We start from the raw sequence: 57,671 nt of genomic DNA on the forward strand, positions 1-57,671 counted from the left end.
TTGGCGTAAGCCTGTTAGAGCAAGTTCTGACGGTGAATGAAGAATCCCCTGCCTTTCCGAATAGATGAGCGAAGCGATATCTATTCAGGCAGGGGAGTGTCAACTCATTGCCAATTACTAAAAACACGTCACGAGGATTGGCACCGCTAAAACCGCTCGATACCTGCCAAGCTGGAGTGGAAAAAGGGGCAGAGTAATCCGCAATATCGATATGGCGTACCGTTACTCCTTCTGATTCGAGAATGTGGATGAATTCCTTGAGGTCTTTGCGTCCTGCTTCAATGAATTCTTTTGAATAAGGAACTCCTCCTTCACCCACCAACTTCTCGATATCCTCCCATTCTCCGGGAGGCACAGTCCATTTATTAATGATGTCCCACGATGGGAACATCGCGCCATCAACACTGCCGACAATCACCTCTTCAAGTGGGTCCCACTCGTTACAAGAATTAACAAGACAGGTTGGCTTTGTGAGTGGTAAAGGACTCTCTAAATCTTGGTTAATTTCACTCATCACAAACAGCTACCATGTTTACGATTGATATTACACTTCCTCATTTAAAACACTCAAGACCAACTAAAAACTGATGGTTGATATAAATCTGCAATAATTCCTTGCTAAAATTCTGAACTCCTTCTGGAGAAACCCTTGGTGGGTGCCAGCAAATATCTTTAAAGCCGACAGTTCGGAATGCCCATTCATAGGTTTCTCTTTTCAATAAATAATCTTCAAATATACACTCTTTTTCGTCAACAATTTCTATGAATCTAACCGGGTCTTCCTGAAAGAATTCAATTCTGGAAGTCGGAAAGGACTCTACCAATAGTTGCCAGATATCGGGAGATAAATCGGGATTCAAGCCGACGGTTACGTAACGACCCTGCGGCTTCAGATTGGCATAAATAGCTTGACACACTTTCAACAGTTGTTCTTTTGTTGGGATAGTGCTAAGTACAGAGAAGGAGACGCCAAGATCGAAACTTCCAAATTCCCCAAGTTCACACATATCACCCTGGATGTATTCAATTCCCAGTGGGTTTATGGCTTCTGCCTCTTTTGCCAACTCTAGCATTTTCTGAGAAATATCTACTCCTACTACTCGTTTTGCGCCCATCTGCTTGAAGATTCTGGCATGAGTTCCTTCTCCGCAACCGAAATCAAAAATTGCTTTTTCGGTAACATCACCGATTATTTTAAAGAATGTATAGTCACCTACATACTGGAAATACCAAGTATCGCTGTCTCTGATTTCTTTATAAATATGAGCTACTTGGTCATAGGCTACGGCCATTTTTTACCTCCAAAAAAACTATTAAAACCTTAGATCGAAGACTTTGCATGACAAAAACAGTCTTTTTTTTCTCCTTTTCTTTGATTTTTAATTCATGGATGCTTTAGGATTGTCTAACGCTTCTTTTCTGCAAGAAGTCCCAAGCGGCTTCCAGGGCTGTAACTATGAACCTGATAATTGTAGACGGATAACGCAAAAAGAGCAAGGAAATAATAGGCGTGACAATCATTTAAGGGACTTCCAAGGAATAAAATCACCAGTTATCAGAATGATAATCATTTTAGTCATCAATATTAATTCTGACGATGCACCTTATATTTACTCTTAGTGCAAAGCTTTTCATGAACATTTAAACAGAAGAAAGCGGTTGCCGCTTTCTTCTCCACCTAAAAATAATTATCATTAGTGAAAGCGTCTAACATACCCAATGCAGGAAAGGGATTATTTAGCTTAGAATTTGCACCAAAAGGAAGTATAGTTTATCTACCAACTCCTTTTTACCTAAAATAAAAAGTTGTGAGCGAAAAAGAGTATCGAGAAGAGTTAAGAACAAGAGATGAATTTCCTCTAAATACGGGCATGAGATTGGGTGGTCATTACTTTATTTGCAGTGATGAAATTACTGATAATACATGTTATATTAATCATGCAAATAATCCTAATCTTTTGTCATGTCTTGGTTTCTTTTTTACCCTAGATGATATCCACCGTGGAGATGAATTAACTTTAGATTATAGGTACTTAGAATTTGCAGGAGAGGCAACACTGATAACGAGCGCTCAAGATAAAATTCTTGGTTTATCTGCTAAGGAAGCCTTGTTACAGTCCGCCCAAAAATTAATAAACCTTTTAAATGAAGTTGAAGATATTCATTGTTTTGATTTGCTTAGCGAACCTGATTAAGTTTTTAAATTAAAAATAGATGATGTTTATATTACAGGCATCTTTGTGACTATAATCTTCAAATTTCATTACAAGAGCTAAAAAAAGTTGCGGTAATGTAAAGTTTCACTGTAAATTTTTGAAAAACTAATGGAATTAGGACAAGTGTCTGAAGCTAATCTTCCAGAAAAATTAACAAATTTTACGGCTTACCCCCAGACAGAGCAAGCTTGCCGAGATGAACTTAGTCAGGCTACTGTTGACATTGATTCATTTAAGCAAAATCGTCAGCGTTGCTCCTTATCTAGCTGTGACGGTATGTGTTGTTATAATGGAGTTAACGTTAACCAGGAAACGGCTGAGATTATTCAAAGAGTCGTCGAGGAAGAAGCAGATTTTTTTAAAAATCTTGGTCTTGATTTACCAACGCAAGTCATTATCGATGATCAAGAATATGAAGACTTGACGGTTGAAAACGTGGAATGGAAAGGTCTATGTTCGGTTAAAAAAACAGCACTAAAGGAGAAACCATATTCCATTCTCATCAACGACTATCCAAAGCATTTCAGAAACACAGTCTGTGTTTTTACTCTGGATGATGTACGCTGCGGATTACAGGAGCTTTCCAAAGCAAAAGGCTTACATCCCTGGTACTATAAACCCTTCACTTGCTGGATTTTCCCAATTCTGATTGCTTCAGGGGAGAATCAACCTCAAATATCTCTACCCAGTCCCGAAACTGAACCTTGGTATCTACCAGAGTATGAATTTTATGGTTACTTCACAAAAGCGTTTTGTGGCAAACCTTCTGATTGCGGGCAAGTAGGTTATATTCTGTTGCAGGAAGAACTGAAGTTTTTGTCAGAGATTGTTGGTCGGAACTTTGTTGAAGAAATCCAAGATTCAGTTGGTGATGCTAACAGAGGCTAAGAACAAGATTTCAATACAGGAGTTTGAGCATCGTCAGTAGATTTAATATTGTCTAGTGCTTCTTGATCGTCGCTAGAGTGGATCAACTCAGAAATCAAAACGTAAAAACGATAGATTAAAAACACTGTAGATAGTGAGATTCCTATAGTTAATCCTGACCATAAGCCGATAGAACCCCAATTGAGATGGAAGCAAAGCAGGTAACCGCTTGTCATCCCAATACCCCACTGAAACAGTATGTTAATCACTAAAGGTAAGCGGATGTCTTGGATACCCATCAACGTCCCTAAAGCAATTAGGTTAAGTCCGAAAGCTATGAGAAACAGTGCTGAAATTCTCAACAAGGGGATTGCAGACGCGATCGCCATAGTATGATCTGGCTCACTTGCATCTAAAAAGATGGTGGTAATCTGCTCTGAAAATAGACATAAAGCAACGGCAATTAGGCTAGTTGTGGCTATACCGATGGCAATTGTGGCAAATCCTGCCATCTTTGCACCAGTGGGGTCACTCTGACCCATCATTTGTCCCACTCGCGTCATGGCAGCGTAAGAGATCGCTGTCGGCACAATCAATGAAACTTCTATAGTTTGGACGACAATTTCATTGGCAGCTAGCAATGTTGTTCCCATATAGCCGCTTAATAAGGCAATTAAGGTAAATAAGAACAATATGGAAGCGTATTGCAATCCTAGGGGCCAGCCGTTTTGCCAAAGTTCTGCAAACACATCTTTATTGAACTGTAGAGAAGCAAATAGTTTGTATTCGTTAAACCAAGGATGGAAACCAATTGCGGCGGCAGCAGCCAGGAAATTCACCCAGTAGACAAAGGTGCCAGCCCAACCAATCCCCGCTAATCCTAAGGCTGGCAAGCCTAACTTACCAAATATTAAAAGGTAATTAGCGAGAATATTCAGGGGAATGCTAGTTAGGGCGATCGCACTAATGAGTTGGGGACGATTGAGGGCTGTGGCAATCTCCTTGAGGATCAAGAAACCTACCGCTGCTGGAAAAGCCCAAACAATGGCTTTTAAATAAGTGCTAGTTAAGGCTACCGTGTTTTCTTGTTGACCCGATAGCATCAAAATCGAGTCCAGATGCCAAGTGAGCAACATCATTGGTAAAGACAGAACAACCACCAGCCAGAGTCCTTGAGTGAAGATTTGGCGAATGCGATCTATGTCTCCAGCACCAAAGGCTTCAGCCGCTAGGGGACTGCCTCCTTCTAAAACCCCCATACACAAGAAAACTAGAGTATTGAAGGTGATCGCACCCAGAGCACCAGCCGCGAGGGATTCAATGCCTAACAATCCCATCATCACGCTATTGATAAAACTCACGGATGCTTCTGCTAGTTGAATGCCCCCCAAAGGCACTGTTAATTGCAAAGTGGTACGGATTTCTGATAGGAATTTTGAGGGCGATCGCATTCAGTTAAGTACTCCTAAGTTGTAGTAGTCAGGTCAATGATTTATCCTCTAAGTGTATCTAATTAACCTTTAGACTAAAACAGTTATATTTAGAATCAAAAAAGGGGTGTAATTGAATACACCCCCAGTCTGGCTGAAGCACTATCGCATTACCAACTCTTAGCCGCGAAAAAAAGTTGCAAATCGCACTAATTTTTATTAGCCTTTTTCATTTCTTGCCATCTTTGTCGCAGTTGATTCAAATTTGGAGCCTGACCGCCATATCGCCAGCTATTATATGCTTGGCAGATTTCATCTATTACCTCAGCCGTTGCTCTTGAATGATGCTGGTATGAAACGCTAGCATATTCTAAAGGTGTTTGTGCCGGGTGCTTGCTAAAACCTTTTTCAGCTAAAGTTTGCAGCATTTGTTGATAAAGGCTTTCCATTGGAGGCAATTTTCTGAAAGTACGCTGCTTTAACCATTTTCGCCACTGTACCAAACCCAACCAACTTAAAAAAGCCGTTGTAGTTGCTAAAATTAAGCCTGTCAATACACCTAGCCAACCTTGAGAAAATAAAGCAAAAAATTCAGAGAACGCTTTACCTATCCAACTAAATATAGCCCCAAATACATTATTTAATAAACCTGTCACCGACGAGGGCAACCAGCCTGCAACCCAATTCCAAAATTGCCGCAACACGCTAAAAGTCTGAGTCTCTTCTATCGAAGGTGGAATCAGCGGATGATTGGGAATTGGATCAAACGTAAACCAACCATGTTTGGGGAAATACACCTCTGTCATTGCATAAGCATCGGTGTTGCGAACAACATACATCCCCGTAAATACATTAAACTCTCCGGAACTAAATCCTGCCACCAACCGCGCTGGAATGCCAATAGAACGCAGCATCACCGTCAAAACTGTAGAAAAGTGGTCTGGATAGCCTCCTTTTTGCTTAAACAAAAAGGTTTCTACCAAGTCTTCTTTATCACCTAAATAAGGCAGTCCTAAGGGATTTTCGGGAATAGAATAATTTTGCTTGAGATATTGAGCTAAATAAAGTGCCTTTTCGTAAGTTGAATCAAGGGATTTTTCTGACTTTCCGACTCGTTCCCGGTTGTAATTAGCTAAAATTTCTTCGGTGCGGTGTCGGACTTTTTCGGCAATTTCTGGGGGAATTTGTAGATAGTAATTTTTAATATTTTGGGGATAGTTAGTTGAAGCCTTTCCTAAAGAAGTGCGATCGCGGTAAGGTACATCGGAAATTATCGTATATGTCAGGTCTGATGATAATCCCACAGGCGATCGCAAAGAACCTTCTTTATCAACAGCTATCATCGGTGTCGGAAAGTATACTTCTTTCGGATAAGTCATAGCCGGAATCAAGTTAGGCAAATCCGACACCAGAGTGTAAGTTTGTACTATTTCTTTAGTTGGCGTATTTATTGCTGGGGGATTGAGATAAATTTGGTAAGACCAAGGCGATCGTTTAACGGTAAGAACTTGTTCGTTGCGGGAAATCTCCCATCCTTTACCCGTATAGCGATCAAACGCCAACACACGCCAAAAACCTTCCGCTTGCGATCGCACCCGCATCACTACCTTGGGTTTCATTTCTCCCCGCAGGTTTTGGTTAATCTGGCTATTAAAACCGTAATAAAACGTATTATCTAATTGCCCTGGTTTGCCGTTTTTATTTTCCGCCGTGCCGTTGCTATTATACGATTGATTATTGGCATTACCAAAGCGGACATAACCGGGATTGATGATAGTGCGTCCTGTAAAACCGCCTTTAACTTCGATAGGGGAACTTACAGGGAAAGTCCGTAGTTGATAGCCCGGAAAACGCGGCATAACAGCAAAAATTACCAATCCTAGCCCGACAATTAAAGTAAAAAGTAAAAAGTAAAAGGGTAAAAGAGAAGATAATTTTCTGGAGTTTAGCTTGTGACTTTTACCTTTTTCCTTTTCTAAGCCGAGGCGAGAACGGTAATCTATAACTAAAGTTGGCAGAGCGATCGCTAAAAATAACATTAACATTGGCGCCAACTCAAAAGTTTGACTTAGCGTCGCTGCCACACCAAGCAAAATCAGCGCGATCGCAATTGAATACCCCAAATTTTTGCGGCGAGGCATATCAAAACTGTGAAGGACTTGTAATTGAATTAGTAACTCAGCTAAACCCAGCCGTGTATCATTCAACTCGCCCAGCAATCGCCCTAAGAAAGCACCAAGTGCTACTAACATTCCAATGGCGATACAAAACTTAACCGATACATTAGCATCTCGACGATGGTAATAACTCCAAATCGCACCCACCACGCTTAGAGGAATTGCCCAAAAACTAAATTTCGTTTGAGCTGCAATATCCGTCGCCAAAATTCCCACAATTACCAAAGCTAGCACCAGCACCCGTAAGGTAATTGAATCTTCCACTTCGATTAAAGGTGAAGAATGCAAATGCCGCCAATAACGATTAACAGGTAAACGCCAACTTATCCTAGACAAATTAAACATTTTGATGAGAAAGCAGCTAATGGGTGTACAAGCAGGCGCCATGATGCAGAAGCAACGAACACTACTGCTTTGAAAGCGGGAACTTACACCATTTGTCCGTAAGAATCTCAAACCAGCCTGGGTCGGCAGACTACCCTTCACCGAACGCCAAGGGCGAACGTTTGTATAGCCGAGCCAGTGCGTTGGTCGGCTTTGCCGACTTGAAGCACCTGGCGTTTAGGCTTCCAGCCTGAACGCGAGTGCGTGCGCTTGGCGCAGGGCGATATTCCGCGCATCCTTACAGAAAATTAGTATTACCAAAAAAGCGTGTCTTCTTCATAGCCGCTTTTCGTAGACGCCCTAACGACCGCTTTTTTTAAAAGGATGAACCTCAAAACCAGGATAACTATCTTATCAATCGGCGTTTATCAACACTTCGCGTGCTAGCTATGGTAATATGGGCTACATCATCGGCAAAATGACAAACAAAAGTGATTGTTGCTCTAATTCGGGGAACTCAACTGACAAAGTATAAGTCTGGTTAAGTGGCTGACCGTATAACTCAACACTTACGCAACCCGAAGTAGAAGACATCGTCCTTGCTTGAGTGCCATTTCCTTGGAGTGTCAAAATCCCCGCCGTGGGTAGCTCCCCCATGACGCAGAGTTTTGTCACTCTACCCTGAGACTGATATTCTACTTTGAGGTTGATAGCGCCGGCGCTAGTTAGCCATTCTCTTTCGACTGCTGGATTGCTATCTGAAATTGGCAAAGTCAGATTTTCCAGTAATTGTTTAGCTGCTAGCAAAGATAAAGCCATCTGTTGGCGTTTTCCTAAATCGGAGTAATCGCTTTCCTTGATCGGCATTTTCTCTAGAGCGCCTACAGAGCGAGAGGGACTTCTTAGCACCATTCCTGCTAAGTCGTTGAGTGCTTGGGCATCGTTAGGAAACAAGCTCTCGACTACCTGAACTAATTTTGCCCCCAAAGGCAGAGAAGATACCAGCATTGCCTGACATTTTTCTAGCAATTGCCGAAAAACTTTTTCAGGTAAAGACACCGGTATATTCAGTTTCGATTGCTGTGCCATCCACCCGTATGCTGGAACTAATGCAACCGAAGGACTGTCTACGTAATCGGGGTAATCTTTTAATTGGGTTTCCCAAGGGAATAAAGGCGGGTGGTCTTGAATTTGGACTTGCAGCCGACGTTTAATGACGGCTTGGAAACGTTCTTGCACAGTAGGAATTTCTCCCAGTTGAAAGGTTTGGGGTATCCCTTCCGACTCAAAATCACCACTTGTGGAAGTGGTGGTTTCAAAGAGCGGATTTTCTACCCCGTCAATTTCCTCACATTCAGCCGAGGGATGCTTGCCAGCTTCGGCATCCGATGCCAAAAACCAAGCAAGTAACTGGTGTTGTAAGGATTCTGAGTCACTATTCATGAGTAGATGCACCTGATCCGGACACTAACGAGTTACGAATTTCCCAAGCTTGCTCCAGAATTTTAAACCACCGCTTTTGCAGTTGTGCCATTGATAACCCTAAAGTTTTGGCAATTTTTTCGTCAGGTTGTCCTTGTTGCTTCAACTCTAATAAAGACCGTTGTTTCTCGTCGAGTTGTGCGGTGTAAATTTCCCATTGTTGAGGAGTCAAGCCCAAGTTAGTGGGCAAAGAAGCTTCTAACCACTCGTGAACCAATTCCCAGCGATGCAGCAAGGCAAAACGAATCAGATGATATTTAAAGCGTTGCTGCAAGTAATCGCGCTGGCGAGGAGTTAAACCTAAAATTGACTCAATTTCTTGCGCGGATAAATCTTGAAGGCGAAGGGCGAAGTAATCAGCACAGTCGGTTTGTTGCCGTTGTTCGAGATAGTTCATTAACTCCGTAACCACAACAGAACGCAACGTGTCTTCTTCGGGTTCGGGTTCGGGTTGCATCGCCATCGCACTTCGCAATTGCTGTACGGCTGGATCTTCCCAAGAACCATCGCCTTCATTAGCGCTACCTTCTGCGGCTTGTTCGATGTCTACAGAGCTTTCGTTCGGCATTTGTTGAGAAAAAGTTTGCGCCCGCAAAATAATCAGCTGCTGCTGTCGTCCTGGTAGGGGAATCCGGCGCTTGCCATAGCGCTCGGTAAATGCCATATACTCTGCTAATTCCAGAAGACTCTGGGGGCGATAGGTAGAGGTAAGCTGATTTTCGCGCCGGAAAGCGTTTAACGCCTCCAAATAAAAACTTTGTAAGAAATCTTCAATGATCGTCAACCGTCCCTGATAGCTCAACTGCCTCTGAGGAGGATTAATGTAACGGTAGATAATCGCACTCAAAGTGCTATGTAATTCGACCCTACCCCGATTTGAACCTAACTGGTAGTATCTGAGACACTGTTGTAGCCTATGTTTGGCTAAGGTCATCGCCGAGCTTTCCACTGCACCGGAAGCTTGGATGCGTTTACTTTCATTGCAAATCCGGTAAACTTCGGCGCTAATTCGTGTAGCCACGTCGTGGCAATTCTGCTCCGAAGCTTTGGTTAATTGGCTTAACTCCTTGAACAGAAGTTGAAATATCCCCTCCACTCCGATAGAATTTTCTCCCTGAATAGTTGCGGTTGCGGCTAAATTCATAGTCTCAGTTTAAAAAAACCCTAACATACTTGGTTACAACCTGTATGAACGTAGGTATTAACTTTTTGGGTTTTGCGTATAAGCTAAACGCAGGCAGATCCTGTGTTTAGGATTTGCTTCTCATCTATTATTCCCAACTTATAGTGAGATTATTCACACGTAAATATCTTACAGCCATTACCCAAAAGTTATTTGCAGGTCGTTATGGACTTAAAAACACAAATTCAATTGCTGATTGACAATGCACCCAACGATGGTATAACACCACAACTTGTCACAGCAATCGCCCCAGTTATTAGCGCGATCGCTTCTGAGTTACGTCACCCCCAGTATTATATTCTCCAAAATTTGGAAAAAGACTGGGTTTTAACTACATTGAGCAACCGTGCTAATCCAAAGAAGGAAAAGCGTGCGATTTACGCTTACCCTACCTTACAGGATGTTCCACTCAGCTTGAATGCTGGGCTTGACCCTCAAGTAATAGCTGCACCCGTTTTGATTGCTGACATTTTGTTTCAACTTGTGGCATTAGAACCCGTAGATAGTATAGTTTTTTTTGAGACTCCTGGCATGAGTACCAACGCTGTGGAAATTAAGCGAACCGAGTTACAGCAGTTAATTCAAGAAACTTTGCAACAAAAACATTCTCGCCCGAAAATTCCACCTGATATTGCTTAAAAGGGCTGGGGACTAGTAAATAGGGACTGGGGACTAAGCAAGTATTCCCAATCACCAATCCAAGAGTCCCCAATCCCCAGTTTTTAATAGAGCCGGCTCAGTACATAATCAGTCATGTTAGTCAGGGCTTGCCGGCATTCTGAGGGTGGGAGAACTGCTAGATGTTCAATTGCTAGTTTGGCATGTTCGGCTGCTAACTCGCGCGATCGCACTATACCCTGACTATCTTCAATCAGCGCCAGCGCTTGCTCTAAATCGCCAATGTGGGCAAACTCTCGTTCAATCAACACTTCTAAGTATGGTTTTTCTTCCAAAGCGAATAAAACTGGTGCAGTCAAATTCCCACTGATGAGATCCGATCCGGCTGGTTTACCTAAGGTATCCGTCGAAGAAGTGAAATCTAAAATATCATCCACAATTTGAAACGCCAAACCAAGATTACGACCGTAGCCATACAAATGTTCGGCAGTTTCTTGGGAAACGTCGCTCAGTAACCCGGCTGCTTTAGAACTGTTGGCAATTAACGACGCAGTTTTGTAATAGCTCTTTTTTAAGTAAGTTTCAATCGAGGTGTTAGTATCAAAGCGATTTAGTCCCTGCTGGATCTCTCCTGAAGCCAAATCCATGATCACCTCAGACAGCAGTTTCACTACCTCTAAGTTGTCTAGGTTAGCTAAATACCAGGAAGATTGAGCAAATAGAAAATCTCCGGCTAATACCGCAATGCGGTTGCCAAACAAACTATGAACTGTCGGAACGCCACGCCGCATATCTGATTCATCCACCACATCGTCATGCACTAAGCTTGCCGTGTGAATCATTTCTGTAATTTCTGCTAGGCGTCGGTGTCGCGGCGTGATTTCTTGCTCTAGCATTGTTGAGCGCGATACTAATAGAACAATTGCCGGTCTTATGCGCTTGCCCCCAGCTCCAAATAAATGCTCTGCCGCTGCATAGAGTATGGGGTGGCGATTTCCAACTAGCTGTTTCAGGTTGTCTGCTAGTATTCGCAGGTCTGCTTCCACTGGGGAAAAAAAGGAGGTAGCTGGGGTCATGGATGGGCGGACTCTGGCTTAAGTTAAGAAAGTTTACATATCCTATACTCATTTTAAGATAAGCCTGTGCCGTCGCAAAGTTTTCGCGATCGCAATCCTCGCTATCCTTCACAGATACCCTTATTTTTTAATGTTTCATCTCCAGCTTTGATTTCCCACTCATTTTATATAATTTTTTCTTATAAAATATCTCTCTTTCTTTTCAACTGCTAATCGTAAGTCCGAGGTTGATAAAATAGCATGACTCGTATACGCATAGCCTGTTCGTCAAACACCGCTATTCTGAAAGTTTGGAAATAAAATATACTTTATTCTCCTCTGTATAGTTAAGGAAATTTCTGAAAGAGTTTTATTAAGCTTCAAAATAACCTCCATAAGATAGATGTAACTATGCGCTTTAGTAATAAATTTCTTTTTGCTTATAGAATCTGTAAGTGACGTTCGCAACAACACCTGAAAGTATCTATAAATACTAGAACCATTATTTATTTGCAACTAAGACTAAATTGTTTCACCATGATTGTCTGGCTGCCTAGAAATTTTGAAATTTAGCACTAAAGTTGGCTAAAAGTGTGGACTGTTGTGTTACGCTAAAATTAAGGAATTTAAAATTTTTGAGAAATTCACCCCAAAAAGATAAATCATCAATAGGTGATTTTACTCATAAACTGTGGTGAGTCTAAATAACTTGTCGTAGGTTGAATCAAAGAAATTATTCTTTTGATTTTTGCTGCGATGTGCAAACTTACACGGGAAGGCATTTGGTGAGGGCGGTTTTCGCCGCAACTGATTGTCTGTTGGGAGCTAAGGGTTGCCCTTATGGGGAAACCGTTACACGATTTGCTGCATACGTTGAGCATAAGTGTTGCTCCTGCCATGTGGTACGCTTTTTAAGAACGCAGACTGGTAGACTGCTGAAGCAGCAGTTGTAATTGCTATTTAGCAATTTAACTGTTGTGGTAGGTATGGTCTGTGAAAAAACTAATTTAATAATTAATTGGTTAAGCGTAGAGAATAAAAACTCTATGGAAAAGTTCCTATAGCAAACTACAGCTATCAAAGATTTACTTTGTTGGCTGAAGTTCTACTAATTTTATGCAATTTTATATTCGTTTGAGAAAGGTGCAGGTAGAAGAATGATTTACGGAAACATGCCTATGATGATTTTTGTTTTAGCTGCGGGTTATTTATTCACCGTCTATTTATTATTAGCTCTGGCGAAGCGAACAGGGCAAAAGCCTGTACCTAAAAGTGTCACTTCAGCTTATAGTGGAAAACATAAGCGGGAGATATCGCTAACGCCAAATGTGACGAAAGTAGTTAATAGTCAATAGGAGCGGTAGAGACGTTCAGTCCGGAACGTCTGTACGGGAGTTGGGAGTTTAGAATTCAAAACTCAGAACTCATCATTCCTAACTTCTAACTTTTTAATTAGTCTTTCTGGATGTGAGAAATTGCGGCATCGCTCTCAGCGCACAACTTCAACCATTGGGGTACAGCCAAGCCACGGTAACGAGGACTGGGCAAACTGTTGCGGACAACCACTGACAGCGAAGCGAGTTGGCTGTGGTGGGTGGGTATTTTTTAAGCCCAGAAGGTTTAACTCTTGGGTACAAGCGGCAACAACATGAACAGCTGGGTCAACTAACTTGACAGAGGAAGGTAGAAGCGATCGCAGTACTGGTTCTAAGTGCGGATAATGGGTACAGCCGTAAACTAAAGTATCAATTTGCTGCTGTATTAAAGGTTCCAAATAAGACCGGGCAACATCAGTAGTGTAAGGGTCTTGAATTCGGTTTTGTTCAATCAGGGGTACAAACTCCGGACAGCCGACTTGCCAAACTTGCACATCTGGATCAATTTCCAGAATAGCTTGCCGATAAGCATTACTTTTGGCAGTTGCTGGGGTCGCAATTACCCCAATCCGCTTTCCTTGTTGGACTGCTGCCCTCGCTCCTGGGAGAATGACTCCCTTGATCGGCAGGTTAAATTCTTCACGTACCGTCTCTAAAGCTAAAGCAGAACTGGTGTTACATGCCATAATTACCATTTTCACTTGTTGCTGTTGCATCCAAGTGAGAATTTCCCGCACATATTGTAAAATTTCTGCCTGCGAACGAATACCGTAAGGAAGTCGAGCTGTATCCCCAAAGTAAATGATTGATTCGTTGGGGAGTTGCCGATACAGTTGTCGCAGTACCGTCAAACCACCCACACCACTATCAAAGATGCCAATCGGGGCACGTTGGGGTTCAAGATCGGAAAAATGATTTTGATTGCCTTCAAAAATGGAAGATAAAAGCACAGTTTGATTTTTAGTTAGGTTTTGGATTTAAGATACAGGATTATTGGGGATTGGGGATTGGGGATTGGGCAATGGGCAATGGGTAATGGGTAATAGGTAATGGGTAATGGGTAATGGGTAATTGTTTAATGAGCAATGGGAATAAGAGATTCTTTCCATGCCCTATGCCCTATGCCCCATGCCCCATGCCCTATGCCCCATGCCCAATGCCCCATGCCCCATTTCTAACGTTGTAGATACCTGAGGATACCACGAGCGATCGCTTCCGCCATGCGATTTTGGTATTCTGGGTTTCCTAATCGGGGATTATCCTCGCGACCGGTCATGTAGCCTGTTTCTACAAGAATTGAGGGCATAGAACTTTTCCTGAGAACATAAAATCTGGCTTTGCGCGTTCCTCGGTCTTTGATAGTACTGATGTTTTGCAGAATACTCCGGCGAACTACTTCCGCCAAACCATAACCGCTGTCGTAATAATAAACTTCTAACCCATTCACATCTGGGCGCCTATCAACTGAGTTAGCGTGAATACTGACAAACAAAGTAGCACGAGCTCGGTCTGCTATATCTACCCGTCCCTGAAGTTCAACAAAATAGTCAGAATCCCGCGTTAGAACTGCATTTACGCCATTTTGCTCTAAAATAGCGGCGACTCTTTTACCAATAGGCAAAATGACATCTTTTTCTAAAAGTCCTCCCAAACCGGGCGCACCGGAGTCTTTACCGCCATGTCCTGGGTCAATAACTACCACCGGTCGTCCTATGGGAGCTCGGCGTGAGGGTGGCGGCGGTGTCGGTCGGTCGTTAGTAAGTGGATCTGGGAATGGGACTCTGTTTGGTGGTGGTAGGGGAGGGAAAGGAAGTGAAGATGTTGTTACCCGCCGAGAGGGTTGTATTTGTAAAGCGATAAATTGATCGCCAACTTGGTTGAGTTCGCCAATTTGCGCTCCTTGGGCGGGTTGAACAAAGATGGCAACAGTATTTGAGTCTTGCTGTTGCAAGCGTATTTTCTGAATCGGGCTATTAGGACTAAATACCGGACCTCTAACAGAGGGAGCCAAGCGAGCATTGGGAATGGTGATGCGGTAAAATCCAGTGGATCTATCCCAAGAGCCGTTAGCCGATAAATTGCGATCGCCTCTAACTATCAATTGCGTGCCAGTAGCTGCCAGTTCTACAGACTGAATTGTTGCTGGCAAGTTGGCTACAACTGGTGGTGGGATGGGGCGTGGGTTGTTGCTTGCAGGAACTGGTGGAATATTACTACTTCCCGGTAATCTGACTACACCAGTATTCGGTAGAACTACAAAACCACCAACACTACTGCTACTTGCCCGCCAGTCAGAACCATTTTGGTCTACCTGCATAGTCATGCGGACAACAGGTGGGCTGGTTTGTAGTTGCGAAAATTGGATGCGGTTGACACCGTAGCGATTAACCGGCACATCCCGTTGCAACAAAGTTGGTGATAAAGATGCGCCAGCGATGTCAATATTAATTGCCCTTCTATCGTCGCTGCGATTTATTTGAATCTGAGGATTACTGCCACTCGTGCGGACAAAAAATCCATCCCCTGTAATCCGCAAATTTTCAATTTGAGTCGTTCCTTGTGCGGCGCTGATAGCCGATGCCTTCGTAGCTGGGGCTAAACTACTCGGTTGGGTTGTCACCACATTGTAAATATTTCTGGGCGGTAAGGCGTTGGTAGCTGTTGGTTGCGTCGCGGCAATGTCTGTGGGCTGAGTTCCTATTCGCTCTGCTACTGGCGTTGGTATTTGTACAGTCCAGCGGCTAGCAGTTGTGCCGACAAATTTGACCTGGTTGGGGTCTAGGGTATAACCAGGAATCAATTCGACGACGATGCGAGTTGTTTGTTCATCAAACTGCCCGACACGAATTGAGGTAATTGCACCACCTACCTGCTGCCTTAGCTGCGGACGCCCAAAGGTTGTTCCGGGCAAGTCAATTACTAAACGAGTCGGGTTAAAGATTAATTGTGCCTGGGGTTGAACAGCGCCTGTAGTATTAATTTCTAATCGGTTTTGGTTGGCATCAAAACGCCAAGAGTCCAATTTCGCCGCCAAAGTTGGCGACGATAGCATCAAAATACTTCCAAAAGTACCGGGTAGTAACCAGTGTAATTTCACAGTCCTTTCTCCTGATTCGCATTCATGGGAGCCGTCAATCCGTCAAAATATTGATAAATCCTCACACCGTCACCGCCCAATCTTTAGCTTTGATGCTGCGCTCATGGCGCGTGCGCTTGTATTAAAGACACAGCTAATGGCGTAAAATTTTAGCACGCAATAGTCAATTTGCCATGATGTTAAAGCATAAAAGTTCTGTCTTTAAAGCATCAGATTACACCAAAAAAGAGCTTATCAGAATAACTCATACTTAGCGATCTTCGGGTTAATTACACTTGAATCAGCCAAGAATTGATGTATAAATGGATTTTTGGTGTTTTTTGCACAAAGTTAGATAAATGTCAAGTGCTGTCAGTTGGTGAGGCAAAGCTGGTGAAAAGAGGCAGTTCTTAGCAGGGAGCGATCTTGCAGGGGGGAGAGGCGCAAGACATACGCTTGTACTCCTTCCTGTGCCAAGCGGACAAAGAAGGACGGGGCTTCATACCCATGTTCCGCAATTCGCTCCACTTCGTTGGGGTTGGGCTTGCTCCCCCTGCAAGATCGCCCCCTTCCCCTCTGCCTATAAAGGTGAGGTGCTACTCTTTAATATTTAGGAATGAGCGCTTTTCCTAAAATCTTGTAGGGGCAATTCATGAATTGCCCCTACTTACGACACGGTGTCAGATATTCTCATTCTGTGATATTGAGAAAAATATATGTGGGGTGTTATAGCGGAAAATTAATCACCTCTGGATTAGGAAGGCGCTTGGGGAGGCAGTGCGTTGCGGAGCCAGTGCCGTGCGGAGGTTTCCGAGGCAGCGCGTTGCGCGGGTTAAGCGCGTTGTAGCGACTGCCGTTCCGTTGGGGCATCTGGCGTTGGGGTACCAAGCGTTGTAGCACCTGCCGTCGCTTGGGTTAGGGAAAATCTATTTTTATCATGAGTGTTGTAGATGGTGAGCGGCTCTTTTTTAGTTACACATTTTTATTGCTCAGTTGAAAAAATCATGATTGTGTATTTACTTAGATTGGCTAAATTGAGTTATCTTTGCTTTAAGTACTGGAGGACACCGCGAGCGATCGCCTCCGCCATTTGATTTTGATATTGTGAATTTCTTAGTTTAGCGATATCCTCCCGACCAGTCATGTAACCAGTTTCTACGAGAATTGAAGGCATAGAACTTTTTCTCAAAACGTAAAATCGCGCTCGTCGCACTCCTCGATCTCTAACATTCACACTTCGGAGAATGCTGTTATGGACTATACGAGCCAAGCCTAAACCACTGTCGTAGTAATACGTTTCCAATCCGCTGACATCCGGACGTTCTGAACCGGCAGAATTAGCGTGAATACTGATAAATACATCAGCATTAGCTCGATCTGCTAAATCTACTCTTCCCTGAAGACTGACAAAATAATCAGAATTTCTTGTCAGTATCACTTGCACCCCACTTTGCTGCAAAATCCGCGCCAACTTTTGACTAATCGGCAAGATGATATTTTTCTCTTGCAGTCCCCCAATGCCAACGGCACCAGAGTCTTTACCACCGTGTCCAGGATCGATCATAACTACCACTCGTCCCGACGGAATGCGGGGACGACTGCGCGATGGTGCGGGATATCGAGCGTTTGGATCTGGAAATGGAACTTGACTTGGTAGTGGTAAGGGAGGTAAACCACTAATCGGGGGTATGATTCGCCCAGAACGTTGCACAGAACGTTTTAATTGTAAAGCTATAGTCTGGCTATTGGTTTGGTTTAGTTCCCCAATTTGTACTCCCGGATTTGGTTGGACAAAAACAAGCACAGTATTTGAGCCTGACGATTGCAGACGGACTCTAGCTAGCGGGCTATTGCTATTTAAAACCGGACCTTTGATTGAAGGTGCTAATCTAGCATTATTGATGCTGATACGGAATAAACCAGAAGCTCTATCCCAGCCACCAGTAGCAGATAAAGTGCGATCGCCTTTGAGGAGCAATTGCGTACCATTACCGACAAGTTCCACAGACTTAATTGTAGAGAGTTTATTATCTGTGGGAGTATTTGGCGGTAGTTGTGGTAAGGAGCTAGTGCCACTTGTATTATCCAGATTACTACTAGCTGGCAATCTGACAACAGTACTGGGCAGAAGTACCAAACCACGGGGACTGTTAACATTTACCCGCCAATCTGAACTATTTTTATCTACCTGCATAGTTATGCGAACAACAGGTGGTTGTGTTTCCCGCTGAGTGAATTGAATGCGCTTGACACCATAGCGATTAATTGTCCGTTCGCGCTGCAAATTAGGCGATAAAGAGGCACCGGCAATATCGATATTAATTGACTTTCTGTCGTCGCTGCGATTTATATCAACTTGAGGACGGGCACCAGTCGTGCGGATAAAAAAGCCATCTCCTGTTGTAAGTAAATTCTCGATTTGCGTCCCCGCGTTTGTGGTGTTGGCAATTTTGGCATCTGGTTTGTTATTTCCTATCACCACATTGTAAAGATTTCTGGGGGAAGCGACTTGCTGTGCAGCTGGTTTTGGTAATTGTACCGTCCAGCGACTGGCAGTTATGCCAACAAATTTCACCTGTTTGGGGTCTAGAGTATAACCTGGGCTAAGTTCAACGATTATGCGAGATGATTTATCCAGCTGCGTGACATTGATAGAGCGAAATCCGCCATTTAACTGCTGTTGGTTTGGCGTTGGCGTAGCCTCTCCTACGGAGAATCGCTCAAATGTTGTTTCTGGCAAGTCAATTACCAAGCGCGTGGGATTGAAGAGTAATTGCGCTTGGGGTTGAACATCTCCGGTGGTATTAATTTCCAACCGATTTTGATTAACATCAAAACGCCAGGATTCCAATCTTGCAGCCAAAGTCGGTGACGATAACATGAAGATAGTTCCAAAAGTGCCAGGTAGTAGCCAGTGTAGTTTCACAGTTCTTTCTCCTGATTCGCGTTTGCGTTTATCTGTCAATCTGTCAAAATATTGGCAAATCTTCACTACCCTTGCCCCCAAACTGTCTGCGAAGCGTGCTTTGGTATCAAAATACATTTAATGACGCCATGAATGCACTTTGCTTTGAATTTTTCATGTTGTTAGCACATCACTTTGCAGCATCGTTCGAGTATTCGATTGCACTAACAAAGAAGTAACCACCAATTAAAGTCAGCAGTCAATCTCACGCTTATGATACTTGACTCAAGCAGGGATTTGTGTTGAGTTGTTTCTGGTAATTGATGCTGATGCACGCTCGTCAAAAATTTCAACTGTTGTTAACTGATGAGGCAAAACTTGTAAGTATTACTTCCTAATTGCTTGTAAAACATCGCATCGATTATTGGGACGCTTGAAGGGGAAGACTGCAAACAAATAACATTATGTTAGTAATAATTAGAAAAAAAACTGCTAATATTTTACATTTTTAGGCGACGGATGTTAAAGATAAAAAGTTTCCTTTCTTTGCTCGCTTTTACCCATGACAGATTACTGAGTTATGAATGAGCAGTTTTTAATTAACTACTCACTCATAACTCTGTTAAAAATACGTCTTTAAGTGGGACTTTGATTAATGCCCATCTGGGGTTGCTTCTGGATTTGCGGCATCATTTGACTTTGAATTGATCGCAGTTGGTGATTCAACTGCCAACGGTGTACCAGAAGTGTTTAAAATCAGTTCGCTTGCAACACCCACCGCTTCTGAATCGGGAAATACAATTCGTAACAGAGGAGGAGCTAAAAAGGTGGTAAGAATAACCATCATGATAATTGCTGCTTCCAGTGGTTTGGAGAGAATACCAATAGAAGAGCCAATACCAAGAAACACTAAGCCAACCTCGCCTCTGGGAATCATTCCCACACCAATTGCCAAGCGGTTAATTCCCGGTTGACCAAACACCGTTAAGCCTGTAACTACTTTACCGAAAATGGCGACTAAAATCAGGAAAGTAGCCATAATTAAACCTTCACGGTTGCTGGGAATTGCTGGGTTTAAGACTCCTAAATCGGTTTTTGCGCCAACAGTCACAAAGAAAATCGGCACCAGCATATCAGCAATGGGAATGACTTGCTTTTGCAGTTCTTTGCGCTTATCAGTCTCTTCCAAGACTAAACCAGCCGCAAATGCGCCGAGAATCGCTTCTAGTTGAATAGCTGCGGCAAGATATGCCATGAGAAAGGCGAAGATAAAAGCAGGTATCACCAATCCGCCGCGTGTCTGAAGTTTATCAGCGATCGCCACAAAAGATTTATTGAAAAAGTTACCGAGAGCGATCGCACCCAACAGAAAACCACTAGCGCTGATAATCAAATAAACAACTTGGCTGACATCCACCGTACCATTTTTGGCTAGGCTAGCAACTACCGCTAAAACGATAATTCCCAGTACGTCGTCAATCACCGCAGCACCGAGAATAATCTGTCCTTCTCTAGAACTGAGCCGCCCCAATTCTGACAATACCTTAGAAGTAATACCAATACTCGTTGCAGTCAAAGCTGCCCCGGCAAAAATCGCTGGTAAGGCATCGATACCGAACAAAGTCATCAATCCGACAGTGCCAGCAGTAAAGGGTACTGCTACCCCCACCACTGCCACAACACTAGCTTGAATACCCACTGCCATCAAGTCTTTTAAATTCGACTCCAAGCCGATTTCAAACAGCAAAATGATCACACCCAGTTCTGCCAAAACCGAAACCACCTCAGACTGCGCTGCAAATACCCCAGCAGCAGCATCTGGACTTAAACCGGCAGTGCTTTGGAGAAAGCTAATAATCAAATTAGAACTGTCTGTACCACCAGAAGAAAACACCAACAGATGTAGAACAGACACACCCACCACCACACCGCTAACGAGTTCACCCAACACAGGTGGTAAACCAAATCGGTTGGATAACTCCCCACCAACTTTGCTGGCGAGGTAAATCACTACTAAACTTAGCAGCACGGCTGCTAGTACCATTGAACTGTCTGCTGTTTCTGTTGCGCTTGCCAGCAGAGGCAAAGAGAAGTTAATTGCACCTAAAAACTGCATTGGTTCTGTAAAAATCCTTCTCTTTTATTTAAACCAATTATTATAGATGCGCTACAATCAGCTTCTTTAAATTAATTGGTAGCTTTTGCTAATTCCAACAGACGCTGCAATAATACTCAGACACCGGAACTACCGACAATCGACAAAGACGCAGCAGGTCAAAGTTTTCCCAATTAGACTGTAGGGTGCGTTGTGCAAGAGCGCAACGCACCAACGACTGTCTTTGGTGCGTTAGGTAAAAGCATACAGTCGTTGGTGCGTTAGCTAAAAGCATAACGCAACGCGGCTATGCTACAACGGAGGGAACCTCCCAACGGGAGAGCCACTACGAATAGACGGTACAGGCAACCGCGCCCGTGGACTGACCGCAACGCACTGGCTCCCCTACAATTTAAGTTTATTAAGTGCAATTTAAGTTTATTAAGATAGTTTGAAATCTTCCTGCCACTTACTTAGCATCCTGCTTGATTTTAGCTAGCGTTACGGTGGTGGGTACTTTTCTGATTGCCTGCACATCTACAACCACCCGTTTGACATCATCCTATGTTAGATCGGCATCAGGTTTACTGATTATTTCCGCTACACCGACTTATTAAGCTTTTATTTCAATTAATTTCCGGACGGGAGTGCAAAAACTCTGTAATATCTAGGTGAAATAACTTTTGGATCAGCTATGTGCGATTCTACGTTGTTGTAATAAAAATTAACCTAGTCGGAATAGCTTTCTCGACTGCATCAAAGAGTAAAAATTAAACATTTTCAAAGTTTGCTGTTATCTTAAGTAGTATCACTAATTTTCAGCTACTACTTAGGGTGCTTTCCTCAAATTTCAAAGTACGCCTATCTGTGAAGGTGTTAGCTTCTGCATGTGTTTGCATTAAAAAATTTATCTTTTGCACAATCTGAGTACCGATGAGCGCGATCGCGTTTGACAAAGCTACTGGGGATTGGGGGAGTCGCAGCAATTGCGGATCGAGTAGTCATCTATCATCAAAAGCAATCGCGATCGGGCGATCGTTCTAAGATTCGATTAACAATCATTGCAAGTGAAGCACTCAAAACTTGCATTAACAACCAACCATACTTTAGATTCCATCGAGCAAATGAGGCTTTCGATTAAAAAGGAATGCGTTCTTAAAATTCTTCCGCAAAGCATTCGTTCTTTTAACTTTGCTGCATATTTAATGCAGATTCTTCAAAATACCACAAGAAATGAAAAGCTTTTTTTCTTTTTCCCTTTTCCCCTCCTCGGTAATGCCTCTGACACTGCTAAAACTGGGGGTGCGCTAATTAATCTCACAAAATAAAATATCTTGAGTCTGCGAAAAACCTTAGGGTAAACTTCTCAAAAAGTTAAGCGTCGGCAACAGTATCTTAAATATAAACGTCTACAAAAGTTACTAATAGAGATGAAAAAATTGTCAAAATTTCGGAAATGACTAATAATTCATTTGACCAAGTTTCTTTTTATCTCCAAACAACAGTAGATATTTTTCAGAATTTACATGCTAGTGTCGGAAATTCCAATTAAATTAATTTTTCCAACACTGTATTAATTGACGGGTGAAAATTTATCAAACTAAAAAAGGGACTAGCTCAGTTTTAATTATGTTTTGAACGTTTCCCTGTTCTTGAAAATCTAGACAATTGTTGACTTGAGTAAAGAGTATTTACAATGAATACATTTCCTATTTTTCGATACAGAATTTCACAGAAATTAGAACCTTTATCTCTATTAAGTCAAATAACCAGTAATTCTTCTACTTGTTGTTTGCAAGTATTTAGTGCTTCAGAATCTTGGTTAATCTATGTAGAGAAGGGAAAACTAGTTTATGCCTGCTATTTAAATAATATGTTTGATTTGCTTGATAGAAAGTTGCAGCACTTGAGTCAAGAAATTCTTACTTTAAATAGTGGAATTAAGCAGCAGTTGCGTGCAAGATTTGAAACTAGTGTTGAAAACCAAATAACACCACGTCCAGATTATATGGCTATTTGCTGGCTAGTCGAGCAGAAATATATTAGCTCCGAACAAGCAAGTATCCTCATCAAGGAATTGGCATTAGAAGTCTTGAAGTCATTTGTTCTTTTAAACGAGGGTAATTATGAAATTACTCCTGAAAGCTTCTTGAACGATATGCCAAAGTTCTGTTATCTAGATGTGCCTTCATTAGTTGAACAGTGTGAAAACAAATCACGAAATCCGAAAATTATCGAGTCAGCAGTTTTTCAACAGTCGTCTTTTCAACCTTTAAACCTTCAACCACCAACAGAAATAACAACTGGACAAGAATTGTCACAAGAAAGCATTCTTCTAGATGATAATATTCCCAACAAACAAGAACAATATACAAACAAAAAAAGTTACAAAATCGTCTGTATCGATGATAGTTCAAGTGTCTTGAATGTTATGAAACTATTTTTAGACGATCAAATATTTTCTGTTATCGGAATTAACGATCCATTGAAAGCTTTAACACAAGTCATCCGCAGCAAACCAGATTTAATTTTACTAGATGTTGAAATGCCAAATATAGGCGGTTATGAATTCTGTCGGTTATTACGTAAACATTCATCTTTCAAAAGTATACCTGTAATTATGGTGACAGGAAGAACAGGTTTGAAAGATAGAGCAAAGGCAAAAATCGTTAGGTCTTCAGGCTATTTGACCAAGCCTTTTACAAAAGCTGAGTTATTGAAAATAGTATTTAAAAATATTGGTTAACACTGAATTGAAAAAAAAAGAATCTGGGAATTGCAAAATATAAAACAAATGTAATGTCTAGCAAAAAATAACGTTTTTTGTTAATAACTATGCTATGAGAATCAACTATCTTTTTCCCAGTCATCTGGCTAAATTAAAGATGAGGGATACCAGAAGGCACTACAACCCAGCTTAAAGATATGGAATGCCATACTGGCAAGGTTACTAACTAAAGCCGGATTTGTCATAATTCGCTGACAAAACACCCGATCCTCTTCTACTAACCCCTAACCATTAACAATTACCACTATTTCAGTTGCAAAAAATGTAACCGCTCTCACCTTTGACTATTGCAGTGCGAAAGTAGGAACATATCACTGGTGACGCAATAGTTGAAGCGTCTACAAATAATTGTTTGAGGAGTGGAACAAAGTATGAATACAACTGTTTTAGCTGGTTCTCGGTTTAATGCTGGCAAAATGTGGAAAACACTGCCTTTTGTCTTGATTGCATGTATAAGTTTTGCTCAACCTGGTTTAGCAGAAGAAAGAGAAAAAATGTTGCGAACCCTCACCGTTACTGGTCGCGGGATGGAATCAATTCCGACAACTTTATCTCTAGTAAATCTAGGTGTGGAAGTTCAAGGTAAGACTGCACAAGATGTACAACAAGAAGCTGCCCGCAGATCGTCAGCCGTGGTAGCGTTGCTCAAAAGCCGGAATGTAGATAAATTAGAAACTACGGGTATTAGACTTAACCCAGTTTATAGCTATAACAATAATGTGCAGCGAATTACAGGATATGCGGCTACAAATACTGTAAGTTTTCGCATTCCTATTGAGAAAGCTGGTACATTATTAGACGAAGCGGTGAAAGTGGGAGCTACGCAGATTAATAGTGTTAGTTTTGTCGCTAGTGATTCAGCGATCGCTCAAGCCCAAAAACAAGCACTCAGAAAAGCTACCCAAGAAGCTCAACAACAAGCTGATGCCGTTTTTGCTTCTTTAGGCTTTAAATCCAAAGAAATAGTCAGCATTCAAGTTAATAATGCGAATGCACCCACCCCACCGCCTATAGCATATAGTAGGAGCGCCAAGTTAGAAGCACAAGATGCTTCTACCCCCGTTGTTGGTGGAGAACAAGAAGTAGACGCATCAGTAACGCTGCAAATTAGTTATTAACTGGGCAATGGGCATTGGGCAATGGGAATTGGGAATTGAAGATTGAAGATTGAAAATTAGGAATTGAGAATAAAGCCAAATCTCTTTCTATGCCCGATGCCCGATGCCCGATGCCCGATGCTTCATTCTCAGTTATTAAAGTCATCCCCCATATCATCTGCATCCCGCTTGGAACCCAACAACTCTAGTTGGTCTACTTGGATAATTGGTGATGAGCGAGTGATGCCGGTATTGCGATCGCTCCATGAGTCGAACTTTAAGGAACCTTTAACGGCGATTTGCTTGCCTTTTTTTACGTAGTTACCTGCTACTTCCGCCGTTTTTCCCCATAATTCTAGGGTAAACCAATCGGGTTCATCACTGTTGCGCGATCGCCGATTTACTGCCAGTGTTAACCGACACTTAACTTTACCCGACTCAAAATACTTCATATCTGGGTCAGTGCCAACACGACCAACCAAAGTCACAACATTGATGCTCATATCTTTCACGCTTTAGTACAGGTGTACTGACTTCTCCTGACTTCCATAATAGCTAATTGCAAAGCAATTGAAAATATGTTAAATAATTAACAATTATAATTACTTAACAAATGAGAAAATTTTCGCTATTTTACCGAAAATTTTATACGGATCTACTGATCTAGCGGGAGAATATCAAAAAGTAATAGTCTTAAACATAGTAAAGATTCCCAAATATTACTGAGAAAATAGTCTATTTTACTAGACTATAGATAAAAAACGTAATAAAATCCAGCACAAATCACTCTTATGGTAGTTGTCAAAAGTATTAAATATTAGGGGGCGTAGAGAGGCGTGGGTCTTTTCAGTAAATTTTCCTTATCGCGGGATATGGGTATCGACCTCGGTACCGCCAACACCCTAGTTTATGTATCTGGTAAAGGTATTGTACTCCAAGAGCCTTCAGTAGTTGCCATCGATCAAAACGAAAAGGTAGCACTGGCAGTTGGAGATGAAGCGAAAAAAATGCTTGGTCGGACACCGGGAAATGTGATTGCGCTGCGCCCCTTGCGCGATGGTGTAATCGCTGACTTCGATACAGCCGAGTTAATGCTAAAAAGCTTTATTCAGCGTGTAAATGAGGGCAAATCTCTGGTTTTACCACGGATTGTCATAGGTATTCCCAGTGGAGTCACAGGTGTAGAACGGCGAGCTGTAATGGATGCAGCCACCCAAGCAGGTGCAAGAGAAGTTTATTTAATCGATGAGCCAGTAGCAGCGGCAATTGGTGCAGGGCTACCTGTTGCTGAACCGACTGGAAACATGATTATCGATATTGGTGGTGGCACCACAGAAGTTGCAGTGTTGAGTCTTCAAGGTACGGTAATCTCCGAATCAGTTCGCATCGCTGGTGATGAACTGACCGAATCGATCATGCAGTATATGAAAAAAGTTCATAACTTAGTGATTGGAGAACGCACCGCCGAAGATATCAAGATTAGCATTGGTTCAGCTTATCCCACTCATGAAGACGAAGAAGCGATGATGGAAGTCCGAGGTTTACACCTGCTCTCTGGACTACCGCGCACTGTCACCATCAAAGGTCCAGAAATTCGTGAAAGTATGGCGGAACCGCTTTCAGTAATTATTGAAGCTGTGAAGCGAACACTAGAACGGACACCTCCAGAACTGGCAGCAGACATTATCGATCGCGGCATTATGTTAGCCGGTGGTGGCGCTTTGCTGAAAGGTTTGGATACACTAGTTAGTCATGAAACAGGCATTGTCACCCACGTAGCGGCTGACCCTTTGAGCTGTGTTGTGCTGGGAACAGGGCGTGTATTAGAGAACTTCAAGCAGCTGGAACGTGTTTTCAGCGGACGTTCTCGCAATATGTAACACATGGAACAATTTTAGATATTGGGTTCTACATCAAGTGAATCCAATATCTTTTGCAAAAATATTCTTAGAAAAAAGGTATATATGTTTACTTCGCGTCGCTGGTGGGAGCGGAAAGGATTACAAATCGGGCTGCTAGGTTTAGTAGTTGGTGGCGCTTGGATGCTTCGACAAACTCAAGGCGGTCTTCTGCTGGGTATGTATGAAGAAATGACCCGTCCGTTGCAAATGTTGCACACAGGTCCAACTCAAGAAGAACGTGTTAAGGATGCGCGGGTGTTGGAGTTGAAAACGCGCATAGAAGATTTGGAAAGGCAAAATAAAAAGCTCAAAGACTTACTCGGTTACGTTGAAAAAGAACCACCAGCAGCCCGCCCAATTGCGGCGCGGGTAGTAGGACGCGGTGCCGACCATTGGTGGCAACAAGTAACTATCAATCGCGGTAGCCGTGCCGGAATACAAGAAGGTTACATTGTCAAGGCTGAGGGTGGATTGGTAGGCTTGGTAGAAAAAGTTACTGACAATTCCAGCCGCGTGTTGTTAATTAGCGACCTCAAGAGCCAAGTAGGTGTAACAATTAGCCGCACTGGAGCTAAAGGCGTTTTGCGTGGAGATGCTTCTGCTGATGGTGTGTTGGAATTTTATGAAAAAGTTCCCAATGTCAAGCCTGGAGATTTAGTTTCTACATCTAATTACAGTCAGAAGTTTCCTTCTGGCTTGGCGGTAGGACGAGTAAAATCTCTGAATTTAAAGAAACTCCCAGCATCAGTGGCAACAATAGAACTTTCCTCGTCAATTCGGTCTTTGGATTGGGTAACTGTATCTCCCAAGCCGGAAAACCAAACGCCGGAAATTCAACAGCCAGCAAAACCTGCCACAAATCAAAAGCCGCAATAGTCTAATAAAATTTTCCCAAATATATTAAAAATAAAAATAATGAAAATTCCTGCATTAGGTCGCAGCAGGCAGCAAAAGCCAAAGTCGCCAGAGCGAAAATCGCCATCAAAATCGCAATCGAAACCGCCATCGAAACCGAAAATTAAGCCTGTTTCTCAATGGAATCCCCAGTTGCGTCAAGTGCTAGATTTGACGGTGACGGTTGGGTCTGTACTGTTATGTTTGATGATGTTGCCTACCCGCCTTCCTGGTATGGAATTATTGGGAATTGCACCTAACTGGCTATTGATTTGGGTAGTATCTTGGAGCGTAAAGCGCACGGTTTTTCAAGGAGCATTAGCAGGTATAGTTTTGGGGCTGCTTCAAGATGCCATGACATCGCCCAACCCCAGTCATGCTATTAGTTTGGGGATAGTGGGAATGATTACTGGTTTCATGCAGAAACAGCGTTTTATCCAAGAAGACTTTATTTCTATTGCCTTAATTGTCTTTGGAATGACAGTTTTAGAAGAAACTATTTTTGCGTCGTTATTAACTTGGATGGGCGATCGCAATGTCCAAGACATCTGGACATATTACCAAAAAGTCGCCCTTGCCTCTGCTATTCTCAGTAGTCTCTGGGCACCTGTGCTTTATTATCCCTTAAATAGATGGTGGCAGCAGATAAAATTGGCACAGTCATGAGGGGAATGGGGAATGGGTAATTGGGCATGGGGCAATGGGCATGGGGCATGGGGAATAGAAAATGGGGAATGGGACGCTAAGATGCTTGGACGCTTGGACGCTTGAAAAAAATTATTACCAATGACGGCAGGTGCCTCAACGGAACGGCAGTCGCTACAACGCGGGGAACCCGCGCAACGCGCTGCCTTGGGAACCTCCGCACGGCACTGCCTCCCCAATGCCCCATGCCCAATGCCCAATTACCCATTACCTTTTTCCCAATTACCAATTACCAATTCTCCAGTGGTCGATCAACCAAATGCATTCGTAGACGATTACAGTGAAGAAAATGCACTTTTAGTAAAGTCGGCAGTTGGTTTTGAATTCACACTTGCAGAAAATGGTGGGAAATGACTTTGACTCGCGCATGATGCAGCGGTGTTTGTCACTTGCCCGTCGCGCTACCGGACGCACTTCGCCAAATCCTTTAGTGGGAGCGGTAATTGTCAAAGATGGCGAGATTGTCGGGGAGGGATTTCATCCTCGTGCTGGCGAACCTCATGCGGAAGTTTTTGCCCTGAAAGCAGCTGGCGATCGCGCTCGTGGAGCGACAATTTATGTCAGCCTAGAACCTTGCAATCACTACGGACGCACTCCGCCTTGTTCGGAAGCGTTAATTGCCGCTGGGGTGGCAAAAGTGGTGGTGGGGATGGTTGACCCCAATCCCCTGGTTGCGGGGGGTGGCATTGCCCGTTTACGCGCCGCTGGGATAGAAGTTGTGGCAGGGGTGGATGAAGTTGCTTGCCAAAAGCTAAATGAAGGTTTTGTTCATCGTATTCTCTACAAACGACCTTTGGGCATTTTGAAATATGCCATGACTTTAGATGGCAAAATTGCTACCAGCGCCGGTCACAGTGCTTGGGTAACAAACCGAGATGCCCGCAATGAAGTACATCAACTGCGGGAAGCTTGCGATGCTGTAATTGTCGGTGGTAATACAGTGCGACAGGATAATCCTTATTTAACCAGCCATCAAGAGGGGGCAAATAATCCTTTGCGGGTGGTGATGAGTCGCAGTCTGAGATTGCCAGAAAATGCTCACTTGTGGGAAACTTCGGAAGCTCCCACTTTGGTGTTAACAGAAGTAGATGCTAACCCTGATGTTAAAGAATTGTTGCGAAAACAGGGAGTAGAGGTGCTGGAACTAACTCCACTCACGCCAGATAAGGTAATGGCTTATCTGTATGAGCGGGGTTTTTGCAGCGTTTTGTGGGAGTGTGGTGGAATGCTAGCAGCCAGTGCGATCGCTCAAGGTGCTATACAAAAAATTCTTGCCTTTATCGCTCCGAAAATCATTGGTGGTAACAATGCACCCACACCTGTGGGTGACTTAGGCTTCACCACTATGACTGAGGCTTTGCCTTTAGAACGTGTTAGTTGGCGTGTAGTAGGTTCCGACTGCTTGGTAGAAGGTTATTTGCCGCGAAAAAGTTAATAGTGGTTAGTTATTAGTTGATGGTTGTTGGTTGATGGTTGTTGGTTGTTAGTTGCTAATTACTATCGACTATCGACTAACCACTAACAACCAACCACTAACCACGAATCAATCATGATTGTCTTAGCCGTAACATTGTCGGTCATGAGCGATGTCACGAATCAGGCTTAACCTGGCTTGAATGTAGTCACAGAGAAAATCGGTTTCGTTACAATCTAACAATGCTTGCGTTTTGGTTTGTTTGACTAACCATTGCACCAAGCTAGCATCGTCTAGTTGCAAGAGGGTCTTGGAATGGGCTGTTTCAACCACAGTCCAAAGCTGACGCATAATCGTAGGAGTCATCAGACCTCAATTTAATCATTAGCTTAGTTCTTTTAAGCGTACCAATTCCGGCAATATATTGGGGCATGAGCGTACAAGCCGACACAAGTATTATCAAAAACTTAATAATCGGATTTATAACTTGATGAAGTTTCAGAATCAGCAATGCCCTGACTTTAACTTAATCGTAACTAGGTAGATTAATAAAAATTAACATCATTCATAGGGCATAGGTCATAGGGCATAGGGCATCGGGCATCGGGCATCGGGCATCGGGCAGAAAAGAAAAGTAAGTTAAATTTATTGATGCTCGCCTACTTAATTAGATAATCACTCTTTTCATAAAGTTAAAAACTTAAAAATTAATAAAAATATTTTGTTTCAAGCCTTTCGCGATGAAAGAACTTAACTTAATTGCAATATGGCAAGATATTAAGTAGCCTCGAAGTTCCTGCGTTTTCCCAACAGGCATAGGACTTACGCAAAAACTCTCTTAAACCCTATGAACCTTCTCCTTCACCAGACGCCAAGGGCGAACGTGTCCTTCTCCTTCAAAGACGCGAAGCGCGAACGTGTCTTTGTGGTTCGTCCCGTCCGTGAAAGAGTGCGTAAGTCCTAAGGAATATAAAGCTCTGTTTTAAGCGTACCTATTTGAAACATGAGAAAAAAGTAAAGTTGACAGTAGCGACTTTTAGCGCGATCGCCTTCTATGTGCGCTTCAATGGTACTCTGTAAAAATGAATTACGAAACTGCTCGCAAATTGCTTATTGACCAGGCAATAACAACTGAGGAAAACTCAGATGCCCTGTTAATGCGGATGCAACACGGAAAACCACCTGTACCTGGTCACGTTACTTCGATTTTATTGGCGTTGAAAGTGGTTTTTGAAGAACTCAAGGATGCTACAATTATAGAGAGGGAACTAGCTAACTCGCTGTATCAATTAAGCATCAAAAGTCAACAGTTGTTTGCAGCGGGGCGTAAAGCTGGAATTGAATGGCCCCCGCTGCTAAAAGAAGACTTGCTGCGAATTACAATCGCTGTTGAAAGTATCTTTTCTGGCGATTGGCAAACTCTACACTAACGATTTCGCAATTCGGCTTCCAACTTGTCTAAATCGCTTTTGAGCAAAACTGTCATCTGACCGGTGAAGGCTTTACCTTCTTTGGGTTGAGCAACTTCTACCCAGTATGCGTAGCGATCGCCTACACGCAATTCTCCCTGTAAAGCTTCTCTAATAGGGGTTTTCGCCAAACGCGCATTATTTATCGCACTCTCATTCGGATACTCATATATCACCTGAGCGCGATTAAAATCTTGATAAATATCTAACCCATAAATCACCCGCAACGATTCTTGCAACCGTTGAGCCGTAATCCCGTTAATTGCATCATACATCGCAATCCGTTCGGTGCGTATTCTGCTGCGGTCTTTGGTAAAACCGACTTTCCCAGGTGGCAGCACCGATGCTTGAAAAGTAAATCGCTGTGCTGCTGTATCAGTCTTTTGAATCAAAAAGCGCTCTCCACGGCTGGGACGAAGTGTAGAATTAGCTTTAATCCAAGTGCCGACTTCTTCTGTACTTTGCCCTGGTAAAGCATTAACTTTGGAATCAGAAAGGATTCCCAGGCAAATTAAGTAAACTACAGAACACGGTACAATCAGAAAATTCAGTATAGATTTTTTTAGCATTTTTTCTTTTTGGGATTAAATGGTGATTTTCCCTCCATAGAGGGTGTAATCATAGTTTTCCCTTTTTTGCAGAAATAAATGCTGACTTCGGCAGAGAAATCGCCTTTGTTGTCCTGGATGTAGAGACGGCGATTTATCGCGTCTCAAGACGATTTATCGCGTCTCTAGGGTTTCGGGTAACGTACAGAAAAGACGTAGAGACGTTCCGGCAAAACGTCTCTACAAGGGTTTCGGGCAACGCATAATTAAATTCGGTTGATGTCTATTGCATTAACCACATTTTTATAGATCGCTTTACCAACCTTTGTGCAGAATTATTCATATGATGCGTTTCCATAATTTGGGATTGAGTGCGTTTGTTTGTCTGTTGGTGGTTTTCTCGACTTCTTGGGTTCCTAATTTATCGATGGTATTTACAGCGTCGCAGGTATTGGCGCAAACAGTAAATCAACAAAAAGCCGAAGCAGATAAATTGTTGCAGCAAGGTATTCAGCAGGCTAAAACCAGTCAATTTACAGCAGCAATACAGTCTTGGCAACAAGCACTAATTATTTATCGGGAGATAAAAGACCGTAAAGGTGAGGGTGCTGCACTGGGAAATTTCGGTGTTGCCTACGATTCCTTGGGAGACTACCCCAAAGCAATTGAGTACCATCAACAAAGTTTAAAAATTGCACGAGAAATTAAACACCGTCAAGGTGAGGGCAATGCACTGGGAAATCTCGGTATTGCCTACAATTCCTTGGGAGACTACCCCGAAGCGATTAAGTACCAACAACAAAGATTGGCGATCGCACGAGAAATTAAAGACCGTCAAAGTGAGGGTGCTGCACTGGGAAATCTCGGTGTTGCCTACTATTTTTTGGGAGACTACCCCAAAGCGATTGAGTACCAACAACAACTCTTAGTGATCGCACGGGAAATTAAAGACCGTCAAAGTGAGGGCAATGCACTGGGAAATCTCGGTGTTACCTACGATTCCTTGGAAGACTACCCCAAAGCGATTGAGTACCAACAACAACTCTTGGCAATCGCACGAGAAATTAAAGACCGTCAAAGTGAGGGTGGTGTACTGGGAAATCTTGGTGTTACCTACGATTCCTTGGGAGACTACCCCAAAGCGATTGAGTACCATCAAGAAAGCTTGGCGATCGCACGAGAAATTAAAGACCGTCAAAGTGAGGGTAAGGCACTGGGAAATCTCGGTCTTGCCTACAAAGGCTTGGGAGACTATCCCAAAGCGATTGAGTACCAACAACAACACTTGGTGATCGCACGAGAAATTAAAGACCGTCAAAGTGAGGCACACTCTTTAAACAATCTAGGAGTTGCATTGTACAAATCTGGTAATCTCTTTGCAGCAGAGAAAACCCTGTACGAGGGAATTAAGATTTATGAATCTCTCCGAGATAAAAAATTAGATGATACCAATAAAGTTTCAATTTTTGAGACGCAAAGACGCATCTACAACACTTTACAAAAAGTCCTCATCGCCCAAAATAAAAGTGATGCAGCTCTGGAAATTGCTGAACGCGGTCGCGCTAGGGCGTTTGTCGAGTTAATATCATCTCGCTTGGCTAATGGTAACACAGAGGCGAAATCGCCCGAACCACCAACAATTGCCCAGATGAAACAAATTGCCAAGGCGCAAAATGCCACTTTGGTGCAATATTCGATTGTTTACGATGACTTCAAACTAGCAGGTAAACCACAAGTCCAAGAATCACAACTATATATTTGGGTAATCAAACCTACAGGTGAAGTCAAATTTCACCCAGTTGACCTCAAACCCCTGTGGCAACAACAAAATACTTCTCTAGAAACTGTAGTTGATAGTATCCGCAAAACTAGCCCGGTGGAATGGAATAAACCGTTAAAGCAACTACATCAAATCCTAATCAAACCTATTGCTTCCGAATTACCTAAAGATCCTAACGCTCATGTCATCTTCATTCCCCAACAATCGTTATTCCGGGTTCCGTTCCCAGCTTTGCAAGACGACAAAGGCAAATACCTCATCGAGCAACATACTATCCTGACAGCTCCCTCGATTCAAGTTTTGCAACTAACTCGTCAGCAACGAAAGTTAGCGTCTGGAAAGGATTTCTTAATTGTGGGTAATCCGACTATGCCCAGTGTATCTAATAAAATTGGTGAACCACCGACTCAGTTAGATCCTTTACCAGAAGCAGAAAATGAGGCTACTGAAATTGCTAATCTCTTCAAAACCAAAGCGATTATCGGCAAAGATGCCACCAAGGTAAATATTGTACAGCAAATGTCCAAAGCGCGAATTATTCATTTAGCAACCCACGGACAGGTAGATGATAACCAAGCTCTGGGAAGTTGGATTGCTTTGGCTCCCTCAGGAAAAGACAATGGTTTACTAACCGCTGCGGAAATCTTTGATTTTAAATTTAAATTGAAAGCTGAACTGCTAGTTCTCAGCGCTTGTGAAGGTGGACGAGGAAGAGTTACAGGGGATGGGGTTATCGGATTGTCTCGTTCCTTGATTTATGCTGGAGTACCCAGTCTAATTGTTTCCCTATGGACAGTTCCAGATGATTCGACCAAGTTGCTGATGACTGAATTTTACAAAAATCTCCAGCACAATCCTGATAAAGCCCAAGCTTTGCGTCAGGCTATGCTGAAAACAAGTCAAGAGTATTCTCGACCGCTAAACTGGGCTGCGTTTACATTAATTGGTGAAGCTGAATAAAAGGAGGGGGAAAGTCAATAGCGTAGTCAATAGCGTAGTGGCGTGGCTTGGCTAAATGTGTGCATTATCGGTGCTTGCCCGAATTCAATAAACGACTGCCCAAATTCAATAAACGACTGCCCAAATTCAATAAACGACTGCCCAAATTCAATAAACGACTGCCCAAATTCAATAAACGACTGCCCAAATTCGATAAACGACTGCCCAAATTCAATAAACGACTGCCCAAATTCGATAAACGACTGCCCAAATTCAATAAACGACTGCCCAAATTCGATAAACGACAGGATCTTGGTGTTGGATTACCCAAATATGAGGATAAATGGGAGATTTGGTTAGATATTAAGTTACAGTTACTTACCCTCAACCTACAAATTTTTTTTGCAACATTTTAGGCTTGTCACGCTAGTAGGGTGCGTTATAACGTACCGCTGACGCGGAACCCGTTCGCGCAGCGTCTCCGAAAGGAGAAGGGTAGTTTAACGCACCATTAACGATCGCAGGTGCGTTACCGCGAAGCGGTAACGCACCCTACTTACGGAATCATTGCTACTATAGTTTAGGGAATCATCGCTACTTTAATTACTTTACGTGCTTTCATATCACAAAATACTTGTTCTAAATCTTTCAAAGGACGCTGTTCGCTAATAAGTAACTCAAAGGGAATTTTTCGACTTGCGATGAGTGATAAAGCTTCCCGCACAAACTTCGGAGTGTTGTGAAATACGCCTTTGAGTGTAAGCTCGCTGTAATGTAACTGTTCTGTATTGACAGTAATTGTCGTATCTCGCGGACAACCACCGAATAAGTTGACAGTAGCACCAGGACGAGCGCAGGCGATCGCACTTTCCCAAACACTCGGTACACCAGTCGCTTCTATCACCACATCTGCACCCCACCCATCGGTAAGTTCTTTCACTAAACTGGGAATATCTGCTATTTGACGATAATTAAAAGTCTTTACTGCACCCAGCTTTTTCCCAATTTCTAGCCGAGTATCGTTACCACCCAACAGAAACACCTCAGCAGCGCAATCATACGCTAACTTGGCGACGAACATCAAGCCGATCGCTCCATCTCCCAATACGACTACTTTATCCCCAGCTTTCACATTAGAACGCGCTACCCCGTGCAATACACAAGCTAAAGGTTCCGTCATCGCTGCCAATTCATCGGGCAAATCTTCCGGAATCGGCAATAAATTATGCTGTACAATCGCTGCGGGAATTTTCAAGTACTCCGCAAAAGTGCCATTATTCCAAGTTAGATTTGGGCAAAGCGAATATTCTTGACGTTGACAAAAAAAGCATTTCATGCATGGGGCAGAATTATTAGCGACTACGCGATCGCCTATTTTCCAACCCGTAACACCTGCACCATTAGCGACAATTCGTCCAGCTGCCTCATGACCAAACAAAGTCGGAGGCTTAAGCATCTTAGCATGACCGCCGCGCCGCCAAACTTTCAAATCCGTGCCACAAGTTGTCGCACATCCCACAAGGATTACGACTTCACCCTTACCAGGAGTAGGATCGGCAACTGACTCTAAGCGTAAATCTTCCTGACCATAAAGCAATGCTGCTAACACAGCCAAAACCCATTAATTACCTTGACCTGATTTTACCAGGTGAGTGTCCACCAAACCCGACTTCTTGTCTGTGAAACCCGACTTATTAAAGAAGTCGGGTTTCTAAAGGAACTTTGAACTTTAAGAATCAGTCTGGGTAATTTAAGAATTGACTGCTGGAGGAGTAAGCACTCCTGTGGTTCTGGTTTCTTTGTTAGTCGAGCGAGAAACTGTTAGCTGTGGAACTTCTTGACGACAAGATTGACAAAACCAGTATAATTCACCTTGACGGACATGACGTAGCAGGGAAGCACCGCAACACGGACAGGTGTTGGCTCTCATACTCATACGAATGTCCTCCTTGACAAAAAATCGTTGTTTGTTTTAAGTAGAAAAAAAGCGTTAATTAAAAGCGGATATTGCCGACACGAACGCGCCCGTTAGAATGAATACGGTCTTGAATTATTTTTTCATAAACCGCTTCGTAGCCGTTAACCATTTGGCTAACACTAAAGTTGTTTTCTACGTATTCTCGGCAAGTTTGACGACTAAATTCTAAAGCAGATTTAATCGTTGCCGCCATTTCATCATAACTTTGGCAAACCATACCTGTAACGCCTTGGGCGATCACTTCCGGTACGGAACCTAAGTTGATGGCAATTACTGGTGTTCCAGTAGCCATTGATTCAATCATTACTAAACCAAAAGGTTCGCTCCAGCTAATGGGGAAAAGCGTAATAGTAGCATTGCCCAGAAGTTCAGCTTTTTCGGCGTGGTTGATTTCACCGAGGTATTCAATTTGCTGACCATCGATTTCTGTAGCTATTTCTTGTTCAAAAAACTTAGAGTCTACTAAATCGACTTTTCCAGCCATTTTCAGACGCCAACCTGTTTTTTTAGCTATGGCGATCGCATGTTGCGGTCCCTTTTCTGGTGAAAAGCGTCCTAAGAATGCTAAATATGGCGGTTCTTCAGGTTTGGCGACAAAAGGATAATCTGCCGGATTAATTCCGTTGTATACTGTGCCGACGTAGTTCAGATCGATTTGACGCTGCGCGTTACTAATGCTGACGTATGCTTGCTTTTGATGGTGAGAAAATACATTACGGTTGTCGTTCGTAAATTTACCATGCAAAGTATGAACTGTGGGTGTGGATACCAAACTCGCTAAAGGTAATGCCGAAATCCCTACATGGGAATGGATGATGTCAAATTCCGCTGCATTTTGGTAAACTTGGCTGAGTTCGAGCGTTTCATACACGCCATAATCTTTGACATTCGGGTCTAAGCGCAATGCACGCGGATAAACTGCTTTTAAATCAGCTAACGTTTGTGAATCACCAGAAGCGAACAAAGTTACATCATGACCTCGACGCACTAGTTCATCAGTCAATCGACTCACTACCAACTCAATTCCTCCATAACTTGGAGGTGGAACTTGTTCCCACAAGGGGGCTACTTGAGCGATTTTCATTTCTTTGTTTTGCTTGTTTTGTTAAAAAATTCCTCACATCAGACACTTAAATATTATGACGTAGAGCATTTCTACTTAAGCGCTTGCAATTTAAATTAACCTTATTTACTCCCCAGACCAAAATATCGGTTAACCGTACTTGGAAAATACAATTAACTAATTAAATACTATTACCACACAGCTATCAGGCTACCTCATATCTATCCTACAGGGTAATTCTAAATACTTTCATCTATCTTCGGGTTCATATATTTATTAAGATATTTTGTAGTTGAAAATACTAAATTTTTGTTTGAAATGAATTTTTGTTGACTAAAACTAACTTAATAAATCTTGATAAATCACAACTTTAAAAAAATGAAAATAGCTACTTGGAATGTCAACTCAATTCGTACTCGTTTAGAACACGTTGTTAATTGGTTGAGTGAAAATTTGGTTGATGTGCTGTGCTTACAAGAAACCAAAGTTGTAGATAGTAACTTTCCGCGATCGCCTTTTGAGGAATTAGGCTATCATCTGTATACATCAGGGCAAAAAGCTTACAACGGTGTAGCTCTGATTAGTCGCGAACCGCTTACAGATGTAAGTACTGGTTTTACGTCAATTTTGGCGGATATAGAGCCAACTTGGGATGAGTCCAAGCGGGTGATTACAGGTGTAAATAATGGCATTCGCATCGTTAATCTTTACGTTCCCAATGGTTCAGCCGTAGGCAGCGAAAAATATGAATATAAGCTTGAATGGTTAAAATTGCTCTTAGAGTATTTGCGATGTCTGACGACAAGCCCCTCCGGGTCTACGCTCTTATCATCCCAACCAACAATCTGCGTGTGTGGCGACTTTAATATAGCCTTAGAGCCGGAAGATATTCATGAAGGCGTAATTGCGGAAAATCATATCATGTCATCTCCACAGGAACGTCAAGCCTTACGAAACATTCTCGCCTTAGGATTTTCTGATGCCTTTCGTAAATTTACCACAGAAGGCGGACATTATAGCTGGTGGGACTATCGCGCTGCCGCTTTTCGCCGTAACTTAGGTTGGCGAATCGATCATCATTATTTAACGGAAGCTTTGTACGAGCGTGCAGTCAGCTGCACCATTGACATAGAACCGAGAAAATTACCTCAACCCAGCGACCATACACCCGTCATTGTTGAATTTTAGATTTTAGGATGTGGGTAGTGGGAGCGTGGATAGTCGATAGTGGTTAGTGGGGCATGGGGCATGGGGCATGGAAAGAATCGTATTTATTCACCCACTCGCTTTCAAAGAACTTCTTTAATTCCCAATTCCCAATTCCCAATGCCCAATGCCCAATGCCCATTGACAACCAACAACTAACAACTAACAACACTCCACCCAACCACCAACACCCAACACATAATTCAAATTTATATGTTTCTGGTCACTGGAGCAACAGGAGATATTGGTCGCAGAGTCGTGCGACTACTACGTACACAAGATATGTCCGTCAGGTCATTTGTCCGTCTCACATCGCGTTACAGCGAGTTAGAACACCGAGGATCTGACATCTTCATCGGCGATTTGCAAGAAGAAAAAGATATCCAGAAAGCTTGTCAGGGCGTACAGTATATTATCAGCGCCCACGGTTCTGGTAGCAATGCCTTATCCCTGGACTACCGAGCGAATATTGAATTAATCGATCAAGCAAAAGCCAATAAAGTAGAACACTTTGTCTTTATTTCCGTACTGGGTGTTGACCGAGGGTATGAAGATGCTCCGGTTTTCAAAGCAAAACGAGCAGTAGAGCGCTATTTACAAGCCAGTGGTTTAAATTACACTATTTTACGCCCAGCTGGATTAGCATCAAATTTGCTGCCATTAGCAGAACGGTTTCGGGAAACGGGACTTTATTTGCTTATTGGCGACCCGAAAAACCGTACTTCAATTGTAAGTACAGATGATTTAGCAAAAATCGTAGTAGATTCTGTGACAGTTTCAGCTGCTCGTAACAAAATTTTACCAGTTGGGGGACCGTCCATTTTATTGCGAGGAGATATTCCTCGGATTTTTGGTCGCATCTTCAACAAAGAGCCAGTATTGATTAACCCACCACTTTTGCTAGTTGATGGGTTACGGGGTGCATTAGGTTTGTTTAATTCCGAAGGACAAAAAGCTTTGGGAACCTTTCGTACATTGCTAGCGAATGAATTTTTCTGTAAAACTGAGGAAATTGCCAATTTAGAGGCGATTTACAATTTTAAGCTAGAAAGCTTGGAAAGTTTTATCAAGCGTTATTTAGCAGTTTAACTGGTTAGTTGTTAGTGGATAGTTGATAGTTGATAGTTGATAGTGGATAGTAGATAGTGGGAGCGTGGTTATTAAAACAACAACGCTCCAACTAACAACGCTCCAACTAACAACGCTCCAACTAACAACGCTCCATCCAACAACGCTCCATCCAACAACGCTCCAACTAACAACTAACACCTAACCACTAACCAAATATGAAATCTTCCATAGTTGCAAATGCTGCTCAAGCACGTCAGACAAAAGAAAGATTTGCTAAACCAGAAGACCAATTATCTTATGAATTAGGTAAAGCGGTACAGGAATTACCACCGCTATACACGAGAATTTTAGCAGGAACAATTAGTGCGGTGATATTTGGAACGATCGCCTGGGCGCATTTTTCGCAAATAGATGAAGTAGCGATCGCACCAGGAGAATTAATTCCTTCGGCACAAGTGCGACCGGTGACAGCGCTGGGTGGTGGGTCAATTGTCGCAGTGAATGTTAAAGAAGGCGATCGCGTTGCTAAAGACCAAGTTTTGCTTCAACGCAACCCAGATATGCAAAAAACCGATGTTGCTCGCCTCAGCAAATCTGTAAAATTGATTCAAGAAGACATGCGGCGTTTGGATGCAGAACGTATTGGTGGTACAATAGCCGGAACGCAACTACAAAATGAACTTTTAAACTCTCGTTTGCAAGACTTCAAAGCACGTCAAGCAGCAGCTGAAGCCGATGCCAACCGGCAACTAGCATTAATTGACCAATCAAAAGTACGCCTCACCCGTTTGGAAGATAATTTAGACAACGCCAGAAGTAATCTTGCTAATATTAGAAATAATCTGGAAAACGCTAAACAAGTCCGCAATCAAACTGAACCTAACCTGAAGATTGCCCAAGAAAGAGTAGACAGACTCGGATCTTTACTTGCGAGCGGTGGCGTAGCGAAGTTACAATACTTGCAAGCGCAAGAATCATTCAACCAGGTAAATGCACAAATTACCAGGGCAAAAGATGAGATAGTCAATGCTCAAACCAAACTTAACGAAGAGCAAGATAAAGTAGCCTCGTTAGAAAAAGATATCGCTGGGCAAAAGCAAGAAACTCGCTCTCTCGAAGCAGCTTATCAAAGCACCCGCAATCAAGCGCAACGTGTAGCATCAGAGCGTCAAAGTGAAATCTTGACCGAGTTTAACAAGCGCAAAGAAGAAATGACCAACGTTGAAGGTCAGTTAGAACAGGCAAGAAAGCAACAAGATGACGAAACTATCAAAGCTCCGGTTGCCGGAACTATCTACAGAATCAAAGCAACTAAAGGACCGGTGCAATCAGGTGAAGAGTTACTATCTATTTTACCAGAAGGCGAGGACTTATTGCTAGAGGTGAAAGTTTTAAATCGGGATATTGGCTTTATTCGTGAGGGAATGAAAGCCAAAGTGAAAATGCAACCCTTTCCTTTTCAGGAATTTGGCACAGTTAACGGTGAGGTTGTGCAAGTAAGTCCGAATGCGATCGTTGATAAAGAATTAGGCTTAGTTTTCCCCACCAGAATTAAGCTGAATAAACATTTTGTAATGGTACGGGATAAAGAAGTTGCATTTACACCCGGGATGACTGCTAATGGCGAAATTGTCACGCGCAAGAAGTCAATTTTGACTTTCATCATGGAGCCGGTGACGCGCCGATTTAGCGAGGCTTTCTCTGTCAGGTAGATTTGGCGGTGCAACGACGCGCAGCTTCTCATATCGTGGGAGCGCAAATCACACATACTGTAGAGACGTTCCACACGCCCACGTCTCTACGACGGTAGATATGTTTTTATTACTGTTAATTAAACGGACATGATATGACAGCCTGTCGGAGCGTTTTTCCCATAAGTCATCTTTTCTAAACTATTTCTGAATTGATATCAAACAACCAATCCTGATACTCTTCGATTTGTATTTTTGGTTGTTTTAATATGTTTTCAACAAGAGCATCGCTGTCAAAGCTATTGATGCCGAAAATGTCCTGATAATATTGGGATTGTAACCCCAATTGTGGTATCAAGATTTGATTCTCTTGAATAAAACTATCCGTGAAGCTGAAAGTTGCGGGCTTGTAACTTGAGAAAAAATTTATAGAATTACTTTTAATTCCACTGCTAAAACTTTGCAAAAAGTCGTCGGCAATTTCCGGGGAAGATTGGAATGAGGTAGTAGATATATTTGCAAAAAGTTGATCGCTCTGAGTTGTAGAACTTAAGCTGAAGTTAGAATTTGCAGCTTGTGTACTATTTCCAGAAGTGTCTTCGAGAATTTGACGCACTTGGGCATCTGTTAAATTAGGGTTAGCACTCAGCATCAATGCGACTACACCAGCAACGTGAGGACTTGCCATCGATGTGCCACTATAATCAGCATACTTATTACCCGGAAGTGTCGAGTAAACATCGACTCCTGGAGCTGTAACGTAGGTGAGTGGGTTAAATCCGGCTAAATTAGAGAAGCTAGCCAAATTATTTTCCTTATCGACAGCACCAACAGCAATTCCGGTTTCGTCTGCGTAATGGGCAGGGTATCCTGGTTGGAAGCCACTCTCATTACCCGCTGCCATGACAACGATCGCTCCTTTGCTGCTAGCATATTTCAAAGCTGATTCTAGACCGCTGTCAGGATAACTGCCACCTAAGCTGAGGTTGATGACATTGGCTCCATTGTCAGCAGCATAACGAATACCCTGTGCGATCGCATCATAAGAACCACTACCTGAGTCATCTAGAACTTTGACTGGCATAATCTTCGCATCATAGGCAATGCCAGTCACACCGAAGTTGTTATTCTCTCCAGCAATAGTACCAGAAACATGAGTGCCATGACCAGCTACATCTAAGGTGTTATTATCGTTGCCGTCAAAGTTCCAACCGTTGAAATCATCAACATAGCCATTGCCATCATCATCTATGCCGTTGTTAGCAATTTCTTTACTATTAGTCCAGATATTATCCTTTAAGTCGTCATGGTTGCGGTCAACTCCAGTATCAACCACAGCAACGACAACACCCTTACCAGTGTATCCCGTCGCCCACGCTGACGGCGCTTTTACAAGGTCAGCACCCCAATTATTTTCACCGAGGTTAGGAACATCAGCAAAAGTCTTCTTACCAGCAGCTTTACTCACTGCATCTGCGGCATTAATTAAACCATAGCCATCGGTATAGTTATAGTTTTCACTATAAGCAGTAGTAGAGGAATCGAGCATCTGCACGTCATTTGTTGCTGTATTGAAGCTGCTGTGACTGCCAAAACGAAAGTTGTAATCATCCTTTTGATTAAAGGAATCTAGTGAGGATATAGAAGTGTAATTGAGCTTTTTATCATAATAATTGTTTTTATTAGAATAAATTTTCATAAGTATTTTTTCCTGATATGTATCAAGTTGTTTTGACAGCACAAGCTGTTAAAACCTTTCTGCCAAGGTTTTAAAAAAGAAATTACTTTCCTTTGCCAATAATTACTATGAATTTAAATGTGAAAATGCCAATTTGCTTACAAACAAGAGTATGCAAGTAACAATTGTCATTGAATAAATATTTTAATAAAGTCTTTATTTGTATATTTAGGAACTAACAAATTATATAGATACAAAACTCATTACCCGGCGACGCGCATTCGCGGCTACAAAAACGCTCGTCCGCATGACAAGGACTTAATGTCTAAAAGCCTGCGCTCCGGAAGGCTTTGTTTGTGTAGTCCTAGGCTAAAAGTAGGTAGGCACAAATAATTAGAAAATGGTGTAGGGTGTGTTACGGCTTCCGTAACGCACCGAAAATCTAGGATGGTGCGTTACGCGCTTCTAGGATGGTGCGTTACGCGCTTCGCGGTAACACACCCTACAGCAGCGAAGGTAGGCTTTGTACGCGCAACGCCCCACGATATTCTAAGTTGATATAGTTTTGGTAGAATCCCAATAACTAAAGTTACTTGCAATTTCATTCCAAGCCAATTCTAAAATGCCCGGTTTTGAGGAGCCGTTATCGATTCCCCAAGGGTTGAAAAGAGTAAACTTTTGGGTAGAGGAATTGTAACCTACCAGTGCATAAGCATGAGCGGCGAGGATATTTGATGCAACTCCAGTTTCTAAAGTCGCTAACCCAATTAATTGACCGGAATTAAACGCATTGACTATTGAATTAAAGTCGATAACGTTAAAACTAGAAACGTTACGTCCGGTGATTTGGGAAAAAGCATCCGCAATATATCCACCATGACCAATACCTTTGTAAGAATTGGTATTATCTTGATAAATCCATCCAGATTCATTGAGTTGGGCATAAGCTTTTTCTGCAAGAGTTACCCATAATTCATTTGTAGAATTATTATAGTAATTCCCCTTATTTGCATAAGCTAAATACCCTGTATCAGTGGTTGGTAAATATCTGTCTACCGTCACATAGTCAGCTACCCCATTTTTCCATAAACGCACGGTGAAAGTATTATCACCGTTATCAATAAACATATTTTCAATTGTGCTGGGTGAACGGAAAGCTGTTTCTGCTAAACCCGTCAATAAGTAGCAGTCATTAATCACACCTTGTTTTATGTCTTGATAACTGATGCCATTTTGGAACAGAGAACCACTAGCATATTGATAAGTGTAGGAAGTTGTTGGGCGATCGCCACCAAAAAACCACTTACTAATTAAGTTCTCCAACTGCACGTCATTACTACCAGCATCCAAGTTACCCAGTGTATTACCCTGATACTTTTGATTAGCAACATCACCGTTAACAACTTTGTTAGCCAAAACGCGGACATGTTCGGGAATTTTTAAGTAAGAGGCATTGCTAACTAAAGTGCGAAGGTCTTTAATTTCTGTAGCATCAACTACACTGTTATCTTTAGCTTCACGCAAGATGCTAATAATATCGTTGCGGTCTAAGAGGTTATCTGCGAAACGCGACCTTGTTGCTGCACGTATACCAGTATCCTGAATATTTTGGTCAAACCAATCCCCAGAATCGGCAACTACAGGAGTCGGTTGCAAAATGCTAAAGCTTGTTTGATAAGTGTTGCTAGTAGCACCGGATTGATCGTATGCTCGTGCCCACAACTGATATTTACCATTAGTTAGACCGCTAATCGTGTAGTTAAAGCTAGCATTGCGGTTATCGCTACTTTGAGCGCTGAATTTATCCACATTGCTGATGATGTCCCAGCTTCCACCATCTTTTTGCAATCGGAACTCTACTTGCGCTAAGTCACTGACACCATTACCATCAAATATTTGAGTGTTAGTAAGTTTGACAGTTTCACCTACTTGATAGCTGCTTTTATCAGTGTTGAATTGTAATGATTGCGGTGCTTCGTTGGCAGAAATGCTAAAGCTTGTTTGGTAAGTGTTGCTAGTAGCACCGGATTTATCGTAGGCTTTCGCCCATAACTGATATTTACCAGCAGTTAGATTACTTAAACTGTAGTTAAAGCTAGCACGGTTACTGTTGCTGTCAGCGCTGAACTTGTTTGCATTGCTGATGATGTCCCAGCTTCCACCATCTTTTTGCAATCGGAAATCTACTTGCGCTAAGTCACTGACACCATTGCCATCAAATACTGTAGCGTTAGTCAGTTTGACAGTTTCGCCTACTTGATAGCTGCTTTTATCGGTGCCAAATTGTAATAATTGCGGTGCTTCGTTGCCAGAAACGCTCAGTTTGTAGCTAGTATTCGCATCACCTACTCGGTTGACTCGGATGTAGTAACTAACTATTTCTAGAATTCTGCTGATAGATTCAGCCTTGCGACTACCACTATAAGAACCTGTAACTACGGCTCCATTTTTGTCTAACAGCTGCACATCTGCATTCGCTGATAGATCGTTAAGGGCAAGATTAAAGCTACTGCGACCACTGAGACTAGATGTGTAATAATCGTTTGGATCGCTTGTGCCTGCCCAGTCTGTAATTTTATTGATTATGGAAGTAATCTTTAAATTATTTGCTGTACTTAAACTATTGCCAGCGTAATCAAATGGCATAAATATTTCTGCGTCCTATGCTCAAGATAAATTGACAAAACACACCCTGAACTCTGTGTTTTGTAAAGCTTTTATAGCTACGTTTCAAAATTAAGTTGATATGCGTAGTTCTATACTGCTGCTTTATCTACCAAAACAGCTATGATAATTTTACGTATTTTAAAATACTAATACTTAGAGATTTTTCCGAAAACTTGCTGAGATTCAAGCGGAAAAATTTGAATATTTGAGTTATAAATTATACTAAAAACTTGTGACTTAACAAAGCAGTCTTCTCCACAGAGGGAAAAACACTGAGGAGAAAAGAGTAACGTTTTTTATGTCGCAAAAATCATGCATTGCCTGAATTGAAGTGATTCACAGGTAGTGCATGATTGTATGAGTTGCGATCGCGCTTTATTCTGAAGCGAACTACTAAAAAACTCTGCCTCTACTGAAGATTAAGGCAGAGCATATAGCAAGGCATTTAGATGGGAAAATGGTAGACACACCTAATCTAAAAACGACTTCCCTAAAGGTAGGGCAGGAGTTATTGCAATGATTAAGCAAAACCCCTGTCAAGAGCTTCTGCTCGTCGTACAGCAGCATCCGCATTAACTAGTCCGTAGCCATAAACCGTGTCATAGCCGGCTGCACCCAAATCGTAGGCTGTTTCTGAGAGAATAGTCTTGATTTGTCCAGCAGTGAGATTTGGATCAACACCCCACACCAAAGAAGCTATCCCCGTAACAACAGCTGCTGATGCTGATGTTCCATTAAAACGGTCATAGTAGCCGAACTCATAGGTTGCAGATGCATCAGCACGAGTAGCAGATGTGGCAATAAATTCAGATGGTGCCATTAAAGTCAAGCCAGTTCCACGGTTATAACCCCACCAACCTGGATAAGAGATGCCCTCCCCTGGTGTTTTTGCATTGCCATACCAATCTTGAGTTCCAAAAGAAGAACCTATTGCCATGACGTTGTTGTTAGTTTGCGCTAATGATGCGGGACTGGCAATTGTATTTTGGTCTTGATTGCCAGATGCAATTACAAATAAGACTTTATCTTTGTTATCAGCAACCAGTTTCTCAAATGCAGGTGAGCTACCACCAGACAAGCTGTAGTTTATAACCAGCTTTTTACCTCCAGCCCAATCAATCAGTGTCTGTGTAGCTTGAACTAAATCATAATCTCCTGGGTCACCACCGATGACATCGATCATTTCAACAGGAGATATCGAGTTAATACCAGCTATCCCTATACCATTGTTACTAGCAGCTGCAATGGTTCCTTCGACACGAGTACCGTGAGAGTAAGTTGCTGATTCATCGAAGTAGTTGTTAGCCACTGTGGAGGTGAAGCGTACATCGGGGTGAATACCACTGCTATTGGCTCCCAACCCTGTATCTACAATGCCAATTGCAACTTGATCGTTTCCTTGAGTGATACGCCACGCATTATGAACATCGGTCATCTGCAAGTCCCACTGTTGATTAAACAAAGGGTCGTTAGGTTTCACAAATAAGTCAACGGTTTTGTCTTTAAATTGAATGGTTTCAATACCCTGAAACAAAATTTTGCTACCGTCGCTAAATGTTATGGCATCATATAAACGATTACCATTGCCTGCGTTGTAAACTACACCGCCTTTTAAGTTATCTGCATAGTTGGTTGTGACTGAAGTAGAAGCAATCTGTGACAAATTGAGCAGGTCTCGCGCTCCACTACCGTAGTCAACGTTGCCATTGCCAAAGTAAATTGTTTGGTTGAAGCCAGATTGAAAATTAAAGGTATCTGCCCTGAGAGTTCCAGTGACAATGTTTGTGTTGTTAGTAGGAGATGCGGCTGCGATCGCACTCCCTACACTCACTTGTGTGTTAACAGAAGTCGGATTTATTGCTAAATCAGCAGAAGTAGAAACTATGGTGCTAATAGCATCATCAAAGGGTGTTGCCCAGACTGTTAATTTATAGTTGGTCTTTGCATTAGCATCCGGGTAAACCCGTATGTAATAACTGCCTGCACCCAAGATTTCATTAATTGATTCTGCTTGCTTACCACTAAGAGTGGAAGCACTTAATACCTCCTCTTGATCAAATTGACCATTATTGTTAGCATCCCGAATCAGCGCCACATCAGCATCTGCTTTTAAGCCATCAAGCTTAAGATGAAAACTGCTACGACTGCTGAGGTTGAAGCTGTAAAAATCATTTAGGTCGAGATTATCGACTCTATCCGTAAAACTTTGGCCATTGCTACTAATATCAAGTTTTCTAGCTTTATCTAGACTGTTGCCTGCGTAATCCACTGGCATATTTTCGATCCGGTACAGGAGGTATATATTTTATCAAATTAGATGATGGCTTTCTTTTGTAAAAAAAAAATTATTTTGTGCTTAAATTAACAAAGAAAATATAAAAGTTTTACTTAATCTTTACGGTAATAATAAAACTAAGTGGCTAAGTAGGGTGCGTTACTACGTTAACGCACCCTACGGACTTTACCCTGTCTTGAAAAAGTCTGATGCCTTCTCTTCTCCTTCACCAGACGCCAAGGGCGAACGAGAGGCTTCGCCAACGGCAACCCCTTCGGGGAACGGAGGAAACCTCCGCTCAGATTTTCCGCTTTTTTCGTTTCCCCTTTCCCCCGTAGCTCCTGGTAAATATGATAAATAAAGAGAAAGTCTGAGCTACAGCTTGTGCAGATCGGACTTCTGGTAAATATTTTTCCTTTCTTATCTCCTCTCACCTCAGAGACAGTAGAAGAGAATTTATTGCCAATGTCTTTCTATATCAGTTCGTGGTTGAATGTAATACGACAAAAGCAAACGCGATGTTGTAATGCAAGGAACTGATTAGATATTTGCCTGCTGGCGTTGATATAGTGACCAATACAAACCTTTTTCTTGCAACAGTTGTGAGTGCGTACCACGTTCGGCAATTACACCACGTTCCATCACCAAAATCAAATCGGCACGTTTGAGGGGTGCAAAGCGGTGGGCAATCAGAAACACGGTGCGGTTACTAGAAACTTTTTGCAAGTTTTGCAGAACCTGCTGTTCAGTTTCACTATCCAAGGCGCTGGTAGCTTCATCTAAAATTAATATTGGCGCTTGGGAGAGAAATAACCTCGCTAAAGCAATACGTTGGCGTTGTCCACCAGATAAAGCTGTACCGCGTTCGCCAACATTGCTTTCGTAGCCGTAGGGTAATTCACTGATAAAATCGTGAGCAACAGCTAATCTGGCAGCTTCTACAACTTGTTCGGCAGTAATGTCGGGATTGCCGAGGGTGATATTTTCCAAGATGGTACCGTTAAATAAAAAGTCTTCTTGGAGAACTACCCCAATTTGTTGACGCAATGAGGCAAGATCGGCACTTTTGATATCAAAACCATCGATGAGGATGCGTCCTGATTCTATTTGATAAAGGCGCTGCAACAGCTTGGAAAGAGTACTTTTACCAGAACCTGACCGTCCGACAATGCCAACAAACTGTCCTGGTTGAACGTTAAAAGAGATTCCGCGCAGAACCGGTTCAGTATTTTGTCGGTAGCGGAAAAAGACTTGCTCAAAAGCGACTTCTCCTTTGAGGGGTGGTAAAACTAGACCGGTTCCGGCTTCAGCTTCTGGGGCAACGTTAAGAATATCACCAATTCGGTCAACTGAAAGTAGAACTTGTTGGAGATTTTGCCACAGTTGGACTAGGCGTAATAATGGTCCTGTTACCCTCCCAGAAAGCATTTGAAATGCCACCAACTGCCCGATGGTCAGTTTTTGTTCGATGACTAATTTGGCGCCAAACCAGAGTATTAGCAGGCTGGAAAAGTTGGTGAGAAAGTCACCGATGTTGCTGCTAATGTTGGAGGTGGTGGAGGCTTTGAAACCTGTGCGGATGAAGCGAGCAAATAAACCTTCCCAGCGATCGCGTGCTACTGGTTCGGCTGCATGTGCTTTGACTGAGTGAATTCCTGTCACCGTCTCTACCAGAAACGATTGACTGTCAGCACTGCGGTTAAATGTTTCGTTCAGCCAACCTCGCAAAATTGGTGTTGATATGATTGTCAGTATGGCAAATAACGGCAGTACTGCCAAGGCGACTGCGGTAAGTTGCACGTTGTAGTAAAACATCAATGCCAGGTAAACTACAGCAAAGATGCTATCTAATATTACAGTTAACGCTGTACCTGTGAGAAACTGGCGGATTTGTTCTAGTTCTTGAACTCGTGCTACGGTGTCACCGACGCGCCGCGACTCAAAATAAGATAGAGGCAACCGCATCAGGTGGCGAAATAGCTGCGCTGATAAACTCAGATCCAGACGACGAGCTGTATGGGTAAAGATAAACAGCCGGAGAATGCCGAGTGCTGCTTCAAACAGTGATACTGACAAAAGAGCGATCGCCATCACATCAAGTGTGGGCAAACTTTCTTGCACCATCACTTTATCGATGACGACTTGGGTAATTAGCGGTGTTGCTAATCCCAAAAGTTGCAAAGTAAAAGATGCCAGCAAGACTTCGCCGAGTAATCCCTTGTATTTTGAAACTGCGGGAATGAACCAACTGAGGTTGAATTTTTCTTGCTGCTGGATGACTTCTACTTGCCAAAGTTGTCCATCCCAAGCTGTTTCGGCGACTGATTGGGAAACGCCTTCACAAGTGCGATCGCTTGATTTGGGATTGGCAATAATTAGGCGATCGCCTCTCACGCCATATGCTACCACCCAATTGCCTTGTTTTCCTTGCTCACCACCCCACTGTAATAAAGCCGGGAAAGATAACGAACGTAATTCACTCCAACTTACTTGCAAACGCCGCATAACAAAGCCTAACTTCTCAGCGGCTTCGACAACATTTTTTGGGCGTTGTCCTCTCAGTTGGCGTTGTACCCATTCCAGTTGCAAGGGATTGTCTAACTTTTGCGCCACCATTGTTAAACAAGCGGCTGCTGTGTTTGAGTTAGAAACAAATGGATAACCGGATACAGCAGTCGAGGAGTGGGGGAGTGTCCGAGTGTCCGAGGCGAGCCAGCGCTGTGCGGAGGTTCCCTCCGTTGTTCGCGTAGCCTCTCCGACAAAAGAGGCTTCTGGCGTGGGGATGGGGGGCTTTGGAGTCTGGGGGGAATGGCGAGATGGCGAGAGGACGGAAAATTCTTCTTGTCTGGTTGTCTGGTTGTCTGGTTGTCGTCCACGGACACGTTCCTCACTCCTCCACCCCCGCACGGAAGTGTCCTCCCCTTGTCCCCCTTGTCTCCCTTGTCCCCTTGTCTCCCCCTTTTCTTCACCGCAAAAGAACTGCTCAATTTGTGGTGTGGAAAATTCTGCCCACAGTGCTTTATCCCAGCGAACTACTACTACTTCTTTACTGGCAGCTACTGCTTTAAAATCTACAGACGATGAGTGCAACTCACCAAACCAATCCCCTGCTTCTAGGGTTGCTAACGGTGTACCGACACCTTCTTCGCGCAAGCGGACTTTACCAGAAACAATAAAGAATTGATAAATTCCTTCTTGCTTTGACCAGATTTTTTCCCCTAGCTTGTACCGACGGGTTTCCGATCGATTTTGCAATTGAGATTGTTGTTCGGGAGTTAGCCAGCCTAGGGGCGGTTGATTCCAAGGTAGAGTTGCTAGCACGCTTATTTTTAAAGATTCATTTTCCCCAAGTTTTAGCTCACTTGCAGCTTCACTGTCAGCTTTTGAATTTTCTCTGCTAGCCATTTCTCAAACAACTCATTTTGTAGTGCTTGCTTTAGTTGAGTATCTTCTAAAGACGCGGGAAGAAATTGTTCTACTCGAAACAAACCATAGCGTCCTTCTAGTTCTATCGGTCCTACCAATTGTCCGGGCTTTGCTACATCAACAGCCGCCCTTAGTATATCCGGCATCGTTCCCCTACTTACAGGTCCCATCATGCCGCTTACTATTTTGTCATCTGCAAGTGAGTATTCTCTTGCCAGTTGCTCAAAACTTGCTCCTTCTTCGATTTGGGTTTGTAGTTCCTCACCGAGTTCTCGATTATCAACAATTATCCGAGAAAGTACTACTCGATCTAAATAAATTTTGCGTTCAATAAAATATTCTTGCAGTTTTGCTTGTGTAACTACGGCTTTAAGTCTTTCTAATTTGAAGCCTAAAGCTACTGATGAGTAAAAGGTAGCGTAATCTGTACCGTTGTTTTTTAGCCATCCTTGGAAACTTTGGGGGTCTGTGAGTTGGTTTTTGAGCCGAAAATCAATGATTGTCTGTTCGGTTAAAGCCGGACTGATGTCAATATCTTCTCGCGTGCGAATTTCTTGCTCAATTACATACTGGCGGAGAATATCGCTCATAAACTGTGCGAGTTTTCCGGAGGCTTGCAAATATTTTACTGCTTGCTGGATAGAAATTGACTGGTCATTGACTGTTAAAAATGATAAAGATTCCATGAACTAGATACGTAAATATGACTATAAAAGTATACTGAAGTTTGTCAGTGAATCCTGCTGATTTTGAGTTGAACTTCTGCCCATTTTAGTGTAACCTCAGGGGCGAGGCATTTAATCAGTAAACATCTGAGTTAAATTAAGCTAACTAAAAGACAAATTTTCTCTTAGAGACGACAAAACAGCCATTCCTAGGATAGTGGAAGGCTGTTTGGTATTCAAGATCGCTGCTGACAAATTGATCGCGATCGCCTAACTTAATAATCGGCTGCGTCAGCGCGATCGCACTTGGAAGGTCGTTTGCATCATTACCGTAGAAAACCTCATCAGCTTTCGGTAGGTGCAACAGACTCATTTACGTTTAAAACGAAGATATCGAAATCAGGGAATAAGCCTTGAACTTGGAGGTGAAGATAGCTGGTAAATTTAGGCGATCGCCTGACCAAATCCCCTTGATACGATATCCGTAGATTCCCATCAACATTTTCAAAGGTGTAATCTTCTAGTTTCCCACCAAAGAATAACTCATCTTTATCGTTCTTGTTAAAATTCTTCACTAAGGCATAATCTTTATCACCTTGACCAACATAGTAACGTTGAATCGTACCGTCAGGCGAACAGCGATCGCCTAATCAAAACACGCGCTTAATTGTTGGCATATTTGTATTTACGTGAAAAAGATGAAGAAGTTAAACACGCAAAGATGGTTAGAAAAAAGGTTATTTATGTTACTTTAATTCTGAAAAAATTTTAAATTAATCTGTTAAATATTTAACAAAGCTTTTTCCGGTGGGCAGCAATTGCGCCTAGATTGCCCATATTAAGGCGAATACGATTGCAGCGATCGCACCAATTAATGTATTTAATATATTAACGACTTCGTTAGTTAACCATGTATATTTAGATTGCAAAGTTGCGCCAATCAGACTTTCTATGTTAGTGGCAATAAAGGCTGCTAGAAGACACCAAACTACACCGAGTATATTAATTAAACCGACACCCCAAGCAAAAAGTGCGATCGCAGCCGATCCTACCAAACCAGCCAGAGTTCCTTCTAAACTTACCGCTCCTTCTGTCCCTCGTGGCACTGGTTGCAGCGTAGTAATCAAAAAGGTGCTTTTACCGTATGCTTTACCAACTTCACTAGCACAGGTATCAGAAAGTTTAGTACTAAAACTGGCAACAAAACCCAATAATAGCAGAGCGGTAGGGGCGGGGTTCCCCCGCCCATACAATTGTATAAAGTCGGGAGTAGAAATAAATCCCCCATTTATTATGCCGATTGCCAAAGCACACAGCGCTCCAGTCAAAGCTGAACCCCAAACGTTTTCTGGACCTCTTGCCCCAGAACGCTTTTCGGCGATTCCCTCTGCTTGTTTTTGCTTCATACCGATACGTGTAACCGCAGAACCAACAAGAAAGTAGAACATTACTACTACATATCCTTGCCAGCCGAGGGTTCCCCAAAGCAGCACACCTAGAAACCAAGCGTGCAATAAACCAGCTGGGGTAAGCAGCTTTTTGGGAGCAATAAAAGCTACACCCAATAAAACTGTGTTCAATCCGATTCCCACCAGCCAGGGATTTAAAGAAGAAATAAAAGAAAGCATTAAATGCATCACCTGTAGTTTTGGCAGAACATCAACACAATAACCATTTTAGAGATGAAACGCGAATGGCTCACTCAGCAGAGCAACAGCGAACTGCGTTCCCAAGCAAAGAAAGTTGCCTGGGAACCAGAACAAGGAAGGGAAAAAGGAAAGTTCAAAGCCTCTCAAAAGCAGAGGTCAAACATATGGTTATAGGACTTACGCAAAAAAGTTTTGAAGTAGCGGTAATTCATGAATTACCGCTACGACAAATTAGGTTTTTCAGGCAATGCAAGCGTAAGTCCTAGGTTAATTTACCTGAATATTATTCAATAGCACCGATAGCAAAAGCGTAATTGTCGCCACCTGCTAATCCTCTGAAGTGCAAGTAGTAAGTACCAGGCTGCAAAGGAGTTTGTATATTTACAAAATCATCGGTTTGAGTAGTGTTGCCGGTAGACGCTAAAACCTGTCCTGTACTATTAAGAAGTTCTCCGAATGCACCTCCCGATGTATTTTGCAGTAAATCATTGTTAGCAAATTCAAGTGCCGCCAGAAAAAAGGTACTTGGTTGATTCAAAACAAACTGATAGTAATCATCAGTATCCGATGCTCCTAGATAATCAATGTAATAATTGATATTCGAGTTTACGGTAATGTTAGTAGCAGCGTTCAAGGTGTTTCCAGCAACGTCGCTTCTACCAGGACGCGCCTCAAAGTACAATCCATATGACTCAAAGTGATTAAATAATTGTCTGTTTGTAAAGCCTGCTGCACTCAAGTCAGGATTGTTAGATTTGTAGTAATTGATATCAAAGAATCGTGAAAATGTCCGCCCTTCATTCAGACCATAAATTTCTAGATGTTGTAACGCTAACTCACGGTTCCCGTTGAAGGCTTGATTAATATCTGGGTTAGCATTCAAATATACGTTCAGGTCAACAAAGTCGTCGAATAAACGTCCCTCATTTAGACCATAAGTTTGCAGATGCTCAAATAGTTGACGGTTATTGAAGTTACTTAAATCTGAATTTAAAAGCTCATAAGTTTGCAGCCCAAAAAAGGGGGAGAATGTACGTCCTTCATCCAAACCGAAACGTTGCAAATGGTCAAGCGCACCTTCCCTATTACCGCTGTAAACTTGAGTCAAATCTGAGTTTAAACTCAAGTAGTAGTCGAGATCAACAAACGGCGAAAACTGACGCCCTTCTTGCACACCATTGTTTTGCAAATGATCGAACAATTGGCGATTGCTGAAGCTTGCTAAATCAGAGTTGCTGGCACGATAGAAGTTAAGGTCGGCAAACAGTGAAAATCGACGACCTTCATTTAAACCAAAATTATCAAAATGCAATCTCAGTTGACCATCTGTTGTTAAACCCGCTGCTGCTAAGTCAGGATTGGCAGCGCGGTAGAAGTTGGCATCAAATAAGTTAGCAGCCATAAGTTAGCTTTGCGACAAATTTAGATTGAGCTAGATCGTTGATTACTTACGTATTATGACTGAGAAAAGGATGACTGAGAAAAGAAGTAATGGTTTAAATTAATTTATCTTTATATAAGTATATTTAGTGAAAAATTGCTTGATTACTTGCGATTTATTTTCATCACAGTCAAAAAACGAGAATAAACAAGCTAGGAAAAGCAAAAGTGCTGCTTTTTGATAAATTTGTTGCAAAACTCCTTGTTTTCGCACTTTTATTTGCGCTTTTGCCTCAGACAAAAAAATAATTATCCAATCTTGTCCGATCGACGAGGCTAAATAAAATAAAGGCATAGACACTTAGGTATCTATACCCTCTCAATATCTACAAAAGTGCTTCTTAAGCCGCAACGACTGAGATAGATTTCAACTCAATCTCAGCCTTTGCGGAGGTGGTGTTATCACCAAAGAATAAAAAGTTTGGTGTCTCGTATGGGTCGTAAGGCAAAGTGCCTGCATGATTAAATGCAGAGTAGTCTTTTACCTTACCTGTAAGGATACCAGAACCATTAGCAGACAGTTTGTAAGTGTCACCTAAAACTGATAACTCATAGCTTTTGAAAGTTGTTGTATCAAAAGTCTTGCGTTCAGTCTTGCTGTGAGTAAACAAAGGATTGCTTTCTTGCGCCCAAATTTCATCAGTCCAAAAACCAAGTTCAATTCCTTTTTTATCATTACCAATAGCAATCACGCTGAAACCGGCGCGGTCAATAAGTCCGTCTTTGTTATTATCACTGCTGTGGCTTTCGCTATTTAGCTTCACTTGAAAATTGATTGTAAACCCATTAGTACGGTTAAGTGTGGGGAAAGACGAATTAACTAGAGTTGGTTGCAGCGAATTGTAGTTACTATAGCCAGCAAGCCCATTCTGGATGCTGGTTAACTTAGTACCATTGGTTATAGAACTTTGAGTACTACTACCAGAGGGTAAAACTTCAAAAGCTAAATACCCCTGCTGATTTGGCGTACCAGCGGATGCACCGTTGTATAAACTGAGAGACTTGGCTACAGAAGTACGCTGGTTGTTGAAAACTTGATTAGTTAAATCGCCATTAAAAGCATTTTCCTGGGGTGATGTAGAAGACAAGCTGAGATTATAGTTAGTGTTGCTATTACCCGTTGAAAATACTCTAATGTAGTAAGTACCAGCGTTTACACCGCCAACAAATGACTCTGCTCTAGTGCGTATATTCAATGATTCAGTAATAACAGTGCTTCCATCACTACCTAGCACTTGAACATTAGCATTGTCGCTCAAATTATCAAGTTTAAGGCTAAAATTACTCAGGTTGTCTAATGTGACACGATAGTAATCGTTAGAATCGTTGCTGCCAACAAAGTCTGTGAATGTAACGTTGCTGTCAAGGCTGAAAGTAAAGCTACGAGCTTTGTCTAAGGTATTTCCGGCATAGTCACTACCAGGACGCCCCTCTTTTTGACCATAAACTAAAAAGTGTTGATATGCTTGCTGATTATTCAATTTGGCGGCTACTAAATCTGAGTTATTAGCAAGGTAAACCTTAATATTGAAAGATGAGGATGATGCTCTTCCTTCAGTCAAACCATATAGTTGGAAATGTTCATACAATTGCCTATTATTTAGATTGGCTGCACTGAAGTCAGAATAAAGACTGCGATAATAATTGACATCAAAAGTAGTGGAAAATTGCCGACCTTCAGCTAAACCATATTTTTGGAAATGCTCTAATAAGTCTTGACCCTTCAAGCCGACTGACACCAAATCTTGATTGTTATTTTTGTAGTAACTAATATCAAAAAAATCCGAAAAAATCCGCTCTTCATTTAGACCAAAGTTGCGGAAATGCTCAAATAATTGCTCGTTGTTAAATGTGGCTAAATCGCTATTACTAGCACGATAAAAATTTAGGTTAACAAATGCTGAAAACTGTCTTCCTTCAGCTACGCCGAACTGTTGCAGATGCTCAAACACTTGCCTATTGCTAGTTAAACCTGATGAAGCTAAGTCTTCATTGCTAGCTCGATAGAAGTTGAGATCAATAAGTCTTGAGAAAGTACGTCCTTCATCAATTCCAAAAGTTTGGAAGTGTGACAGTAATTGTGCGTCTGTAGTCAGACCAGCCGCAGCTAAATCAGAGTTGGCTGCGCGATAAACATTGGCATCGAATAAACTAATGGACATTGATTATTTCCTGCTATCAGATGAATTGGTGCTGTACCATTCCTGTTGATAACTGCTTATACAAACAGGACTTGGATTTATACTTTAAGTACCGTGTCTTACATATGTATAAACTATGTTTTGAACTCAACCCGACTAAAAATGTATTACAGTATAAAAACTTTACAAATTAGCAGTTTTTATAAATTTAAGATTATTGAACCGAAAAGCCTGCTCCAAGCATAATAGGCAAGTACAAATAGCCCGTTAATGTCGAGGTTTGCAAGCCTTTATTACGGAATTATTTTTATTAAAGTGATTTTAGTTACTCTTTAATATATCAGATACTTGCCTAAATATACGTAAAAATTATCTCAACCGT

Annotated in this window: 44 protein-coding genes and 1 pseudogene; 16 read left to right on the plus strand and 29 right to left on the minus strand. The window is 42.3% G+C overall.

The annotated features are described in order from the left end of the window. Positions 1-514: pseudogene (locus AABK37_RS00005) on the minus strand (hypothetical protein); the annotation flags it as partial. A gap of 40 nt (positions 515-554) precedes the next feature. Next, a complete protein-coding gene (locus AABK37_RS00010) occupies positions 555-1,292 on the minus strand; it encodes a class I SAM-dependent methyltransferase (RefSeq protein WP_432549576.1) in 738 nt (245 codons plus the stop codon). 516 nt (positions 1,293-1,808) lie between these two features. Here AABK37_RS00010 and AABK37_RS00015 point away from each other — a divergent pair. Further along, positions 1,809-2,195: an SET domain-containing protein-lysine N-methyltransferase gene (locus AABK37_RS00015; RefSeq protein WP_432549577.1), complete on the plus strand. Its 387-nt coding sequence runs from the start codon at positions 1,809-1,811 to the stop codon at positions 2,193-2,195. Positions 2,196-2,324: 129 nt separating this feature from the next. Next, positions 2,325-3,104 carry a hypothetical protein gene (locus AABK37_RS00020; protein ID WP_432549578.1) on the plus strand — a complete coding sequence of 260 codons (780 nt, stop codon included), beginning with the start codon at positions 2,325-2,327 and terminating at the stop codon, positions 3,102-3,104. Here the strand turns inward: AABK37_RS00020 and AABK37_RS00025 are convergent. The 4 genes from AABK37_RS00025 to hetZ all read right to left on the minus strand — a co-directional run bounded on the left by AABK37_RS00025 (position 3,101) and on the right by hetZ (position 9,640). Continuing rightward, entirely contained in the window at positions 3,101-4,534 is a 1,434-nt protein-coding gene (locus AABK37_RS00025) for an MATE family efflux transporter (protein WP_432549579.1), read from the minus strand. The two genes, AABK37_RS00020 and AABK37_RS00025, sit on opposite strands and share 4 nt — an antisense overlap. A 188-nt stretch (positions 4,535-4,722) precedes the next feature. Then, positions 4,723-7,035 (minus strand): transglutaminaseTgpA domain-containing protein, encoded by a 2,313-nt coding sequence (locus AABK37_RS00030; RefSeq protein WP_432549580.1) that lies wholly within the window; start codon positions 7,033-7,035, stop codon positions 4,723-4,725. A gap of 441 nt (positions 7,036-7,476) precedes the next feature. Continuing rightward, the gene (locus tag AABK37_RS00035) at positions 7,477-8,457 is read right to left on the minus strand and encodes a PatU (RefSeq protein WP_432549581.1); all 981 of its coding nucleotides are present in this window, start codon (positions 8,455-8,457) and stop codon (positions 7,477-7,479) included. Next, positions 8,450-9,640, minus strand: coding sequence for a heterocyst differentiation protein HetZ (hetZ, locus tag AABK37_RS00040; protein ID WP_432549582.1), 1,191 nt, complete (start codon positions 9,638-9,640; stop codon positions 8,450-8,452). The genes AABK37_RS00035 and hetZ overlap by 8 nt, the downstream gene beginning before the upstream one ends. Before the next feature lie 204 nt (positions 9,641-9,844). On the opposite strand from hetZ, the gene AABK37_RS00045 reads away from it, so the two are divergent. Continuing rightward, positions 9,845-10,318, plus strand: a complete 474-nt coding sequence (locus AABK37_RS00045; RefSeq protein ID WP_432549583.1) for a hypothetical protein — start codon at positions 9,845-9,847, stop codon at positions 10,316-10,318. A gap of 83 nt (positions 10,319-10,401) precedes the next feature. Here AABK37_RS00045 and sds read toward each other — a convergent pair whose 3' ends face one another. Further along, positions 10,402-11,373 carry a solanesyl diphosphate synthase gene (gene sds, locus AABK37_RS00050; RefSeq protein WP_432549584.1) on the minus strand — a complete coding sequence of 324 codons (972 nt, stop codon included), beginning with the start codon at positions 11,371-11,373 and terminating at the stop codon, positions 10,402-10,404. Between the two features lie 1,136 nt (positions 11,374-12,509). Between sds and AABK37_RS00055 the strand changes: the two genes are divergently transcribed. Beyond that, positions 12,510-12,707 (plus strand): hypothetical protein, encoded by a 198-nt coding sequence (locus AABK37_RS00055; protein ID WP_432549585.1) that lies wholly within the window; start codon positions 12,510-12,512, stop codon positions 12,705-12,707. 134 nt (positions 12,708-12,841) lie between these two features. Here the strand turns inward: AABK37_RS00055 and murI are convergent, their stop codons facing one another. From murI to AABK37_RS00075, 4 genes are all read right to left on the minus strand, one after another. Continuing rightward, positions 12,842-13,678 (minus strand): glutamate racemase, encoded by an 837-nt coding sequence (gene murI, locus AABK37_RS00060; protein ID WP_432549586.1) that lies wholly within the window; start codon positions 13,676-13,678, stop codon positions 12,842-12,844. Between the two features lie 224 nt (positions 13,679-13,902). Continuing rightward, complete coding sequence (locus AABK37_RS00065; RefSeq protein WP_432549587.1) at positions 13,903-15,825, minus strand: N-acetylmuramoyl-L-alanine amidase; 1,923 nt, start codon at positions 15,823-15,825, stop codon at positions 13,903-13,905. A gap of 1,018 nt (positions 15,826-16,843) precedes the next feature. After that, on the minus strand, positions 16,844-18,730 hold the full coding sequence (locus AABK37_RS00070) for an N-acetylmuramoyl-L-alanine amidase (RefSeq protein WP_432549690.1): 1,887 nt from the start codon (positions 18,728-18,730) through the stop codon (positions 16,844-16,846). 631 nt (positions 18,731-19,361) lie between these two features. Further along, on the minus strand, positions 19,362-20,825 hold the full coding sequence (locus tag AABK37_RS00075) for a cation:proton antiporter (RefSeq protein WP_432549588.1): 1,464 nt from the start codon (positions 20,823-20,825) through the stop codon (positions 19,362-19,364). 1,675 nt (positions 20,826-22,500) lie between these two features. Here AABK37_RS00075 and AABK37_RS00080 point away from each other — a divergent pair. Continuing rightward, positions 22,501-23,550: a response regulator gene (locus AABK37_RS00080; protein ID WP_432549589.1), complete on the plus strand. Its 1,050-nt coding sequence runs from the start codon at positions 22,501-22,503 to the stop codon at positions 23,548-23,550. Positions 23,551-23,963: 413 nt separating this feature from the next. Continuing rightward, entirely contained in the window at positions 23,964-24,710 is a 747-nt protein-coding gene (locus AABK37_RS00085) for an SIMPL domain-containing protein (RefSeq protein ID WP_432549590.1), read from the plus strand. Here the strand turns inward: AABK37_RS00085 and AABK37_RS00090 are convergent. Beyond that, positions 24,700-24,855 carry a hypothetical protein gene (locus AABK37_RS00090; RefSeq protein WP_432549591.1) on the minus strand — a complete coding sequence of 52 codons (156 nt, stop codon included), beginning with the start codon at positions 24,853-24,855 and terminating at the stop codon, positions 24,700-24,702. The genes AABK37_RS00085 and AABK37_RS00090 overlap by 11 nt on opposite strands. Further along, positions 24,839-25,192, minus strand: coding sequence for a single-stranded DNA-binding protein (locus AABK37_RS00095; RefSeq protein ID WP_432549592.1), 354 nt, complete (start codon positions 25,190-25,192; stop codon positions 24,839-24,841). The genes AABK37_RS00090 and AABK37_RS00095 overlap by 17 nt, the downstream gene beginning before the upstream one ends. A 369-nt stretch (positions 25,193-25,561) precedes the next feature. On the opposite strand from AABK37_RS00095, the gene AABK37_RS00100 reads away from it, so the two are divergent. The 5 genes from AABK37_RS00100 (at position 25,562) to ribD (ending at position 29,624) form a co-directional block, all read left to right on the plus strand. Continuing rightward, entirely contained in the window at positions 25,562-26,569 is a 1,008-nt protein-coding gene (locus AABK37_RS00100) for a rod shape-determining protein (RefSeq protein WP_432549593.1), read from the plus strand. An 84-nt stretch (positions 26,570-26,653) separates the two neighbouring features. Then, positions 26,654-27,466, plus strand: a complete 813-nt coding sequence (gene mreC, locus AABK37_RS00105; protein WP_432549594.1) for a rod shape-determining protein MreC — start codon at positions 26,654-26,656, stop codon at positions 27,464-27,466. Between the two features lie 39 nt (positions 27,467-27,505). Beyond that, the gene (gene mreD, locus AABK37_RS00110; RefSeq protein WP_039748179.1) at positions 27,506-28,150 is read left to right on the plus strand and encodes a rod shape-determining protein MreD; all 645 of its coding nucleotides are present in this window, start codon (positions 27,506-27,508) and stop codon (positions 28,148-28,150) included. Positions 28,151-28,270: 120 nt separating this feature from the next. Then, the gene (locus tag AABK37_RS00115; RefSeq protein WP_432549595.1) at positions 28,271-28,543 is read left to right on the plus strand and encodes a hypothetical protein; all 273 of its coding nucleotides are present in this window, start codon (positions 28,271-28,273) and stop codon (positions 28,541-28,543) included. Continuing rightward, on the plus strand, positions 28,530-29,624 hold the full coding sequence (ribD, locus tag AABK37_RS00120; protein ID WP_432549596.1) for a bifunctional diaminohydroxyphosphoribosylaminopyrimidine deaminase/5-amino-6-(5-phosphoribosylamino)uracil reductase RibD: 1,095 nt from the start codon (positions 28,530-28,532) through the stop codon (positions 29,622-29,624). Before AABK37_RS00115 ends, ribD begins: the two co-directional genes overlap by 14 nt. A gap of 123 nt (positions 29,625-29,747) precedes the next feature. Here the strand turns inward: ribD and AABK37_RS00125 are convergent, their stop codons facing one another. Next, complete coding sequence (locus tag AABK37_RS00125) at positions 29,748-29,969, minus strand: hypothetical protein (protein WP_029634178.1); 222 nt, start codon at positions 29,967-29,969, stop codon at positions 29,748-29,750. 716 nt (positions 29,970-30,685) lie between these two features. Here AABK37_RS00125 and AABK37_RS00130 point away from each other — a divergent pair. Then, on the plus strand, positions 30,686-31,033 hold the full coding sequence (locus AABK37_RS00130) for a hypothetical protein (protein WP_039748176.1): 348 nt from the start codon (positions 30,686-30,688) through the stop codon (positions 31,031-31,033). Here AABK37_RS00130 and AABK37_RS00135 read toward each other — a convergent pair. After that, a complete protein-coding gene (locus tag AABK37_RS00135) occupies positions 31,030-31,641 on the minus strand; it encodes a hypothetical protein (RefSeq protein ID WP_432549597.1) in 612 nt (203 codons plus the stop codon). The two genes, AABK37_RS00130 and AABK37_RS00135, sit on opposite strands and share 4 nt — an antisense overlap. A gap of 322 nt (positions 31,642-31,963) precedes the next feature. On the opposite strand from AABK37_RS00135, the gene AABK37_RS00140 reads away from it, so the two are divergent. Continuing rightward, positions 31,964-34,360, plus strand: coding sequence for a CHAT domain-containing protein (locus AABK37_RS00140; RefSeq protein WP_432549598.1), 2,397 nt, complete (start codon positions 31,964-31,966; stop codon positions 34,358-34,360). A 559-nt stretch (positions 34,361-34,919) separates the two neighbouring features. Here the strand turns inward: AABK37_RS00140 and AABK37_RS00145 are convergent. The 3 genes from AABK37_RS00145 to AABK37_RS00155 form a co-directional block, all read right to left on the minus strand. Further along, entirely contained in the window at positions 34,920-35,948 is a 1,029-nt protein-coding gene (locus AABK37_RS00145; protein ID WP_432549691.1) for a zinc-dependent alcohol dehydrogenase, read from the minus strand. A 141-nt stretch (positions 35,949-36,089) separates the two neighbouring features. Beyond that, positions 36,090-36,275: a hypothetical protein gene (locus AABK37_RS00150; RefSeq protein WP_432549599.1), complete on the minus strand. Its 186-nt coding sequence runs from the start codon at positions 36,273-36,275 to the stop codon at positions 36,090-36,092. Positions 36,276-36,333: 58 nt separating this feature from the next. Further along, positions 36,334-37,401, minus strand: a complete 1,068-nt coding sequence (locus tag AABK37_RS00155; protein ID WP_432549600.1) for a glycosyltransferase family 4 protein — start codon at positions 37,399-37,401, stop codon at positions 36,334-36,336. Positions 37,402-37,758: 357 nt separating this feature from the next. On the opposite strand from AABK37_RS00155, the gene xth reads away from it, so the two are divergent. The 3 genes from xth (at position 37,759) to AABK37_RS00170 (ending at position 41,369) form a co-directional block, all read left to right on the plus strand. Next, complete coding sequence (gene xth, locus AABK37_RS00160) at positions 37,759-38,568, plus strand: exodeoxyribonuclease III (protein ID WP_432549601.1); 810 nt, start codon at positions 37,759-37,761, stop codon at positions 38,566-38,568. Between the two features lie 231 nt (positions 38,569-38,799). After that, a complete protein-coding gene (locus AABK37_RS00165; RefSeq protein ID WP_432549602.1) occupies positions 38,800-39,675 on the plus strand; it encodes an SDR family oxidoreductase in 876 nt (291 codons plus the stop codon). Between the two features lie 197 nt (positions 39,676-39,872). After that, positions 39,873-41,369: an HlyD family efflux transporter periplasmic adaptor subunit gene (locus AABK37_RS00170; protein ID WP_432549603.1), complete on the plus strand. Its 1,497-nt coding sequence runs from the start codon at positions 39,873-39,875 to the stop codon at positions 41,367-41,369. 175 nt (positions 41,370-41,544) lie between these two features. Here the strand turns inward: AABK37_RS00170 and AABK37_RS00175 are convergent, their stop codons facing one another. The 11 genes from AABK37_RS00175 to AABK37_RS00225 all read right to left on the minus strand — a co-directional run bounded on the left by AABK37_RS00175 (position 41,545) and on the right by AABK37_RS00225 (position 57,310). Further along, on the minus strand, positions 41,545-43,047 hold the full coding sequence (locus AABK37_RS00175; RefSeq protein WP_432549604.1) for a S8 family serine peptidase: 1,503 nt from the start codon (positions 43,045-43,047) through the stop codon (positions 41,545-41,547). Positions 43,048-43,575: 528 nt separating this feature from the next. Then, entirely contained in the window at positions 43,576-45,672 is a 2,097-nt protein-coding gene (locus AABK37_RS00180) for a C2 family cysteine protease (protein ID WP_432549605.1), read from the minus strand. Positions 45,673-46,213: 541 nt separating this feature from the next. Next, complete coding sequence (locus tag AABK37_RS00185) at positions 46,214-47,968, minus strand: S8 family serine peptidase (protein ID WP_432549606.1); 1,755 nt, start codon at positions 47,966-47,968, stop codon at positions 46,214-46,216. Between the two features lie 540 nt (positions 47,969-48,508). Continuing rightward, positions 48,509-51,373 (minus strand): type I secretion system permease/ATPase, encoded by a 2,865-nt coding sequence (locus AABK37_RS00190; protein ID WP_432549607.1) that lies wholly within the window; start codon positions 51,371-51,373, stop codon positions 48,509-48,511. After that, on the minus strand, positions 51,322-52,080 hold the full coding sequence (locus AABK37_RS00195; protein WP_432549608.1) for a peptidylprolyl isomerase: 759 nt from the start codon (positions 52,078-52,080) through the stop codon (positions 51,322-51,324). Before AABK37_RS00195 ends, AABK37_RS00190 begins: the two co-directional genes overlap by 52 nt. Positions 52,081-52,225: 145 nt before the next feature. Continuing rightward, on the minus strand, positions 52,226-52,423 hold the full coding sequence (locus AABK37_RS00200; RefSeq protein WP_432549609.1) for a hypothetical protein: 198 nt from the start codon (positions 52,421-52,423) through the stop codon (positions 52,226-52,228). Next, positions 52,404-52,634, minus strand: a complete 231-nt coding sequence (locus tag AABK37_RS00205) for a hypothetical protein (protein ID WP_432549610.1) — start codon at positions 52,632-52,634, stop codon at positions 52,404-52,406. The genes AABK37_RS00200 and AABK37_RS00205 overlap by 20 nt, the downstream gene beginning before the upstream one ends. Before the next feature lie 249 nt (positions 52,635-52,883). Beyond that, positions 52,884-53,687 (minus strand): TIGR00297 family protein, encoded by an 804-nt coding sequence (locus AABK37_RS00210; RefSeq protein WP_432549611.1) that lies wholly within the window; start codon positions 53,685-53,687, stop codon positions 52,884-52,886. Between the two features lie 304 nt (positions 53,688-53,991). Beyond that, the gene (locus tag AABK37_RS00215; RefSeq protein ID WP_432549612.1) at positions 53,992-55,110 is read right to left on the minus strand and encodes a hypothetical protein; all 1,119 of its coding nucleotides are present in this window, start codon (positions 55,108-55,110) and stop codon (positions 53,992-53,994) included. 99 nt (positions 55,111-55,209) lie between these two features. Further along, on the minus strand, positions 55,210-55,389 hold the full coding sequence (locus AABK37_RS00220) for a hypothetical protein (protein ID WP_432549613.1): 180 nt from the start codon (positions 55,387-55,389) through the stop codon (positions 55,210-55,212). 100 nt (positions 55,390-55,489) lie between these two features. Then, positions 55,490-57,310 (minus strand): choice-of-anchor Y domain-containing protein, encoded by a 1,821-nt coding sequence (locus tag AABK37_RS00225; protein WP_432549614.1) that lies wholly within the window; start codon positions 57,308-57,310, stop codon positions 55,490-55,492. Between the last annotated feature and the right edge of the window lie 361 nt (positions 57,311-57,671).

Source organism: Tolypothrix sp. VBCCA 56010 (genome assembly GCF_050875635.1).
Taxonomy (GTDB): Bacteria; Cyanobacteriota; Cyanobacteriia; order Cyanobacteriales; family Nostocaceae; genus Hassallia.

Bases quoted from the DNA above. Each gene is read 5' to 3' on its own strand.
- AABK37_RS00170 (WP_432549603.1), top strand. From the start codon at position 39,873: ATGAAATCTTCCATAGTTGCAAATGCTGCTCAAGCACGTCAGACAAAA.
- AABK37_RS00025 (WP_432549579.1), bottom strand. From the start codon at position 4,534: ATGCGATCGCCCTCAAAATTCCTATCAGAAATCCGTACCACTTTGCAA.
- AABK37_RS00090 (WP_432549591.1), bottom strand. From the start codon at position 24,855: ATGACTTTAATAACTGAGAATGAAGCATCGGGCATCGGGCATCGGGCA.
- AABK37_RS00125 (WP_029634178.1), bottom strand. From the start codon at position 29,969: ATGACTCCTACGATTATGCGTCAGCTTTGGACTGTGGTTGAAACAGCC.
- AABK37_RS00130 (WP_039748176.1), top strand. From the start codon at position 30,686: ATGAATTACGAAACTGCTCGCAAATTGCTTATTGACCAGGCAATAACA.
- AABK37_RS00085 (WP_432549590.1), top strand. From the start codon at position 23,964: ATGAATACAACTGTTTTAGCTGGTTCTCGGTTTAATGCTGGCAAAATG.
- AABK37_RS00035 (WP_432549581.1), bottom strand. From the start codon at position 8,457: ATGAATAGTGACTCAGAATCCTTACAACACCAGTTACTTGCTTGGTTT.
- ribD (WP_432549596.1), top strand. From the start codon at position 28,530: ATGGTGGGAAATGACTTTGACTCGCGCATGATGCAGCGGTGTTTGTCA.
- AABK37_RS00195 (WP_432549608.1), bottom strand. From the start codon at position 52,080: ATGGAATCTTTATCATTTTTAACAGTCAATGACCAGTCAATTTCTATC.
- AABK37_RS00075 (WP_432549588.1), bottom strand. From the start codon at position 20,825: ATGCAGTTTTTAGGTGCAATTAACTTCTCTTTGCCTCTGCTGGCAAGC.
- AABK37_RS00030 (WP_432549580.1), bottom strand. From the start codon at position 7,035: ATGTTTAATTTGTCTAGGATAAGTTGGCGTTTACCTGTTAATCGTTAT.
- mreD (WP_039748179.1), top strand. From the start codon at position 27,506: ATGAAAATTCCTGCATTAGGTCGCAGCAGGCAGCAAAAGCCAAAGTCG.
- AABK37_RS00080 (WP_432549589.1), top strand. From the start codon at position 22,501: ATGAATACATTTCCTATTTTTCGATACAGAATTTCACAGAAATTAGAA.
- AABK37_RS00100 (WP_432549593.1), top strand. From the start codon at position 25,562: ATGGGTATCGACCTCGGTACCGCCAACACCCTAGTTTATGTATCTGGT.
- AABK37_RS00180 (WP_432549605.1), bottom strand. From the start codon at position 45,672: ATGCCATTTGATTACGCTGGCAATAGTTTAAGTACAGCAAATAATTTA.
- sds (WP_432549584.1), bottom strand. From the start codon at position 11,373: ATGACCCCAGCTACCTCCTTTTTTTCCCCAGTGGAAGCAGACCTGCGA.
- AABK37_RS00155 (WP_432549600.1), bottom strand. From the start codon at position 37,401: ATGAAAATCGCTCAAGTAGCCCCCTTGTGGGAACAAGTTCCACCTCCA.
- AABK37_RS00225 (WP_432549614.1), bottom strand. From the start codon at position 57,310: ATGTCCATTAGTTTATTCGATGCCAATGTTTATCGCGCAGCCAACTCT.
- AABK37_RS00135 (WP_432549597.1), bottom strand. From the start codon at position 31,641: ATGCTAAAAAAATCTATACTGAATTTTCTGATTGTACCGTGTTCTGTA.
- AABK37_RS00185 (WP_432549606.1), bottom strand. From the start codon at position 47,968: ATGCCAGTGGATTACGCAGGCAACAGTCTAGATAAAGCTAGAAAACTT.
- AABK37_RS00175 (WP_432549604.1), bottom strand. From the start codon at position 43,047: ATGAAAATTTATTCTAATAAAAACAATTATTATGATAAAAAGCTCAAT.
- AABK37_RS00150 (WP_432549599.1), bottom strand. From the start codon at position 36,275: ATGAGTATGAGAGCCAACACCTGTCCGTGTTGCGGTGCTTCCCTGCTA.
- AABK37_RS00190 (WP_432549607.1), bottom strand. From the start codon at position 51,373: ATGGCTAGCAGAGAAAATTCAAAAGCTGACAGTGAAGCTGCAAGTGAG.
- AABK37_RS00020 (WP_432549578.1), top strand. From the start codon at position 2,325: ATGGAATTAGGACAAGTGTCTGAAGCTAATCTTCCAGAAAAATTAACA.
- AABK37_RS00165 (WP_432549602.1), top strand. From the start codon at position 38,800: ATGTTTCTGGTCACTGGAGCAACAGGAGATATTGGTCGCAGAGTCGTG.
- AABK37_RS00045 (WP_432549583.1), top strand. From the start codon at position 9,845: ATGGACTTAAAAACACAAATTCAATTGCTGATTGACAATGCACCCAAC.
- AABK37_RS00010 (WP_432549576.1), bottom strand. From the start codon at position 1,292: ATGGCCGTAGCCTATGACCAAGTAGCTCATATTTATAAAGAAATCAGA.
- AABK37_RS00215 (WP_432549612.1), bottom strand. From the start codon at position 55,110: ATGGCTGCTAACTTATTTGATGCCAACTTCTACCGCGCTGCCAATCCT.
- AABK37_RS00055 (WP_432549585.1), top strand. From the start codon at position 12,510: ATGATTTACGGAAACATGCCTATGATGATTTTTGTTTTAGCTGCGGGT.
- AABK37_RS00095 (WP_432549592.1), bottom strand. From the start codon at position 25,192: ATGAGCATCAATGTTGTGACTTTGGTTGGTCGTGTTGGCACTGACCCA.
- AABK37_RS00210 (WP_432549611.1), bottom strand. From the start codon at position 53,687: ATGCTTTCTTTTATTTCTTCTTTAAATCCCTGGCTGGTGGGAATCGGA.
- AABK37_RS00140 (WP_432549598.1), top strand. From the start codon at position 31,964: ATGATGCGTTTCCATAATTTGGGATTGAGTGCGTTTGTTTGTCTGTTG.
- hetZ (WP_432549582.1), bottom strand. From the start codon at position 9,640: ATGAATTTAGCCGCAACCGCAACTATTCAGGGAGAAAATTCTATCGGA.
- mreC (WP_432549594.1), top strand. From the start codon at position 26,654: ATGTTTACTTCGCGTCGCTGGTGGGAGCGGAAAGGATTACAAATCGGG.
- AABK37_RS00115 (WP_432549595.1), top strand. From the start codon at position 28,271: ATGACGGCAGGTGCCTCAACGGAACGGCAGTCGCTACAACGCGGGGAA.
- xth (WP_432549601.1), top strand. From the start codon at position 37,759: ATGAAAATAGCTACTTGGAATGTCAACTCAATTCGTACTCGTTTAGAA.